Raw genomic sequence first — 56,761 nt, 5'->3', positions numbered from 1 at the left:
CTGCGGCACGTCCGAGGCGATCTGGTTCTCGTAGAGATGGACCTCGACGCTGCCCTTGGTGCCGTAGACGCGGATGGTGTTGCGCAGGGCGCGGGTGCGGCTCAGCTCCAGCGTTCCGGTGGCGCCGGACGCCATGGTCAGGGACAGCCGGCAGTCGGATTCCAGCCCGCCGTGGCTGTCGTCGCTGTAGTCGACCTCCGCCGCCTCCCCGAACCACCACAGCAGCAGGTCCAGCGTGTGCGACCCGGTGTCGAGCAGCACGCCGCCGCCCGCCCCGTCCCGGCGCAGCATGGCCGGCGAGCTGATGCCCCAGTTATAGACGAAGCCCTCCCGCGCTTCGAAGCGCAGGACGCGGCCGAGCTGGCCGGAGTCCACCAGCGCCTTCAGCCAGCGGACGCCGTTGACGTAGCGGCGCATCAGCCCGACCGCGAGCACCCGTTGGCGCGCCTCCGCCGTCTGCACCATGCGCTCGGCGTCGGCCAGCGTGACGGCCAGCGGCTTTTCCATGAAGACGTGCTTCCCGGCCTCCAGCAGGCTCTGGCCGACCGGCGCGTGGAACATCGGCGGGGCCGCCACCAGCGCCGCGTCGAACTGGTCCGCCGCCTCCCGCCAGTCGGCCACGGCGACGGGCGCGCGGTTGCGGCCGAGCATGGTTTGCACCGCCTCCAGCCGCTCCGGCGTGGGATCGACGAGCACGCTCGGCCGCCAGCCCAGGCGGAGCAGCGCCGGCAACAGGTGATGGCTCACGATGCTGCCGCAGCCGATGATGGCAAGCCGCGGGAACTCGGCGTTGGTCATGGAATCCTCGCTTCTGGGATTGCCGTCGCGTGGGCGCCGTCGTCGGCGCTTCAATGCCGCGCGGGCGCGTGCAGGGCGTAGTAGTAGGCGTCGTCCTTGTGGCCGTACTTGACGTGCTTGGACGCGACGACCCGCGACAGCACGACGCCGCCGACCGCGCTGTCCACCGACTTCAGCTTGTTGAAGCCGGCCGTCACGGTGTCGAGCGGGGTGTGCTGCCAGCGGACGACGTAGATCACGCTGTCGGCCAGGAAGGACAGGGCCAGCGCGTCGGAGAACAGCATCACCGGAGCGCTGTCGATCACCACCACGTCGTAGTTGTGGCGCGCCCATTGGATCAGGTCGCTCATGGCCTGGGAGCTGATGCGGTCGTGCGCGTCGGGGGTGCCGACGGCGTTGCCCAGGACGCCGAGGTTGGTGGTTTCCTGGTGGATCAGGTCGTCGATGCCGACGCGGCCGTCCAGCAGGTCGGCGACGCTGCCCTGCGGCTGGTAGCCCAGCAGCTTCGCGATGGAGGGGCGGCGGAAATCGGCGTCGATCAGCAGCGTGCTCAGCCCCAGCCCGGCCAGCGACCGCGCCAGATTGGCCGCCAGCACCGACTTGCCTTCCTTGGGAATGGAGGAGGTGACGAGCAGCACCTTGGGCGGCGTTCCCCGCTTGCGCGGCATGCAGGCCATGGTGCGCACCGTCTGGATCGCCTCGCGGAAAGCGCCGATCTCACGGGCGCGGCGGCTGTCGGGGTGCAGCGGCAAATTCCAGGTCGCTTCGTTGCGGGGGAGCGACGGGACCATGCCGAGGCAGGGCACGCCGGTCGCCCGCTCCACCTGGCTGGGCGTGCGCAGGCCGGAGCTGAGCCGCTCCAGCAGCAGCACCAGGGCCACCGCCAGCGCCGTGGACCCGACCAATCCGACGCCCAGAGACATGCGCAGCTGCGGGAAGGCCGGGCGGATCGGCGGCAGGGCCGGGGCGCTGAGATGCGCGTCGAGAGCACCCGTGTTCTTCAGCGCCATCGTCTGCTCGTAGCGTTCGGCGAGGCTGCGGTAGAGCGTGCGGTGCGCGTCGGCGGCGCGCTCCAGGTCGCGGAGCTGGATGCCGGTCGCCTCGATGCCCTTCTGCTGCTCCTGCAGGTCGGCGATGCCCTTCAGCAGGGTGGCCTCGCGGATGCGCGCGACCTCCAGGTCGGCATCCAGCCCCTTCTGGATCTTGCCGACCTCGTCGCGGATGCGGGCCTTCAGCTCGCCGATGCCGCGGCGGAGGTTGACGATGTCCTGGTGCTTGTCGCCGTAGACCTGCTGAAGCTCGGCCAGCCGGCGCTCCAGCATCGCTTCCGCCTCGCGCAGCTTTTGGATCAGCGGGGAGGCCAGCACCTCCGGGATCGCCGCGGCGTTGTTGGCGGCGGTCTGGTCGCGGGCTTGGCGCACGCGCGCCTCCGCCGCCGCCTTCTGCGCCTGCGCGGCGGTCAGCTGGGTGGCGATTTCGTTCATCTGCTGCTGGACCATGTTGCGCCCGTCCGGCGGCAACTCCAGCAGGCTGTTCTCCTTGCGGAAACCGCGGATGGCCTCCTCGGCGCCGCGCACCGCCTCGCGCGCCTCGACGAGCCGTCCGCCGAGCCACTGGTTGACCCGCTCGGTCAAGCTGCGGTTCATTTCCGTCCGGTAGTCCAGATAGGCTTGGCCGAAGGCGTTGGCGATGGCCGCGGCCTTGGCCGGATCGACCGACGATGCCTCGATGATGATGGTGAAGGAGCGGTCGTCGTTGCGCGCCTCGATCCGGCGCAGCAGCGTGTCGATGGTCAGCAGGCGTGCCTGGTTGGGGTCGCGGGCGGCCGGCCCGTCGTCGGCGCGGAACAGCGCGGTCGCCTCTTGCACGATCCGGCGCAGCACGTCGTTGCCCTCCGGCGGCAGCGCGCCGACGCCGGCCTTGGTGACGCGCTTCAGCCAGTGATCGTCCGCACCGTCCGGCGCCTTGAGCGTCGGGTTGAATTCGGGGTCGTTGAGCAGGCCGAGCTTCTCGACCACCCGCTCCGCCAGCGCGCGGGAGCCGACGATGGACACCTCGCTGCGCACCGCCGGCGCCTCGGGCGTCAGGTTGGACACCACCGACTTGAACTCCGCCAGCTCGACACGACGGGAATCGAGCTGCACCATCGCGGTGGCCCGGTACATCGGCTTCAGCGACTGCATGACGTAGGTGATGGTCGCCGTCCCCAGCAGGATGATGGTGAGCAGCAGCAGCTTGCGCCGCCACAGCACGGCCAGCATGGCGAAGACGGTCGCCTCCTGGCGGCCGCGGACGTCGGTGGAGTCCGCAGCGCCGGACTGCAGAAGACTGTCCGGAAGGACGCTGGCGTGCGCTTCGTGGCCTGGAAGCGTTCCGCCTTTGCCGATCGAAGATGTCACGTCGTCGTCCCTTTCGTCTTGCTGGCTGGCGGTCCGGTGCAGGATGGCGTGGCGGATGCGTGAAAAGGACGCGTTGCGCCCTTTTTGTTTTCTTTGGAGATAACCGAGAATCCGGCCTTCTTCTAAAGACCGGAGCCGAATGGACAGTGATGTTCCGCTGCTGCAACCGTTGCCGGACAGACTTCGAGTACCGTGAATAACGCTGCGCAACAATTGAAAAAAAGAAGGCCCATCCGTCGCTGTGCTTACGACGGCGACCCTCATAAATAATCATAGCCGATACCCCGTCCGCGTGTTTGACGGTCAACGCCTCGCCGGTCACAGTCTGCCGGGTGCAGCGGAGCCGGTTCAGGCTTCAAAACACCGCACAATTCCAGACATGGCCGTGCATTCCCGCGTAATGGGCCAAGTGACGGTCCGTATCGTCTGGCTGAACGCTGCGCCTCAACGCTGGATTTTAAAATAATCGCGGAAGCGGTTTGGCGTGACATCCCCGCAAGCCGCCGCTGTCCGGGCGAATTCCCCTGGTCAACTCCATGGAGAGGCTCGATGACGTCCACGACTGAGCGCGTTCTTGTGACAGGCGGCGCCGGGTTTATCGGATCGCACCTGTGCGAGCGTCTTCTGGCCGCCGGGAAAGAGGTCCTGTGCGTCGATAACTATTTCACAGGGGCGCGTTCGAATATTGCGCATCTTCTCGATAACCCGAAGTTCGAGGCGGTACGCCACGACATCACCTTCCCCCTCTATGTCGAGGTGGACGAGATCTACAACCTCGCCTGCCCGGCCTCGCCGGTGCACTACCAGTTCGACCCGGTGCAGACGACCAAGACGTCGGTGCACGGCGCCATCAACATGCTGGGGCTGGCCAAGCGGGTGAAGGCGACGATCCTTCAGGCTTCGACCAGCGAGGTCTACGGCGATCCCTTCGTCCACCCGCAGCGCGAGGATTACTGGGGCAACGTGAATCCCATCGGCCCGCGCGCCTGCTACGACGAGGGCAAGCGCTGCGCCGAGACGCTGTTCTTCGACTACAACCGGCAGCACAAGGTTCCGATCAAGGTCGCGCGCATCTTCAACACCTACGGCCCGCGCATGAATCCGAACGACGGGCGCGTGGTGTCGAACTTCATCGTCCAGGCGCTGAAGGGCGATCCGATCACCATCTACGGCGACGGGTCGCAGACGCGGTCCTTCTGCTACGTCGACGATCTGGTCGAGGGGCTGCACCGCCTGATGGAGACGGACGGGACGGTGACCGGCCCGATCAACCTCGGCAACCCCGGCGAGTTCACCATCCTGGAACTGGCCGAGACCGTCATCCGGATGACCAGCTCGCGCTCCCGGATCGAGCGGCACCCCCTGCCCCAGGACGACCCGCGGCAGCGCAAGCCGGACATCACCAAGGCCCACGCCTACCTGAAATGGATGCCGCACGTGCCGCTCGAAGAGGGGCTGGAGCGCACCATCGCCTATTTCGCCAAGACCTATTTCTGAGCGCGGCGACGCAGCCGGCAGCGCCGCCGCATCGCTGGGGTGCGGCGGCAGGGAATGGGCCAACAGGGAACGGCGGATGTTCGAACTCCCTTCACGAGACAGCTCGGCGAAGCCGGACTACGGCGCGCGCGTGGAGATGGCCTTCCAAGGCCCGCGCCCCGAATCCGCGTCGCCGGTCGCCGCGGCGGCCTCCGCCCCCGCCCTGCTGTGCGGGCTGGTCGTCGCGGACGCGCTGATGGTCGTCGGGACCGGGCTGGCGGCGGAGGGCGTCGCCGCCCGCCTGCTGCGGGCCGCCCCGGCCGATCCGGCCCAGTTTACAGGCGCCGTAAACTCCTTCGCCGGCGTCTTCAACGCCGCGGTTGGTCCTTTGGCTGTGCTGTCGCTAATGTGCTTCTACAGCGCGGGCTGCTACCGCAACCTGCGTCCCAAGGCGATGCGGCGGACCATCGGGCCGCTGTTCGGAGCCTGGACGGCGGCTTTTCTGGTGTTGGTCCTCATGCTTGGCGTGATGGGGGACCTGCGGCGGCTGGACACGGCGGCGGCGGGGACGCTGTGGCTGTGGTATGGGCTCGGCCTTTTCGGGCTGACCGCGCTGCGCAGTCTGTTCCTCCGGCTGGCGCGCGACTGGAATCTGGCCGGTGGCCTGCGGCAGCGGACCCTGCTGGTCGGCACCAACGATCTGGCTCTCGAATGGCTGGACCGGCTCCAGCGCACGGAGGGGGCGGGTTACCAAGTGGTCGGCGCGGTGTCCACCGCGGCGGACCGGCCGTCATCCGTGAACGCTCCGCCCCTGGCCACCGCCCGGCTGGCCGGGGTGCCGGTGCTGGGAGGCGTGACCGGGCTGGTCGAACAGGTGCGCAAGAACCGCATCGACCTCGTGGTGGTGGCCCTGCCCTGGAGCGCCGAGGCCGAGATCACCGACATCCTGGAACGGCTGCGCGTCCTCGCGGTGGACGTCCGCCTGCTGCCGCATCGGCTGATCGCCCGCACCGCGGGCCTGTCGGTCGATGCGACGGCGGGCGTTCCGCTTCTGGGCGTCATCCATCACCCGCTGGCCGGTTGGCGCGGCGTGCTGAAGCGGTCGGAGGACCTGCTGATCGGCGGCGCGGCGCTGGCCGCGCTGGCGCCGGTCCTTCTGCTCGCCGCGGCGGCCATCAAACTGGAAAGCCCCGGCCCGGTGCTGTTCCGTCAGAAGCGCTTCGGCTTCAACAACGAGGAATTCGAGATCTGGAAGTTCCGCACGATGCACACCGACCGCGGCGACCAGTCGGGCGCACAGCGGACCGTGCGCAACGATCCGCGGGTGACCCGCGTCGGGCGCTTCCTGCGCCGCACCAGCATCGACGAGCTGCCGCAGCTCTTCAACGTGCTGCGCGGCGACATGTCTATCGTCGGGCCGCGGCCCCATCCCGTCGCCATGAAGGCCGGGGACGTGCTGTATCACGAGGCGGTGGAGAACTACGCCTGCCGCCACCGTGTCCGCCCCGGAATCACCGGCTGGGCGCAGGTCAACGGGCTGCGCGGCGAGATCGACAACCTCCACACCGCCGCCCGCCGCGTCGAGCACGACCTCTACTACGTCGACAACTGGTCCCTGGGGCTGGACGCCGAGATCATGGTGCGCACCGCCCTCCTCCTTTTCTGGGACCGCAACGCCTATTGACCGGCGAAGACCCTGAAAGAGCAACGAACAACAGTGAAGGAGTTAGACGTCATGTCCGTCGCCCTTGTCACCGGTTCCTGCGGATTGATCGGGTCGGAGAGTTGCCTGCATTTCGGTGCGCTGGGAATGGACGTCGTCGGCATCGACAACGACATGCGGCGCACCTTCTTCGGCGACGAGGCCTCGACCGCGTGGCAGCGCCAGACCCTGGAGCAGACGCTGCGCCAGCGCTACCGCCACCACGCCATCGACATCCGCGACGCCGCGGCCATCGACGCGCTGTTCGAGCGGCACGGATCGGCCATCTCCCTGATCATCCACACGGCGGCCCAGCCGTCGCACGACTGGGCGGCGCGCGATCCGCAGATGGATTTCTCGGTGAACGCCAACGGCACGCTGAACCTGCTGGAGGCGGCGCGGCGCCATTGCCCGGACGCGGTGTTCATCTTCACCTCGACCAACAAGGTCTACGGCGACACGCCGAACCGCCTGCCGCTGATCGAGACGGAGACGCGCTACGAGATCGACCCGGCGCACCGCTACGCCGGAGGCATCGCCGAGGACATGTCGATCGACGCCACCCTGCACAGCCTGTTCGGCGCCTCCAAGGTGGCCGCCGACGTGCTGGTCCAGGAGTATGGCCGCTACTTCGGCATGAAGACGGTGTGCTTCCGCGGCGGCTGCCTGACCGGGCCGAACCATTCGCCGACGCAGCTTCACGGCTTCCTGGCCTATCTGATGCGCTGCGCCGTCACCGGCACCCGCTACGATGTGATCGGCTACAAGGGCAAGCAGGTCCGCGACAACATCCACAGCAACGACCTGATCGCCGCCTTCCATGCCGTCTACGACGCGCCGCGCAGCGCCGAGGTCTACAACATCGGCGGCGGGCGGGCGAGCAACTGCTCCATCCTGGAGGCGGTGGCGCTGTGCGAGGAGATCACCGGGCGCCCGATGGACCTCGCCTTCAAGGAGGCCAACCGCATCGGCGACCACATCTGGTGGGTCAGCTCGCTCGACCGGTTCCGCTCCCACTACCCGTCCTGGGACATCCGGCACGACGTGCGCAACATCCTCACCGACATTCACGACAGCAATCGGCGCCGCTGGCGCGTGGAGGCCGTGGCATGATCGACCATGGGAAAAAGGAAGTGCTCGGCGTCTACGTCAACGCCGTGGATTACGAGGCCGGCGTGCGCGCCATCATCGACGCGGCGGAGCAGCAGAAGCCCTTCGCGGTCAGCGCGCTCGCCGTTCACGGGGTGATGACCGGGGCGCTCGACCCCGAGCACCGCTACCGCCTGAACGCCATCGACCTCGTGACGCCGGACGGCCAGCCGGTGCGCTGGGCGCTGAACCGGCTGCACGGCGCCGCCCTGCCGGACCGTGTCTACGGTCCGAACCTGATGCTGCGCACCTGCGCGGCGGCGGCGGCGAAGGGGTTGCCCATCTACCTCTACGGCGCCACGGCGGGGCTGCTCGCCACGCTGGTCACGGCGCTGACGGAGCGCTTTCCCGGCCTGATCATCGCGGGCGCCCGCCCGTCCGCCTTCCGCACCCTGAGCGCCGAGGAGCGCGCGGCGGTGGACCGTGAGATCATCGAGTCCGGTGCGCGGATCGTCTTCGTCGGGCTGGGCTGCCCGCGCCAGGAAACCTGGGTCTACGAGCACAAGGCGGCGCTGTCGATGCCGCTGATCGCGGTCGGGGCCGCTTTCGACTTCATCGGCGGGAAACAGCCGCAGGCGCCGATGTGGATGCAGAATTCCGGCCTGGAATGGCTGTTCCGGCTGTCCACCGAACCGCGGCGGCTGTGGCGGCGCTACGTCATGCTGAATCCGGCTTTCCTGTTCCTGCTGGCTTGCCAGGCGGTGCAGATGCCGCTGGTCCGCAGCGGCCAGGCGCGGCGTCCGAAAGGAGAGCTTCGATTTGGCTAGGCGGTGACTGTTGTTTGGTGATTGTCAAAAGAAAGTACCGTTATTAAAAATGAAAATCCTTCCGATGCTGCGGTTATGGTTGCCGTTTTCAAAATGAAACGGTGCGGCTTCAGTGGATTTTCTTGAACGACCTCGGAACAGCGCCTTGAACCGCGACCGATGCGGCCCGCGCTTCCATGACAGTCGAGGATTCCTGCGATGAGCCTGAAGATCCTGTCGGCGATCGTCGTGCCGCCCCATCTGGCGGTCAGCGGCGCCAGCAAGGCGGCGGAGAAGCTGAGCGTCGCGCTGCAGGCGCACGACCGCATCGACATCGCGAACATGGGCATGGCGAGCCGGGTGCCGATGGACCCGGGCAAGCCGGGCGAACGGATCGACGTCCGCACCTCCAGCCCCTTCGCCGGGCTGGATTCCATGCTGCCCAACCGCGCGAAGACCCTGTTCTACCAGTCGAGCATCCCGGCACTGATCCGCCACGGCTCCTACGATCTGGTGCACATCCACAACCCGATCCCGGCGCTGGAGATGATGCGGGTGGCCCGCGCCTGCGTGGCGAAGGGCGTGCCCTATGTGGTGTCCACCCACGGCTTCGTGGAGATCGGCAACCCGGCGGCCTTCCGGCGCATGGACGCGGCGCGGCGGCTGGCCTGGGACCTGCTGATCGACCGCCCGGTCCGTTATGTCGTCCGCAACGCCGCGGCGATCTGCGCGATCTCGCCCGTCGATCTGCCCATCGTCCGCGGCTTCGGCTTCACCGGGGACGACATCGCCGTCATCCCCTACGGCGTGGACCGCCCGAACGACTGGGGCGCACCCACCCCGGCGGACCAGGACATTCACCGCAAATTCGGCATCCCGGAGCGGGAGGAGAACGGCGGTCCGGTCACCGCCTTCTTCCTGGCCAACCACACGGCCAACAAGGGGCTGGGCGTGCTGCTCGACGCCTTCGTGGGACTGTCGATGCCGTTCCGGCTGATCGTCGGCGGCGAGAAGCGCGACTTTGTCGATTACGAGGCCTACCAGCGCCGTTGCGGGCCGGAGCAGACCATCCACCTCACCGGCAATCTGGCCGAGGCGGAGGTCGCCGCCATGTTCCGCCGCTCCGACCTGTTCGTCTTCCCGACCCTGGCCGACACCTTCCCCAACGTGATCCTGGAGGCGATGGCCTTCGGCGTCCCGGTGGTGACGACCCGGGTCGGCGGCATCCCGCATCAAGTCGACGACGGCTGCGCGGTGATCGTGGAGCCGGGCGACCCGCTGGCCCTGCGCGCCGCCGTCGAGCAGCTCGCCACCGACCCCGAGCGGCGGGCGCGGATGGGCCGCCACGGCCGCCTGCGTGCCGCCCAGCGCTTCGACTGGGCCGCCGCTGCCGCCGAGACCCACCGGCTCTACGACGCGGTGATCCGCCGCCCGGCGGGCGCCGCCGTCCTCAACGCCGCCTGAACCCAGCCTGACACCCTCTGCCCAACCGGTAAAAGCCGCAGCAATGGAGAAGAATCCTATGGAAGGCAAAACGCTCGTGACCGGCGGGGCCGGCTTCGTCGGCTGCAATCTGGTCAAGAACCTGCTGGAGGACGGGCGCGACGTCGTCGTCCTGGACGCCCTGCTGCGGCCGGGCAGCGAGCGGAACGCGGCGTGGCTGCAAACCCTCAATGCCGGCTCCCGCCTGACCTTCATGAAAGCCGACGTGCGGGACTTCACCGCCGTCAAATCCTGCATGGCCGGGGCGGAGGAGGTCTACCATCTCGCCGGTCAGGTGGCGGTGACCTCGTCGCTGGACGATCCGCGCACCGACTTCGACATCAACGCGCTCGGCACCTTCAACGTGCTGGAGGCGGCCCGCCGCATGAAGAACCCGCCGAAGGTGGTCTTCACCTCGACCAACAAGGTCTATGGCGGGCTGGAGCATGTGGCGGTGGAGCAGACCGGCAGCCGCTACCGCTTCGTCGACCGTCCGCTCGGCGTCTCGGAGGCGGAACCGCTGGACTTCCATTCGCCCTACGGCTGCTCCAAGGGGGCGGCGGACCAGTATGTGCGCGACTACGCCCGCATCTACGACCTGCCGACCGTCGTCTTCCGGATGAGCTGCATCTACGGCCCGCGCCAGTTCGGCAACGAGGATCAGGGCTGGGTCGCGCATTTCATCATCTCGGCGCTGAGCGGGCGGCCCATCCACATCTACGGCGACGGCATGCAGGTGCGCGACGTGCTGTTCGTCGAGGATCTCGTGCGCGCCTTCCGCCTCGCCACCGAGAAGATCGAGGTCAGCCGCGGGCAGGTCTTCAACATCGGCGGCGGGCCGGAGAACACCATCTCGGTTTGGCGCGAGTTCGGGGAGATGTTGTCCACCCTGCGCGGCAAGCCGGTGGAGGCCGACTTCTCCGACTGGCGGCCCGGCGACCAGCCCTGCTACGTCAGCGACATCCGCAAGGCGGAGCAGGTTCTCGGCTGGCGCCCGCAGGTCGACCGCGACACCGGCATCCGCCGCCTGTGGGACTGGGCGGACAGCTATCTCGCGCAGAACGGCCTGCCCACGGACCAAGCCCAGTTCGAACCGGGCCGCATCGCCCTCAGCGCGTAACCCGACCCCTGTGCGGTGGAGGAACCTATGGACGTGCTTGTAACGGGCGGGGCCGGCTTCATCGGCTCCCACATCACGCACCGCCTCGTGTCGCTCGGCCACCGGGTGACGGTGATCGACAACGAGTCCACCGGGCTGCGCGCCAACGTGCCGGCGGAGGTGCGCTACATCCTGGGCGACGTCACCAACCCGGCCGACCTCGACCGGGCGTTCGAGGAGGTGCCCGACGCGGTGATCCATATCGCCGGGCAGGTGTCGATCATCCGCGCCTTCAGCAACCCGGTCGGCGACCTGCGCACCAACGTGGAGGGGACGGTGAACGTCCTCCAGCAGTGCGTGGAGCGCGGGGTGAAGCGCCTTCTCTACGCCAGCTCGATGAGCGCCTACGGCAACGCCGAGGTGGTGCCGACGCCGGAGGAAACGCCCTGCTCCCCGGTGTCGTACTATGGGGTGACGAAATACGCGGGCGAGCGCTACGTCCATCTGACCGCGGCGCGGCCCGACCTGCCGGGCGGTCTGGCCGTCACCTCCTTCCGCATGTACAACGTCTACGGACCGCGGCAGGCGGTGGACAACCCCTACCAGGGGGTGCTGGGCATCTTCCTGGGCAACATCATCCGCGGCGAGCCGATCCGCATCTACGGCGACGGCAAGCAGACCCGCGACTTCGTCTTCATCGACGACGTGGTGGACGCCTGGGTCGGCGCGCTCGACAACCCGGCCAGCCACGGGAAGATCTTCAACCTCGGCAGCGGGCGGCAGACCAGCATCAGCGAACTGGCCGACCTCGCGCTGGGGGCGCTCGGCCGGACGCGGGCGGACCATCCCGTGCTCTACCACCCCGAACGTCCGGGCGAGCAGCGCAGCGTGCAGGCGGACGTGGCCTACGCCGGGGCGGTGCTCGGCTGGACGCCGCGCACCCGGCTGGAGCAGGGGCTGGCGGAAACCGTGCGCTGGGCGCTCCGCGAGAACGGCCATGAGAACGGGCTGGAAAGCGGTCCGGGAAACGGCGTGGCGGAGCGCGCCGTGGCCTGATGGCCAATTTTCAAGCCGGCCAACCTTCGAGCCGGCCAGGGATGGCTTCGGCAACGCCATCAAGCAACAGGAGTGGAATGATGCGGATCGCTGTTGTGGGGACCGGCTATGTCGGCCTCGTGTCCGGCGCCTGCTTTGCCGAATTCGGCATCGACGTGTGCTGTGTGGACAAGGACGAAACGAAAATCCGGCGCCTGAGGGGCGGAGAGATCCCCATCTACGAACCGGGCCTCGACGCCCTCGTGGCGCGCAACATGGCGGCGGATCGTCTGTCCTTCACGTCCGACCTCGCGGTCGCCATGGAGGGGGCCGACGTGGTGCTGATCGCGGTCGGCACGCCCTCCCGCCCCGGCGACGGCGGGGCCGATCTGACCTACGTCCACGCGGCGGCGGCGGAGATCGCGCGGACCATGTCCCGCTACACCGTCATCGTGACCAAATCGACCGTGCCGGTCGGCACCGGGCGGCAGGTCGCCGCCATCGTGCGGGACATCAACCCGCGCGCCGAGTTCGACGTGGTGTCCAACCCGGAATTCCTGCGCGAAGGCTCGGCCATCGGCGACTTCATGCAGCCCGACCGCGTGGTGATCGGCGCCGACTCCGACCGGGCGCGGGCGGTGATGGACGCCCTCTACCAGCCGCTGATCCGCGCCGGGACGCCCTTCGTGCGCACCGGCATCGAGACGGCGGAGCTGACCAAATACTCGGCCAACGCCTTCCTGGCCTTCAAGATCACCTTCATCAACGAGGTGGCCGACCTGTGCGAGCGGGTGGGGGCCGACGTTCAGGACGTGGCGGCGGGCATGGGGATGGACGCGCGGATCGGGCGTTCCTTCCTGAACGCCGGGCCGGGCTTCGGCGGCTCCTGCTTCCCCAAGGACACCGAGGCGCTGGTGCGCACCGGGCGGCAGCACGGCGCGCCGGTCCGGCTGATCGAAACGGTGGTGAACGTGAACCGGGCGCGCAAGCGGCTGATGGCCGGGCGGATACTCCAGGCCTGCGGACCGGACGCGGAGGGCAAGCGCATCGCCGTGCTGGGCATCACCTTCAAGCCCGACACCAACGACATGCGCGAGGCGGCGAGCCTGGAGATCATCCCGCTGCTTCAGGAGGCCGGCGCCACGGTTCACGTCTACGACCCCGCCGGCATGGAGGAGGGGCGCCACCTGCTGCCCGGCGTGGTCTGGCACGACGACGCCTACGCTCCGCTCGCCGAGGCCGACTGCGTCGCCATCCTGACGGAATGGAACGAGTTCCGGGCGCTGGATCTGGGCCGCGTCCGCAGCCTGATGCGCCGCCCGGTGATGGTCGATCTGCGCAACGTCTACACGCCGGCGGCCATGGCGGCGGCGGGATTCCACTATTGCTCCGTCGGACGGCGGGACGCGCGGCCGGACGCGGCGAAACGGCGCAAGGCGGCGGAGGCCATGTTGCTCAGCAACGGCTTCGCGGCGGACTCCTGTGTCCTGCCCTTCTCCGGACAGCTTGCGGCCGCCGCCTCCGACCTGGCGGATTGACGCGGGCGCGACGCCGGCCGATTCCGGCCACGCACCGGCGCCCTGAACGGGCCGTCCCCGCCCCGGCGGCGGCGGCCCGGCACGGGGTGCCGGCTGGGATCTCCCGATTCCGAAAGACGCAGCCATGATTGGCTTGGACGCGCTGGCCGGCATCCGTCGAGAGTTCATGCCCCGTGCGCCGTCCGGTGCGCGGGGCGGCGCCCGTTCTCCGCACCCGGACGGGCGGACCGGTGGGCGGGCGCCGATCGCCGTGCTGCTGATCGACGACCGCGCGCTGTTCGGCGAAAGCCTCGCCGCCGCCATCAATGCTTTCGCACCGGACGTGGCGGTCAGCCACCGGCGCAGCGCCGCGGCGCTGGCCGACCTTCCAGCCGCCCTGCGGGGCACCGACGTGGTTCTGGTGAGCATCGGGCGCGCCGACCCGGCCAAGGGCGGCGTCGGCCAGCTTCTGGACGCGCTTGCGGTCGGCGGCTCCCATCCCCCCGTCGCCATTCTGGCCGACCGCCCCGGCGCGGCCGTGGACGCCGCCGCGGCGCGCCTCGGGCTGCGCGGGGTGTTGAGCGGGCGCATGCCGCTGGCCGAGGTGATCGCCGCCCTGCGACTGATCCACGGTGGCGGTACCGTCAGCCCCGATCCTGGCTGAACGGCTCCCGAGCGGCCGGCTCGGCGGACTGCCACGCCTTGCGCACGGCCTCGACGCGGTTGGCGGCGCCCAGCGCCCGCAGGATGCCGCGGACATGGACCTTCGCCGTGTTCTCGCTGATTCCCAGCTCCTGCGCGATGACCCGGTTCGATTTCCCTTCGCGCAGCCGTTGCAGCACGCCGCGCTGGCGCGCGGTCAGCGCCGCTCCCCCGGGCGGCGCGGGCGGGTCCTCTGCCGCGGCCTCGCAACGTTGCATCAGGCGGTGGAGGAAGGGGGAGGGGAAGAAGGTGCCGCCGCCCGCCACGAGACGGAGCGCCTCCTGGGCGACGGCGAGGCCGACGCTGGTCGGCAGACATCCCCGAACGCCCAGCCGGCTGGCTTCCAACGGCAAATCCACCTCTTCGCCGTCGGACAGGACGACCAACGGCGTGCCGCCGAAGGCACCAGCAACGTCGCGCAACGTCGCCAGGACACTGCCGTTCGGCGGGGTCAGGCTGAGGATGTTGCACAGCACGACGGCGGGTGGCGTTCCAGAGGCGAGCATCGCCTTTGCCTCGCCCAGCGACGCCGCGGTCCGCATTTGCAGGGTCGGGTCGCGCAGGCGGAGGCCGGCGGACAGGCTTTCACGGGTCAGCGGCGTTTCATCCAGGAGGAGGGCCGCGATGCCCCGGCGCCCGTTCACCGCCGGGCCGCCGCGCGCGGCGGCGCAGGGCGATGGAGCCGCCTTCCCGCTCGATGCCATGAGGCCTGTCTCCCGACCCGTTTCCCTGGTCTGATGCTGCGCTGCACCCAAGCGCTCGTCAACGTCAATCCCGCGCAGAAGTAACTATGTCGGACTTCGTCTTTACCTCCTATTTGAAGTGTTTCCGTTTGAATCCCGTGTTTTCCGGAGAGGTTTCGATGGTCGCCGTCCGGAAGCGCACGATCTTGTCCCTGTGGCCTTTCCATTGGTCAGAGCAGGCTGTTTTCTGACTTGTGCCGTTCGGGCCTGTTCTTTCGGTGGCGGAGCAGACGCGGGCGGATGACAGCCTTCCTCGCCCCGGCTGTGGGGTGGGATCAAATAAACACGCTGCACCGCTCCTATCCTCACAAAGGCGTACGCGCCCTGCGAAGACATGGTCTCATCGACGTCGAAATGGGTACGGAATAAAACGTCGGCCTGCCAAAACCCTGCATCGAAGTGCGTATTTACCGGGCTGGATGTTCTGGTAACGTTGAAAGCATCAAATGCAGACCGCGCAAGCATTCCTGATGATCTTTCAACACAAACAATCCATGTGGTCGGCAGGGAAAGGCGCCTAAAATGAAGAAAGTGAAATCTTTCCGAGTATCCGCGAGCGGACGCGCTCACCCGAAAAATGAAGCCCTTTTTGCCTGAGAGGGCGGGCTGAGGCCCGCCGTCCCGGTTTGACAGGGTGCGAGAAATGGCGTTTGAACGAAAGGGGGAGCGGATGACGACGGAGACCAAGCAGCAATCGGGGATCGCTCCAGCGATCACCCAAGGTATTTCGGTGGTCCTGGCGGACCCGAACAGCCTCACTCGGGATTGCTTTTCGCTCGGGCTCGGCACGCTGTGCCAGGACATGGCCGTGCGATCGGTGGCCTCGCTGAAGGACGCCTCCGGCGTGCTGGCGCGGGACGGGCGGACCGAGGTCGTGCTGTGCAACATCGGTGCACAGATGGGACTGAACGACGTCCTGTGCGCGGCCATCCGCGACGCCGTGTCGGCCTGCCTGCCGGTGCCGCTGGTGCTCATCTCGGACCGCGACGACGGGGGGATGATCCTGGAAAGCCTGCGCCTGGGCGTGCGCGGCTACATCGTGCCCAGCCTCGGGCTGGGAGTCATGCTGGAGGCGATCCGGCTGGTCGCCGCCGGGGGGACCTTCGTGCCCGCCACGTCCCTGCAGTCGCTGTTCGCGCCGGCGCCGGGCGGCATCGCCGTTCCACAGGCCCCGCCGCCGGGCGTCCCCCTGCCGGTGACCGACCGGATCGGCGGGCTGACGCCGCGCGAAATGGCCGTGCTGACCTGCATGCGCGAGGGCAAGTCGAACAAACTCATCGCCTACATGCTGGGCATGTGCGAGAACACCGCCAAGGCCCATGTGCGCAACGTTCTGAAAAAGCTCGGCGCCACCAACCGGACGGAGGCTGCCTTCATGGCGCACGCCCATCTGTCCAGCGGCGCGCCGCTGGAATCAAATCAGCCCTGATCGGCTGGTCCGGTGACGGAGCGGTGCGGGGCCGACCCGCGCCGTTTCTCCGCGTCGCGCTCAATTCTCCTCGCGCATGACACGGCAGACCGCTTCCGTCCGGTTGGTGGCGCCGAGCCGCCGCAGGATGTTCCGGACATGCACTTTGACGGTGCTTTCCCGCATCCCCAGTTCGTGGGCGATGACCTTGTTCGGCTTGCCCTCCTGAAGGCATTCCAGGACGGCGAGTTGGCGCGGGGTCAGTTGCGTCAGGTGGGGCTTGCCGTTGACCGCGGTCTCCGGGGGGGATAAGCCGGCGTGAAGCACCGGGTCCGGCAAGGCGGCTTGGGAGACGATCAACCGGTGCAGGATGGTTGCCGGAACGAAGATGCCGCCGGCGGCGACCAGACGGATCGCCTCCAGCGCCATGGTCAGGCCGACGGTGGTGGAGATGTAGCCGTGCGCGCCCTGCCGGATCGCTTCCAGCGCGGTCGCCGTCTCGTCGGAATCCGACAGCATGATGAGCGGGATGCCGTCCAGGACGGCGAGCAGTTCGGCAAGCCTCGGCCGGAAATCCGGGTCGGAGGCAAGCCGCCCGCTGAAATTGGCCAGCGCGACGTCCGGCGCTCCGTCCTGCCGCACCACGCTTTCCAGGTCGGCCAGCGACGACGCCGTCAGCACCCGCACGCCCCGCCCACACAGATTCAGGCTGGTGGACAGGCTTTCCCGCGTCAGCGGTGTTTCGTCGTGCAGGATGGCGGTGACGCTCTGGTCCTCCCCCAGCGGACGTGCGCCCCCGGACATCCGGTAATAGGACCCGAACGAGCCGGAGTCGTTCATCGGGGCGGCCGTCAGGCGCGTGGTGGCCAGAATGTGGTTGGATGTGAAGGATGTGACCGATGGGGCGCGGCGGACGGCGTTGGACAGGCGCGTTCCGTCTTTGCACGGCAACATACAAAATCTCCCTCAGCCACATGCCATGGACACGCCGCCTCGTGGAACCGCCCAGGATCGTTGCCAAAGCCGCCACCGACATCACCGGAGCGAAGACTTTGGCCCTATTCGATCAATGGAAACGGATCAAGCGCGGCGGCGATGCTGCAAGAGGTCTGTACGACCGCTTCGATCCAATAACATCGCAGCCGCTTTTGAGCGTCAATCGCAAACAAGATCATAATACTGTGCGCGGATATCCGCAAAATACCTCCAAATTAGTAACTTTTTCAAAACTGTAACAGTGGTGAAGAAACCTTTGCTTGATTATTCTGTCGACTCTTTCTCTCCAGGGAAGAATTGAAAGAAGGGGAGATCATCGGGCATCCATCGTGGGGGGCACGGACGGGCAGCTCAGCGGCGTCTTCTGTGGAATGTCGGTGTGGGCGATGCTGCCCGTTTCCTGCCCTTGGGCGCGGATGGCGTTCCAGTCGGCCTCCGCGTCGTTCCAGAACCAGACGCGCTCCGTCAAATCCGCAAGGTGATAGCGGTTGCCGAAAAGCCGGTTGCCGGCGGCGACCACGGCGTTGTCGGTGTCCACGTCGGTGACCGCGCCGACCCGCGCGTCGGCGTTGCGGATGACGATGCGGTTGTCGAAGATCTCGTTGCCGACGGCGGGGGTGTAGGGCGCGCGGTCCTGTGACACCACCGTCACCGCGTTGCCATAGCCGTTCGGTACGTCGATGTCGTTGCCATAGACCTTCACGCCCCGCGCGCTGGAGATCAGGATCTGGGCGCCCCAGAACCAGCCCTGGCCGCGCTGCCCGTTGTCGGCGACCCGGTTGTTGCGGATCACCCCGTCGTAGCTGATCTCGTAGGTGATACCGTTGTCGGCGTTGCCGAAAACCAGATTGTCCTCGATCACCAGCCGGCGCACATCGATGTCGGCCCAAATGCCGGCGCCCACATTGTCGTGGACGCAATTGCTGCGGATGAGCCCGCCGTCGGATTCGGTGACCTTGCCGCCGCCGCCCTCCCAATGGAAATCGACGCCGGCATAGCCATTGCGGGCGATCTCGTTGCCGGCGATCAGAAAGTCCGTCCCGGACCCGGAAAAGCCGGCGTGGCCGTTGTCGAGGATGCGGTTGTCGAGAATGCGGCTGCCGTTGCCGGCGTTGACTCCGACACCGTGATTCAGGCGCAGGACGTTGTTGCGAACGGTCCAGCCGGGACCGAACTCCGCGTCCACGGCGGCGGCCTGGATGGGGGCCGCGTATTTCTCGATGGTCAGGTTCCGGATGACGACGCCCGACGCCGTTCCGCCGAAGGCGCGGGGGGTGACGCTTGTTTCCACGGTTCGCCCGGCGGGATCGTCGCCGATCAGGATCTCGTCGGCGTCGTAGTCGAAGAACCAGCGCCCCGGCCCGACGGCGGACCGGCTGCCGACATGCCGCATCGGCGTGTCGTCGATGAACAGGTCCTCCGGGCGGGCGCAACGGGGAAAGCCGGAGCGGCAGAACTCCGCCGCGTTGACCCGGCCCTCCTGCGTCTGCCCGCGGGCAACCCAGACGGAGCCGCGGCGGACGAAGGCGGTGAGCCGGCGCGCTCCGCTCAGCACCGCGCCGGGAGCGCCCTCGAAAAGGGTGTCGTTCTTCGGAACGATGGACTGCAAACGATGGACGCCGGCCTCCAGCCGGAATCGCGTGCCGGCGGGATGACGGTCCACCACCGCCTGGATGTCGGTGCCCGGCCGCAGGGCGACGGTGGCAGGCTCCGCTGCGAGTGCCGTCGTCGGAAGGCCGGCGAGGAGGACCGCCACCGCGAGGCGGGCGGGGCGAGGGGCATGCCGCCGGCACGCGCTTCCGGTGTTCATGGTGGCCTCGATTGAGTCGTCCTGCGGCGCTGAGCCTGCGGCGCTGAGCGGAAACGCTATCATGCGGGTCCGGCGGCCAGAATCGTCAAACCGGACGATCGACCTTCGTCGGTTCCGGTTCTTGTTCGGAGGGAACCGGAGCGGTCATGGTCCGTTGCCCAAGAGCACATCCCCAATCGTTCGAGAGCGTGCCATGGCCTCCCACATCGAGGATTACGCCCTTCTGGGAGACTGCGAGACCGCAGCCCTGCTGTCCATCGAAGGCTCCATCGACTGGCTGTGCTGGCCGCGCTTCGATTCCGACGCCTGCTTCGCGGCACTCCTGGGCACGCCGGAGAACGGGCGCTGGCTGTTGCGCCCGAGCGATCCCGACGCCCGCACGATCCGGCGCTACCGCGGTGACAGCCTGATCCTGGAGACGGAATTCGAGACGGCGGAGGGCGCCGTCACCATGATCGACTTCATGCCGCCGCGCGGCGAGGCGTCGGACATCGTGCGCATCCTGCGCGGGCGGCGCGGGCGCGTGGCCATGCGCATGGACCTGACGCTGCGCTTCGGCTACGGGCATGTCGTGCCCTGGGTGACGCGGATCGGCCCGCACACCCTGCGCGCCATCGCCGGGCCGGACATGGTCGTCCTGCACACCAGCGCCCCGATCCACGGCGAGGACATGAGCACCGTCGCCGACTTCACCGTGGCGGAGGGCGAAAGCCTCAGCTTCGTGATGACCTATTCTCCCTCGCACCTGCCGCTGCCGGAGCCGGTCGACGCCGAGCAGGCTCTGGCCGAGACCGAGCGGTTCTGGGAGGAGTGGAGCGGGCGCTGCGCCTATGGCGGCCCCTGGCGGGACGCGGTGGTGCGCTCGCTGGTCACGCTGAAGGCGCTGACCTACCGTCCGACCGGCGGCATCGTCGCGGCGCCGACGACCTCGCTTCCGGAACAGCTCGGCGGTGTACGGAATTGGGACTATCGCTACTGTTGGTTGCGTGACGCCACCCTGACCCTGCTGGCGCTGATGAACGCCGGCTACCTGCAGGAGGCGCGGGACTGGCGCGACTGGGGCATGCGCACCATCGCCGGCAGTCCCCAGCAGATCCAGATCATGTACGGCATCGCCGGGGAGCGGCGCCTGCTGGAATGGGAGGTCCCCTGGCTGCCGGGCTACGAGGGCGCCAGCCCGGTCCGTGTCGGCAACGCCGCGGCCCCCCAGCTCCAGCTCGACGTCTATGGCGAGATGATGGACGCGGCCCATCAGGCGCGGATGCGCGGCATCGAGATCCAGCCGGAGGCCTGGCGCGTCCAGTGTGCCTTGCTTGATCACATGGAGTCGGTGTGGGACCAGCCCGACGAGGGCATCTGGGAGGTGCGCGGCGGCACCAAGCATTTTACCCATTCCAAGGTGATGGCCTGGGTCGCCGTGGACCGCATGGTGAAGAGCGCGGAGAAGTTCGGCCTGGAGGCGCCGCTGGAGCGCTGGAGGGCGCTGCGGCGGGCCATCTTCGAGGATGTCTGCACCAACGGCTATTCGAAGGGGCGGAACAGCTTCGTCCAGCACTACGGGGCGAGCCACGTCGACGCGGCGCTGCTGATGCTGCCGATGGTCGGCTTCCTGCCGGTGGACGATCCCCGCATCCAGGGCACCGTCGCCGCCATCGAGCGGGAATTGCTTCAGGACGGCCTTGTCATGCGCTACCGGACGGAGAGGACCGACGACGGGCTTCCCGACGGCGAGGGGGTATTCCTTGCCTGCTCCTTCTGGCTGGCCGACGTCTATGTGCTCCAGGGGCGGCAGGCGGAGGCCGAGGCGCTGTTCAACAGGCTGCTCGCCTTGCGCAACGATCTGGGCCTGCTGTCGGAGGAGTACGACACGACGGCGAAGCGGCTGGTCGGCAACTTTCCCCAGGCCTTCTCCCACATCGCGTTGATCAACACCGCCTTCAACCTGACCCGCGCGGAGAAGCCGGCTGAGCAGCGCCAGGACGGGGACTGACGGAACAATGGAAAACCCCTCCCGCCGGTGAGGGCGGGAGGGGCGTGTCGGTCACGGTCAGCGGGCACGGTCAGCGGGTGGTGCTGCCCGTGGTGCTGCCGGAGGTGCTGGTGCGGCTGGTGCTGTCCGTGGTTCCGGACGTCCCGCTCATGCCGGTCCCAGAGGTGCTGGAGGTTCCGGACGTGCCCGTTGTGGACCCGCCCATGCCGGTGCTGCCCATCCCCGAGCCGCTCATGCCGGTGCCGGAAGACCCGGTGCCGCCGAGCCCGGCCATCGCCGACGCCCCGGCGGTGGTGCCGGCGCCGCCGAAGGTCTGCTCACGGACGCGCAGGTTGTTCTGAACGTGGCGGACGCCGGAGATGGTCTCGGCCATGTCCTCGGCGCGGCGCTTGGTCCGGCGGTCGCCCACCGTGCCGCTCAGCGTGACCTCGCAATTGCTGACGGTCACGTCGATCTCCGACGCGTCGATGTAGGGATCGTCGGTCAACCGGTCGTTCACATCCTCGCGGATGCGGTCGTCGGAGCGGGTGTAGCCGCGCGGCCCGCGGCCCCGATGGTGCTGGGCGCCGGGATCGTCGTTGCGGGCATCCATGCGGCGGCGGCGTTCGGCGTCCTCGTCGCCGAACCAGGAGGCCATCTCGTCGCCCGCCCGTTCGAAGAAGCCGCGCTCCTCGTTGCGGCCGGAGCCGCTGCCACCGCCATAGCCCATCCGGCCATAGTCGCGGTTGCCGTAGTCCCGGCTGCTGTAGTCCCGGTTTCCATAGCCGCGGGAGCCGGACCCGTACTCCATGCCGCCGTAGTCGCGGCTGCCATAGTCCCGGCCGCCGTAAGCTCCGCCGCCGTAATCGGAGCGGCCGAAGCCGCCGCGGTAGCCGAAGTCCTGGCCGTAGTCGCCACGGTCCTCATAATTCTGGCGATCATCGCGGGAGCGCCAATCGCGCTGACCCTGGCCGAAGGAGCCGCGGGACCCGTAATCGGAGCGGCCGTAGTCGCGATTGCCGGAGCCTTGGCCGTAGCTCTGACCATAGGAGCCTTGACCGTAATCGCCCCGGCCTTCCTGCTGGCGCCAATAGTCGCGGCCGTAGTCGAAGCCTTCGCGGCCCTGGCCCTCATAGCCGTAGCCGGGCTGGCGGCCACCGCCGCCCATCATGCCGGACCGGCCGGACTGGCCCGAACCGGACTGGCCCCAATTCGACGGACCGAACTCGTCACGGCCACGGTTCTGGTACGAACCGGCGCTCCACTCGCGGCCTTCGCCGCGTTGGCGGTCGCGTTCCCACCGGTCGTCGTCGCGGCGGGCGCCCTGGTCGTTCCTCCACCTGGATTCATAGTCGGACATGGGATGCTCCCCATTTGGACAGTGCCCGTTCGCCGGGCGTCCGCAAACAACAGGGAAGGCGGCGAAGGATCGCGGACCGGCGGTGGCTTTGCCATGTCTTTGGCCGTGTCTTTTGCCATGCGCCCCGCACAGGCCTGCCAACCGGGCCGCCTTCGGGAGCCCGCAAACGCCTGCAATTCCGGCATCCGCGCCGTCCGTCGGCGCGTCGCGGGGAAGCCGCGGGGAATCAGGCGAAGGCGCCCCCTTGAACGCCGCGGCGAAGGAAACATATGTGCAACACCGCCGGCGGATGGCCGTAACCTTCGGGTGACCGACCGGCGAACCCCCTTCCGGGTCGTGATTCAGCGGTTGACCGGCGTCGTCATCTGGATTACTGGCTCGAACACCGCTCTCCCTGGCCGGTTCGGCCGGCTGCCTCGATCCCTCCCCAGGGTCATGGCGCCGCCGATGGCCGGGGAGACCCCCGAGATCCGCATCGACACGCGATGCACGCCCGTCCGGCAGCGTTGAATGCCGGCTGATATGTTGTGAAGCAAGAAGGACGTATGACGTTTGATAACAAGCGCCGCCGCGCGGCGCCCAAGGGCGGCAACCGCCCGAACTCGAATTTTGGCGGCAACCGCCCGAACACGATTGTTGGCGATGTGCGCAACGGCAAGTCCGGCGGCCCGCGTTTCCAGAAGAACCAGAACCCCAAACCCTACGAGCGCCCCAAGGCGACCCGGCCGCCCGGCGCGCCGGTCCCCGGCCCGGTGCCGGGCCACGACGAGATCCTGTTCATCCCGCTCGGCGGCTGCTCGCGCATTGGCATGAACATGGCGCTCTACGGCCATGCCGGAAAATGGCTGATCGTGGACGCCGGCGTCGCCTTCATGGGCGACGAGGCGCCGGGCATCGACAGCCTGATGGCCGATCCCTCCTTCATCGAGGAGCGGATGGACGAGGTGGTCGGGCTGGTCGTCACCCACGCCCACGAAGACCACATCGGCGCCATCCACCATCTGTGGCCGGGGCTGGAATGCCCGATCTACGCGACTCCCTTCGCCGCCCACGTCATCCGTGACCGGCTGAAGGAGACCGGTGGCCTGCGCCACGCCCGTATCCGGGTGTTCGAGCCGGGCGCCTCCTTCGAGATCGGCCCCTTCGGCATCGAGACCATCACCGTCACCCACTCGATCCCCGAACCGGTGTCGGTGGCGATCCACACCAAGGCCGGCACGGTCCTGCACACCGGCGACTGGAAGTTCGACCCGCACCCGCTGGTCGGCCCGACCATGGACCTGGACGCGCTGAAGCGGCTGGGCGACCGCGGCGTGCTGGCGATGATGTGCGACAGCACCAACGCCAACGTCGACGGCACCACGGGGTCGGAGGCGGACGCCCGCGCCGGCCTGATCGAAGCCTTCGCCGGGCGCAAGGGCGCCATCGCGGTGACCGGCTTCGCGTCCAACGTCGCGCGCATGCAGGCGGTGGCCGAGGCCGCGGCGGCCCACGACCGCAAGGTTGTGCTGGTCGGCCGGTCGATGCTGCGCATGGAGAAGGCGGCCCGCGCCAGCGGCTATCTGGAGAAGGCGCCGGAGTTCATCTCCATCATGGAGGCCTCCTGGACGCCGCGCCGGAACCTCGTGTTCCTGTGCACCGGCAGCCAGGGCGAGGAACGGGCGGCGCTGAGCCGGCTGGCCCGCGACGGCCACCGCGACCTGTGGCTGGAGAGCGGCGACACGGTGATCTTCTCCGCCCGCGCCATCCCCGGCAACGAGGTGGTGCTGGCCGATGTGCAGGACCATCTGAAGGCCAAGGGCGTGACGGTGGTGACCCCGGCCGATGCGCCGGTGCATGTGTCGGGCCACCCCAAGCGGGACGACCTGATCCGCATGTACGACCTGATCCGCCCGCGCTTCTCCGTGCCGGTGCACGGCACCATCGAGCATCTGGAGGCCCACGCCCGCCTCGCCCGCGCCTGCGGCGTGGAACGGGCGCTGGTTCCGGAAGACGGCGACATCCTGCGGATCGCCCGGGAAGGCACCGCGGTGATCGGCCATATGGAGGCCAAGCGCCTCGCCAACACCGGGCGCGAGTTGATCCCCTGGACGGGCCTGCCCGTCGCGGAGGATGCGGACGCCCTGGCCGCCCCCCTGGCCGACGCCATGGAGTCGATGGCCGCCTGACCCGGCCATCCTCCTTCACCGCCACCATTCATCGGGCCACGAATCACCAGAAGGGGGAAACCCACCCTCCGTTCGCGCGCACCAGGGGCCGGCTCACGGCCCTGTTTTTTCTTGGAGAGTTGCCCATGGCTGGCTATCCCGCCGACCGGCTTTCCTTTCCCGACATCCTCGATCCGGTGCTGGAAGCGCCGGACGGAGACGACACCGCCCTCGACCGTGCCATCAACGAGGTGGCCGAGGCGCTGGCCGACAGCGGGACCCTGATCGTCGATGCCCTGGGCCAGGCGGCCTACGGCGTCACCGACGAAGAGGCCGTTCTCGGCCTGATCGACACCTACATCCGCGTCCTCCTGCATCTCGGCGAGGTGGAGGAGGCGGCGGACATGGGCGAAGTGATCGAACGCATCCAGCGCTTCCAGCGCCGCCGCAAGCGCCGCGGCTCGCGCGCTTCCTGACCTGCCTTTGTTCTCAGGCCGGTGGCACCGTTCCGCCGGTCAGCCAGCGGGTCGCCAGGGCACGCAGCCGCGCGGTCTGTTGCCGCTGGCGGTAAACGGACACGGCGTAGCCGATCCCGATGAAGCCGACGATCACCACCCAGAAGCCGAACAGGTAGCGCCAGTCCGCCCCCGCGGTCAGCAGCACCAGCAGGACCAGCGTCACCACACCCGCCACCACTCCGCCGATGATTCGCATCCGCAGGAAGGCGGCCTCGTCGCTCTGTTCGAAATCCTCGGCCAGCGCCTGGATTTCCAGTCCGGCCTGACGGCGGGCCTCCGCCGCCGGGTTCAGCGCATCCATGCCATCTCCATTCCGTTTCGGGGCTTCGGACCCCAGGCCCCCAGGCCCCCAGGCCCGATGATCCGTCACATTCACCTGCTATGAAAGGAAGAACAGGCGAAACGCGGTTCCGGCCCTCCGCGGCCACGGTGCGGGCCGGCCGCTTCGGTGGAGTCTCGAACCATGCAGACTGGCTATGTGCGCACCTACGAACGCATTGCCCCGCTCTACGACGCGTTGGATCTCGGTTACGAGGTGATGTGGAAGCGACGTCTGCGGCAGGGCACGTTCCGCAGCCTGTCCGGGCGCATCCTGGATGCCGGGGCGGGCACCGGCTGCAACATCCCCTTCTACCCGGCCGGCGCCCGGGTGACCGCGGTGGACGCCAGCCCGGCCATGCTGGCCCGCGCCGCCCGGCGGGCGGACCGGCTGGGGCGTGCGGTGGAGTTCCGGGTGCTGGATCTGGCTGCCACCGGCTTTCCCGACGGCCATTTCGACCATGTGGTGGCGACCTTTGTCTTCTGCGTCCTGCCGGAGGAGCTTCAGGTGCCGGTGCTGTGCGAGATGCGGCGCATCCTGAAGCCGGAGGGGACGCTGCGCATCCTCGACTACACCCAGTCGGAACGCTCGGTGGCCCGGTTGTGGATGCGCGTGGTGTCGCCCTGGCTGCGCTTCGCCTTCGGCGCCCGCTACACCGCGGGCTACGAGGCCCATCTGCCGCAAGCCGGCATGGGGGCGGTCGACAGCCGCTTCGTGATGAGCGATTGCGTCAAGCTGGTGGAGGCCCGTGCGGCCTGAGCCGCCGAGCCTTTCCCTCGGCCGCTCAGCCGGCGCGCCGCTGCTCGTGCGCCGGGCCGCCGCCGAAATGATCGAGCGCCTGGGCGACCGCGTCGTCGAACACCTCGGCCTTCTCGGTGAAATAGTCGAAGTAGCCGTAATGGCGGCGCAGCGGCAGCTCGGTCAGCGAGCGGATGCGGTAGGCCGGGTCGTTCAGCGTCCCGCGCTCCATCAGTTCGATCACCCGGCGCAGCCGCGCGACCTCCGCCTTGTAGGAGTTGGCGAACCACTGGCGGATCTTCCAGTTTTCCACCTCGAGCTGGTTGCGCGGCACCGGCCCGATCCAGGAGACGGGGAAGGGCGCGGCCACCGTCACCTCGTCGAAGCCGTGCAGTTCCGACAGGATGATGCTGCGGTGATAGGCGCCGTCGATCAGCCCGCCGGGAGCCTCCTCGAAGCCGTAGAGATAGAGCCAGAGGGCGCTTTCCACCGCGTCGGCGGTGATGTCCTCCAGCCCGACCTCGCCGGCCATCAGGCGGCGGGCGGCGGCATTGCCGTGGAGCAGCCCGTTGCCGGAGCGGAAGTCGTAGGTGTTGAAGACGACGCCGACCTCGGCTTCGTTCAGGGTGCGGGCGATCTCGGCCACGGTGTCGCGATCGCGCACCGGGGCGTACTGGCGGGCCGGCATCAGCCGTTCCAGCACCGCCGAGGGCGACAGCGGGACGTCCAGCCAGCGCCGCGCGTGCTCGCCCAGCACCGGGCGGAACACACCCTTGTGTCCGAACATCGCGGTCTGCCAAGCCTGGAGCAGCCCGCCGGACGCTCCCGTGTGTTCGAGAAGCAGGCGGCGCACGTCCTCGCCGCGCAGCCAGGCGGCCAGCACGACGATCTGCCCGGAGGTGACCGTGAACAGGTCGGGCATCCGCTCCAGACGGTCGAGCGCCGTCAGCACGCCCGCGCCGTGCAGGTTGAACCCACCGAAGCCGCCCAGGGCGACCGCTCGTTTCTGCATGTGAAAAACTCCAACCAAAGACCAACCGCCCCGCGAGGCGCCACTGTCGCGGACCGCCTGCGGGGACCTACTGCCGATGTGTCAGGGAAGAACGGGGGCCGTCTCTCGTCAGCCGGCGGCCCGTCCGCCATCCAGGCGGTGGGGTGTCAGATCCGCCGTGCGCCCCCTCAAAAACGCCGCCAGCCGGCCCAGCAGGGACCGGAGATGGTCGGCGCGCATCCGTGCGGCTTCGCGGCGGATGAGTTGCAGGTCGCGTTCGGAAGGAAGGGCGGAAGCGAAAGTCGAAGGCGTGTTCATAAGGGACCTCCTCAAAGGATTGAGAAGGCGTCTCCCCCTCGGGAAAGGGCTTATCGTTATGTTGCACTGCACAATATGGGGCAGCGCCACTGCCCCGTCAAGGCTGGTCCGCTTTTTGTCCGCCGCTCCCCGGTTCGGGTATTGGCTCAGTCCCCGGCTTGGCTCAACGGGTTGTGGTTCAGAAGATCCTGGATGGCCCTTTGAAGCTGCCGCGGGGTGACCGGCTTGCGCACCACGGCCAGCCCAAGCGCCGCCGCGTCGCGGTCGCACTCGGTGCCGATCTCGCCGGTCAGGATGATCGCCGGAACCGGCGATCCGACCAGCCCGCGGATTTGCACGATGGCTTCCGTTCCGGTCCGGCCGTTGCGCAGCCGGTAGTCGGCGATGACCAGGTCCGGACGGCGATCCAGTCCGCGCAGCCGTTCCAGCGCCTGCTCCGCGGAGCCAGCAACGGCCACTTCGTATCCCCATTCCTGGAAGATGGTCCGCAGCCCCATCAGGACGATGACGTCATCCTCGACCAGGACGGCCAGCCGCCCGTCGCCGGACGGGCTCGCCTCGGCTTCGGGGGAGGGAAGGGGGGCGGCCGGAGCGGCGCGCGGCGCCTCGATGGAGAAGACCGAGCCGTGGCCCGGCTCGGAGCGGACCGACACCGGATGGTTCAGCAGCCGCGACAGCCGCTGCACGATGGCCAGTCCCAGGCCGAGCCCCTGGCTGCGGTCGCGTTCCGGATTGCCGACCTGATGGAATTCCTCGAAGACCTTGGTCTGCTGCTCCGCCGAGATGCCGATGCCGCTGTCCTGCACGGTGATGCGGACGGTGCCGTTCGTCGTCTCGCAGGACATGCGGACATAGCCTGCCTCGGTGTAGCGGATGGCGTTCTCCACCAGATTGCGGAGCATCCGGCCAAGCAGCAGCCGGTCGCTGCGCACCGCCAGGTCCGGTGCGGGTTGGATGACCGTGAATTCCAGGCCCTTGCTGGAGGAGATCGGCACATAGGCCGCCTCCATCTCCTCCAGCATCGGGCGCAGGGGCACCGCTCCGATCTGCGGGGTGATGACGCCGGCATCGAGGCGCGACACGTCCAGCAGACTGTCGAGAAGGCTCTTCAGCGTCTCCAGCGCGCGCTCCAGTGAGGCCAGAGGGCCACGCCCCTTGGCGGGATCGACGTGATGGTGCAGGACCCCGGCGAACAGCAGGGCGGATTGCAGCGGCTGGCGCAGGTCATGGCTGGCCGCGGCCAGAAACTTCGACTTGGAGATGTTGGCCTCGTCGGCCTTGGCCTTGGCCTCGCGCAGGGCCTCCTCCATCGCCTTGCGCCCGGTGATGTCGAGATTCAGTCCGCTGAGCCGGACCAGACGGCCGTTCTCATAGAGGGGGCGCCCGATCGCCATGATCCAACGCACCCCGTCGCGCGGATGAAGGATGCGGAATTCGCCGCGGTAATCGGAGCGCCGGGCCTCCAGCACGTCCCTGGTGAACCGGCGCACCGAGTCCCGATCTGCCGGATGGACCAGTTTGAAGAAGCTGTCCTCGCCGGGTGTGAAGCTGTCCGGGGTGACGCCATACAGCCGGTACATGCCGTCCGACCAGGCCAGCGTCCGGTCGCGCAGGTCGAAATCCCAGATGCCGGCTTCCGACGCGGCCAGCGCGATGGTCAGCCGCTCCTCGCTGCGGCGCAGCGCCTCCTCCAGCGCCTTGCGTTCGGTGATGTCGAGGTTCAGGCCGCTGAAATGCAGCGGCGTGCCGTCCGGACCGTAGCTGACGCGCCCGATCGACGAGACCCAGCGGATTGCGCCCCCGGGTTGAATGATGCGGTATTCAAGCCGGATGTGGGCACGCCGCTCGGCGAGCATTTCCGTCTGGGCCCTCAGCGTGGCGATGTCGAAATCATCGGGATGGACCACCGATCGCCATACGGCGCTGGTCGCCTCGTGCACGGCCGGGTCCAGGCCGAAGATGCGGAAGGTTTCGTCCGACCAGTGGCCCCGGCCGGTCGCCAGATCCCAGTCGAAGGAGCCGGCCATGGCCGATTCCAGAGCGAGGCTCAGCCGGTCCTTGCTCTTGCGCAGATCGTCCTCGGCCTGGCGCCGCCGCGTGATGTCGAGAAGATAGACCGACATGCCGTCCGCACTGGGAAAGGCCCGCATCCAGAACCAGCGCCCGGTGCGCGTACCCTGGAACTCGGCGTCCGTGGGCATGTGATTGGCCATTGCCTGATGAGCCTTCTGCCACAGCGGCGTGTCCACCAGTTCTGGAAAGGCTTCCCACAGCGACCGGCCGCGCAAGTCGCGGCCCTGTGCGATCAGGGAAATCGCCTTGTCGTTTAGGGAGGTGAAGCGCCAGTCGCGATCCAGTTCGATCACGCCGTCCACCGTGCTGCCGAGCACCGCCGCCATGCGCAGCGCGTTGCTGCGCGCCAACTCATGCGCGCGCAGGAATCGCCACAGGCTCCAGCCCACGGTCAGCCCGGCAAACAGAAAAAGCCCGGCGAAGATGACAAGGGTGCGCCGTGCCGCCGCGTTCACCGGCCGCATGGATTCGTCCTTGTCCAAGCTGACATGGACATAGAGGTTGGGGACGCCAGCGGCCAGCGGGGACACCGCGGTGATACGCACACGGCCGTCCGGCCCAGGTTCCTCGACCACGCGCCGCTCGCCCCGGTCCAGCAGGGCTTGGTAAGGCGTGTGCAACGGTCGGCCGACGGTGTCCGGCATTTCAGGCTGGTGGGCCAGGACGATGCCGGAGCGGTCGGCGATCACCACCTCCGCGTCCTCCGGAAGACTCTTCTCGCGAAGGAACAGATTCAGCCACGTGGTGTCGAGAAGCACCGTGACTACCCCCGCCGGAACGCCGTTCTCGTCCTTATAGGCCAGGGCGAAGGGGATGGAGGGGCGTCCCGTGGTGCGCGAGGTCAGGGTGGCGCCGTTGGCCAGTTCCCCCGTGGACAGCGCATCTCGCCAATAGCCGCGGTCGGCGACCGACAGGCCGCGCGCCTGCGGTGTGGTGGAGCACCAGATGGTGCCGGAACGGTTGCTGACGCTTATTGCCAGATAGGGAGGATATTTCGCCTTGATTCGGAAAAGTGTGTCCTGGCAGGCCGCTGGAGACAGTTGCCCTAAGCCCATCTCCGTAAGAGCAACCAAAACGTGCTCAATGTCATCGGCAATGCGCTTCTGCTCGGATTCGACCTGATCCAGAAGCTGCATCGATTCCAGACGGATTTCCGCTTCCCGGGACTTGCGCAATTCCAGGATGTTGTGCACCTCAAAGGCGATCAGCGGTAACGCAACCACAAGGAAAAGAATCGACAACCGACGCGCCGACCATCCAGGCCGCTGGTCCGGCTCGTTGGTCTTCACCCGTATCTCCCTACTCCACCCTTCCGCGGGAAAAGATTGCCAGAATACGATGGTAATTAAAACAGGCTCTCCGTTCTATCCCGATTGCCATTTCTCTAATTCTTGGAAAAGCTGTTATGGGATGGCTTGACTGTAACCGCAGGTCGCTTCCACCACCGCCGCCAGCCGCAGCACCGCCGCGTCGGACAGGCGCGGGCCGGCGATTTGGAGCCCTACGGGAAGCCCGCCGCTCTCCGTCAACCCGCAGGGGACCGAACAGGCCGGCGCGTAGCAGTGGTTGAACAGCGGCGTGAAGACCGCGTGGCCGCGCGGCGTCACCGGGCGCCCGTCGATGGTGGCGGGGCCGAGCCGGTCGAACGGCCATGCGGTGACCGGGATTGTCGGGCAGACCAACAGGTCGTAGCGCGTGAAGAGAGCAGCCAACGCGCGGTAGGCTTCCTCCCGCAGATGCAGGGCGCGGGCGACCTCCGCCCCGCCGGTGCGCAGCCCGGCCTCGATCTGCTGGCCGATGTCGGGGTCGAACAACTCGGGCGTCTCCCGGTAGCGCGCGCCGTAGAGCGCGGCGAGGCCGGCGAACTGGAGGGGCATCAGGCCGCTTTCTCCGGCTCCGTCGGGCCAGACCGGGTCGGCCTCCTCCACGATGGCCCCGGCGTCGGCGAGGCGATGGACGGCGCGCTCCACGCAGGCGGCGACCTCCGGGTCCACGGGGGCGTCCAGCCCCAGCCGCCGGCTGTAGGCGATGCGCAGGCCCGCCGGGTCGGGGTTGGCCGTGGCGTCGAGGAACGGGCCGGGCAGTGCCACCGATTGCGGGTCGCGCGGGTCGGGTCCGGCCAGGGCGTCGAGCATCAGCGCCACGTCGGCGACGGAGCGGGCCATCTGGCCGATCACCGAGTTGCCGAACACCGGCTCGACGAAGCCGATGGGGTGGGGGACGACCCCGGCCGAGGGCTTCATGCCGACCACCCCGACATGAGCGGCGGGCCGGCGGGTGGAGCCGCCGCCGTCGGTGCACAGCGCCAGCGGCGCCAAGCCCGCCGCCACCGCGCTGGCCGACCCTCCGGAGGAACCGCCGGGCGTCAGCGCCACGTCCCAGGGATTGCGGGTCGGGCCGTGCAGGCGGTTGGTCGTCACCCCCTTGCAGGCGAATTCCGAGCAGTTGGTGATCCCCGCGAAGACGGCGCCCGCGGCGCGCAGCCGGGCCACCGCCACCGCGTCCTCCGGCGCCACGAAGCCCTCGAACAGCCGCGAACCCTGGCGGACCGGCTGGCCGCGCACCCAGATGTTGTCCTTCACCGTGAAGGGCACGCCGAGCAACGGCAGCGCCTCGCCCCGCGCGGCCCGCGCGTCGGCGGCCCGCGCCTCCGCCCGTCCGGCCTCGGGGTCGAGATGGACGATGGCGTTCAGCCGCGGATTCTCCGCCGCGATCCGCTCCAACAGATCGTCGTAAAAGGCGACGGCGCTGACCTCGCGGGCGGCGACCTGCTCGGCGATCCGGCGGGCGCTCATCATGCGCATGGGGTGTCCTCGGCGGCGGTGGAAAGGTCCGGGGTGGGGGCCGGCGGCAGGGGGACGACCAGCGCTGCGGCGCCAGCCAGCGCGACGGCGGCGGCGGCCAGATAGCCGGCGGAATAGCCGAAGCCTCCGGCGACCAGCAGGCTGAACAGCGCCGGCCCGATGACCAGCCCGGCATAGGCGATGGCGAGCATGCCGCCCGTCGCCTCGCCCGCCCGGCCCGTCGGGGCAAGACGGGCGACCTCCGAGACGAAGAGGCCGTTCCAACCGCTCGCCGACAGGCCGAAGGCGGCGCAGACGGCCAGGAAGGCGGGCACCGGCCAGCCGGGGGCGGCGACGGCGACCAGGGCGGCGGCGACGCTCATGGCGACGCCCAGCCCGGCGAGGATGACGCGGGGCGGCGCCCAGCGCGTCGCAACGAGGCCCCAGCCGACGCGCCCGACCAGCCCGGCGCCCTGCGCCACCGCCAGCGCCGTCCCGGCCAGCGGCAGGCTCCAGCCCAGGCTCGTCACCGCGAAGCTGACCAGGAAGCCGTTCAGGCAGAGCTGCATGGCGGAGAAGGCGCAGACCGCCATGGCCAGCCGGCGCAGCGCCGGTTCCCCGGCGACGAGGTCGAGGGCGCGCTTCAGCGTGCCGCGGCCGGCGGGGCGGGGGGCGGCGCGGTCGTCGCCGTCGTGTCGGCGGGCCAGCGGCTCCAGGACCAGCGCCAGGAAGGCGGTGGCGCCCGCCACGACCAGCAGGCTGGCCTGCCAGCCGACGGACAGGACCAGCAGCGGCACGGCAAATCCCGCGGCCATGCCGCCGAACTGGTTGCCGGTCTGGCGCAGCGAGAAGACCAGCGGGCGCTTCTCCGGCGGGGTCAGCCGGGACAGCAGCTGCGTGCTGGCCGGCGTCTCCGGCCCGAAGGCGAAGCCCAGCGCCAGCGCCCCCAGCAGGAAGGCGATGGGAAGGGCGCTGGCCGACAGCAGCGCGGCCCCGGCGGCGGCGAGCAGGCAGGCCTGGCAGGTGCGGATCGCCCCCCAGCGCGCGATCAGCCCGCCCGCCCCCAGCGACGCGGGGATGGCGGCGGTGAAGACGACCGCGGTATAAAGGCCGAGAAGCCCCGGATCGACCCCCAGGTCGGGCGCCGCCTGCGGCGCGATCACCGGAATGGCGAAGAGGCACAGCCCGACGAACGCCTGAACCGCCGCCATGGCGATCAGAGGCAGCAACCAGACGTTCATGGGAACTCCACAAGGAAAGGGACGGGCCGATGGCCGGCGGGATTTCGTTGCATGCGGTTGATGTGGCGCGCGGGGTGCCCGCCGGGGGAATGCGGGTGGAACTCTACGCTTTGCGGGACGGACAGCGGGACAGGCTAGCGGAAAGCCGTTTGTGTGCCAATGGCGCGCTTGACCATCCGGTGGTCGGCGGCGCGGGCGTGACGGCGGGCGTCTACGAGGCGGTGTTCCACATCGGCCCCTGGCTGCGTGCGCAAGGCGCGGGCGTGGCGGAACCGGCCTTCCTGGAGGAGGCGCCGTTCCGCTTCACCGTCACCGACGTGGACCAGCACTACCATCTGCCGCTGAAGTTCACCCCCTGGGGCTATTCCCTGTTCCGCGGAGCATGAGTCAGCGGAGCTGGCGCGACAGGCCGGCGACGCGCTCCATCACCACCATGGCCAGGACGGTGACGGCGATCAGCACGCCAGACACCGCCGCGGCGCGGACGTCCAGGCTGTTCTCCAGGATCTGCCACATGCGGATCGGCAGCACCTCGTTGCGGGCGTCGGCCATGAACAGCGACACCGGGATGTTGTCGAAGCTCGACATGAAGGCGATGAAGGCCCCGGCGCCGATGCCGTTGCGGATGGTCGGCAGCGTCACCCGGCGGAAGGTGTAGAGGCGCCCGGCCCCCAGGCTCTCGGAGCTTTCCAGCAGCGCCGGGTCGAGCTGGGCGAGGCTCGCCAGCGTGGTGCGCAGGACGTAGGGCACGCTGACCACGATGTGGCCGATGGCCAGCGTCAGGAAGGACAGCTCCACCCCCGCCGTGCTGAAGAACACCAGCGAGGCGAGGCCGAAGGCCAGAGCCGGCAGGACCAGCGGCGACATGAACAGGGCGTCCAGCCCGCGCGCCCAGGCGCGGCGGCTGCGCCCTATGGCCAGCGCGGCGGCGGTGCCCAGCACCACTGACACGGCGGTCACCACGGCGCCCAGCTTCAGGCTGACCAGGGCGGCGTCCTGGAGCTGCCACGCGTCGATCAGCGAGGCGTACCAGCGCAGGCTGTAGGACGGCGGCGGGAACTTCAGCGAATAGCCGTCGGTGAAGGAGGTGATGAGCACCACCAGCGTCGGCGCCGCCAGCAGCAGCAGCGCCGCGCCGGCGAGCGTGCCCATGACGAGGCCGAAGGAGGCGCTTCCCAGGGTCGGGCGCTGCATGTCAGGCATGGACGTACCCCTTGCTGGCGCGGCCCAGCAGGTTGAACAGCATCACCACACCCAGCACCGACACCATGAAGACGATGGAGATGGCGGCGGCGAAGGGCCAGTTGTGGAGCGTGATCGTCTGTTGATAGATGTATTGCGGCATGAACAGCATCTGCCCGCCGCCGACCAGCGACTGGGTGATGAAGGCGGTGACCGCGGCGGCGTAGGTCAGCAGGCACCCTGCGACGATCCCCGGCAGGCTCAGCGGCAGCGTCACCTTGAGGAAGCCCCGCCACGGTCCCGCGCCCAGCGCCGCCGAGGCGTCGAGCAGGTTCGGGTCGAGCCGCGACAGGGTGGTGATGAGCGGCAGCACCATCAGCGGCATCTGCACCTGCACCAGGGCGGCGACCAGACCGCCCTCGGTGTAGAGCAGGCGCAGCGGCGCCTCCGCCAGACCCAGCGACAGCAGCAGGTTGTTGACGATGCCGTCGCGCCCCAGGATGACGATCCAGGCGAAGGTGCGGACCACGACCGAGGTCAGCAGCGGCAGGATGATGACGAGGATCAGCGCCGACTGCATCCGCGGCCCGCTGCGGGTGTAGAGCCAGGCCAGCGGATAGCCGAACAGCAGCGTCAGCGCCGTGACCTTCACCCCCAGAAGCAGCGTGCTGCCGAGCACGGCCAGGTTGAACGTGTCGCCGAAGAAGCGGATGTACTGGTCCAGCCCGAACCGCGTCATCTCCGCGTCGGCGTAGAGGCTGACGGCGACCAGCAGGAGCAGCGGCGTCACGAAGAACACCGCGAAGAAGGCGGCCAGCGGCAGCGCCAGCGTCCATTCCCGCCCGATGCGGGGCCGTGCGGCGGTCGCGGGCCCGGTGAGGTCGGGGGCGGTGATGGAGGTCATGGGGTTGGGTCCATCTAGGGCGGTCGCATTCGATGTCCCCTCTCCCCGCCGGGGAGAGGGCTAGGATGGCCAGCGGGGGAGGCCGGGAGGGGGGCCCGTTTCCCGCACTTACACCTTGATCTCCTTGTTGAACCGCTCGATCCAGCCGGCGCGGTTCTGGTTGATCACCGACCAGTCGTGGAACACGAAGGACGCCTTCAGCTCCTCCTGGTCCTTGGCGATCATGCGGGCGATGTCGCCGTCCATCTGCACCTTGGCATTCGTCGGGATGACGTAGAAGGGCGCCTGCATCAGCTTGGTCTGAACCTCCGGCGCCATGGCGGATTCGATCAGCGCCGCGGCCAGCTTGGCGTTGGGCGAGTTCTTGGTGATGTGGGCGGTGGTCAGGAAGGCGATGGTGCCGGTCTTCGGCTTGGCGAACTCCACCGGTACGCCGCGGGCGCGCAGGATCTGGATGGCGTTGAAGTTGCCCGGCGAGATGTCGATCTGGCCCTGCTGGAACAGGGTGGCGAGCGCGCCGGGGTTGGGCGCCACGGCGCCGAGATTCGGCTGAAGCTCCTTGAGCGCGGCGAAGGCCGGCTCGATGTCGTTCTCGCCGCCGCCGCGGGTCTTCGCCAGCTCGACCATGAAGGCGGTGCCGAGCGTCGAGTTCATGTTGGTGATGCCGACGCGGCCCTTGTACTCCGGCTTCCACAGATCGTCCCAGCTCGTCGGCGGGGTCTTGACCTTCTCGGGGTTGTAGGTGATGCCGACCGCCTGGAAGAAGATGCCCGGCCCTTCCGGCAACTGCGCCACCGGCAGCAGGTCCTGGTAGTTCTTGCTGTCCGCGACGGGGAAGGGAGCGGCGAGATCCTGCCCGATCACCGACAGGCGCGGGCCGGGGTCCATCAGCATCACGTCGATCGGGGGGTTCGCCTTGGCGGCGGACACCTTGGCGATCATGTCCACGGACAGCATCGGGTCCAGCGCGATGTCGGCGTTGCCCGTGGCCTTGCGGAAATGCGGGACGATGACGTCGCGGTGGGCTTCCTCCCAGCTTCCGGTGAAGGTGGCGAACACCAGCTTGCGCGCCTGCGCCCAGCTCATGCCGGGGAACAGGGACATGGCGCCGAGCGTGAGGCCGGCGGCGAGGATCTGGCGGCGGTCGAGGGTCATCGGCAGGCACTCCAGGGGGAGGAGGAAAAGAGGGGGATGGGGTCAGGCGCCCGCGGGAACGGCGAAAGCGCGGCAGGTCTGGGGGGAGACGGGTTGCAGCCGGACCGGTGTGCCGGGCGTGCGCAGCGCGGCGCCGGCCACGCGTGGCTCGGTCACCTTCACCTGCCCGCCGTCGGCCGTGCGCACCTCGTAGACGACCACGGGGCCGAGCGGCAGGGCGAGGTCCACGGTGCCGGCGATCTGCTGGGGCGCCGCCTCGGTGGCGAGCCGCAGGTTCTCCGGGCGCACGCAGAGGATGGCGGGATCGCCGGCGGCCAGCGCGGCGTCGGGGATGACGGCGGAGAGCACGGTGCCGGCCTCCAGCGCCACCTCGGCGACGCTGCCGGAGGCGCGGACGACGCGGCCCCGCAACTGGTTGGCGCTGCCGACGAAGCCGTTGACGAACAGCGTGCCGGGGCGGTCGTAGACGTCCTCCGGCGTGCCGAACTGCTCCAGCCTACCCCGGCTCAGCACGGCGATGCGGTCGGCCATGCTCAGCGCCTCCTCCTGGTCGTGGGTGACCATGATGGTGGTGATGCCGAAGCGGCGCTGGAGCTGCTTGATCTCGATCTGCATGTCCAGCCGCAGATTCTTGTCGAGCGCCGCGAAGGGCTCGTCGAGCAGCAGGATGCTCGGCTGGATCGCCAGGGCGCGGGCCAGCGCCACGCGCTGCTGCTGCCCGCCGGAGAGCTGCTTGGGGAAGCGGTCGCGCATGGCGTCCAGCTTCACCAGGCCCAGCATCGCCTCCACCCGCGCCCGCACCGCGTCGCGGGCGGCCCCTCGCGCCTCCAGCCCGTAGGCGACGTTCTGTGCCACGGTCATGTGGGGGAACAGCGCGTAGTTCTGGAACACGATGCCGACGCCGCGCCCGGCGGGGGGCAGGCTGTCGACCACCCGGTCGCCAATGACGACGCGGCCCAGCGTCTGCGCCTGGAAGCCGGCGAGGATGCGCAGCAGCGTGGTCTTGCCGCAGCCGGACGGCCCCAGCAGGGCCACCAGCTCGCCTGCCTTGATCTCCAGCGTCACGTTGTCCACGGCGGTGGAGGCACCGAAGCGGTGGGTGATGCCGTCCAGCGTCACCGCGACGCCCGCGGGCTTCGCGGTGGCCTCCGCGGCGGCCTGCGGGGACGATTGGAGATGCGAGCGGGCGGAGTGGAGTGCGACCATGGGGCGTATCCTGGTAAGGCACACCGGCGGGGACCCCCGGTGGCGCGGCGCAGGACACAGGGAGAGCAACCCGCGTGCCACTCCAGCGGACTCAAGACCGGGCCGAACCCGAAGCTGCGCATACTCTGGTGTTCGCCGAAGGCCGGGCGTTCGGGCGCGGCGCGAAGCTGGGCAGACTGCCCGCCAAATATGCCTGAAATTTCAGCATGGCCCTGTCCTTGACCATGCTGCCCGATCTCTGGGCAAGGAGCGAGCGGTCGGGATCAGACGAGCTTGGCGGCCTCGCGCCAGGATTGGCCGGGTCCCGTGACCGGCGGCAGGGTCGGCAGGGGACAGGGACGCCCGTCCGGCAGGCCCAGCAGATTCACGGACACCACGCCGGGAAACGCGTTGAACGCATTGCCCGCGTAGTTGGCCGGGTTGTAGATCGGCACGATGTGCCACCACAGCCGGTAGCCGAAACCCTGGAGCATGGTGATGAGGTCGGCGGAGTGTTCCTCCCGGTCGTTCTCCAGATAGAGCGCCGGGCGGAAGCGGGCGATGCTTCGGGTGGCGCCCTCGATCACCAGCGCCTCCATGCCTTCCACGTCGGCCTTCAGCAGGGCCAGCCGGTCCAGGCCGAGGCCGTCGATCGTCTCCACCGGCACCGGCTCGCCGCTGATGGCGCCCATGCTGATGGCGCCGAAGTTGCCGGGCCGGCCATAGTCGGGGACCGGGACGGTCACTTGGCCGGGCGCGTTGCCGACCGCCGCCCGGTGCAGGACGACGTTGCCAAGGCCGTTGGCGGCGAGGTTGTGGGCCAGCAGCTCGTGCACCACGCGCTGTGGTTCGAAGGCATGGACCAGTCCGGTGGGGCCGACCGTCCGAGCCAGGGGGACGGTGTGCGCGCCGATGTTCGACCCGGCTTCGACCACAAGGTTGCCGGCCTCCACCAGCATCGCGGCGAGGCGATGTTCGGCGTCCGAGTATTCACCGTAGAGCGCGAGGGAGCGCCCGACATAGGCGTCGTTCGGAAAGAAACGCATCATCCCGTGCCGTCCGGGCCGCTCGGCGAGCGAGGGACGTCCGGTCTCGGCTGGCAGTATGACGACCGAGGGCGGCAAGTCCGGCAGCTCCGCGGCGACGGGGTCGCGGTCGCCGAGCGGCAGTTGCAGCAGCTTCGCCCCGACATGGGATGACACGGGATCGCCGGGGGCCGGCGGGAAGGGCTGGCCCGCCCCGGGGTGGACGCTGTCATGGACCAGCACGCGCCCCCGGATGCGCGGCCACACCCAGTCCGCCAGAAAGCGCTGGTCCTGCCAGCGATCGGCCTTCCGGTTGGCGGCGGTGTCGATGGCCGGCGCCAGCGGCGGCAGCCGGCCGGCCAGTCCGCCCCACATCCCGGCCAGGATCAGGTCGGTGTGCAGCGCATGATCGCGCATGACGTGGAAGGGCAGGCCGGACGTGATCCAGGCGTCCACGGCGGCCTTTTCCCGCGCGGTCGGGCGGGAATCGCAGTCACGGCACAGGAAACGCGCCACCGTCGGGTCGTCGGAGACGAGGAAGCGCCAATAGAGCCCGTGCGACGGTCCACTACCGGCCGGCATCTCGACCGTCTCGGCGCCGAGCCGCGCCAGTTCGTCCAGAACCGGGCGGGGAACGGAATCATCGTGGTAGAACCGGCAGATCCAGCCGGGAAAGAGGGCGGGCACCGCCCGGGCGTTGGCGATCGCGCCCAGCGTGTAGATGTCCCGGGTACCCCACAGGCTGAACGCGACCACGTTGCGGGTCCGGGAATCCTCGGTGCCGGAGGGAGGGGCATCAGGCGGGATCTCGGCGGCGGCGCCCGCCAGCTTGAGGGCCAGGGACTCGGCGGACCACAGGGCGGCCTCCGCCGGGTCGCGCCGCTCCAGCAGCAGGACGAGGGCGTCGCGCACGGTGACATGGCTGGGGTCGAGACGAGCGGCGCGGCGGAGGGCGGTCAGCGCCTCGTCCACATGGCCGCTCCGGCTCAGGGCTATCCCCAAGTTGTGCAGGGTGAACCCCTCCGCCGGGGCGAGGCTCAGCGCCCGGCGGTACATGCCGGCCGCCGCATCGAAGCGGTTGGAATCCAGCAGGGCGGTGCCGAGCAGGAAGGCCAGTTCGAAATCCGCCGGGCTGAGGGCGACGGCGCGCTTGAAGTCCGCCAGGGCAGGAATCTGCCGGAACTGCCGCAGATGCTCCTGCCCGCGCTGCTGATGGAGCAGGGCGAGCCGCCCGGTCATGTCCTCCCGGTCCGGAGCCAGGGAGCAGGCGTGCCGCAGGGCCGTGATGGCGGCGTCCGTATTGCCGGCGTGATGCTCGACCAAGGCCTGGAAATACCACGGGTCTGCGAGGTCGGGCGCCAGGGCCAGGGCGGGGTGCAGAGTCGCCCTGGCCGCGTTCCAGCGCTGCGCCGTGATCAGCGCCTTGGCGAGGTCGATGCGGTAGGCCGCGGCGCCGGGAGCCTCCTCGACCGCGCGGCGCAACCGGTCGAGCGCGGTGTCGAGACGGTTCATCTGACCCGCCAGCACCCCCGCCAGATGCAGGGCCGGCGCGCATCGCGGGTCGGCCTCCAGGATGCGGCCGTAGATGATCTCGGCGTCGTCAAGGCGACCGGACGCGTGGTGATCGAACGCGATGTCGAGCGCTTCTTCGATGGTCGCCATTCTGGGTCCTTCGCTTGACCGGCAGCGGACTGGGGCGGTGGGACGGAACCGGTTGCGCGCGGTGATAGCACAACACGCGGCGTTGCGCATGGGTCGTCCGTCCCGGTTTTCCCAACAGCCGCCAGCCGCCGTGCCGATTGCCAAAAGCGGACTGCCCATGCCACGGTGCGGCGCATGCGAAACAAGGGTGGGGTCGGGCGGTGGCGTCGGGCGGGATGCGCGATCTTCGGTTGGACTTTTTCCGCGGGTTGGCCCTGTGGTTCATCTTCGTGGACCATATTCCGGGCAACCAGATCGCCTGGGTGACGATGCGCAACTTCGGTCTCAGCGACGCGACCGAGGTCTTCGTGTTCATCTCCGGCTACACCTCGTCGCTGGTCTACGCGCGGATCCTGGAGCAGCACGGCTGGCGGTTCGCCGCGGCCAAGGTGCTGGACCGCTGCTGGACGCTCTACATCGCCTATCTCTTTCTGTTCATCGCCTTCACGGCGCAGGTCGCCTACACCGCGCGGGTCTTCGACAACCCGCTGTTCACCGAGGAAATGGGCATCGCCGGCTTCTTCGCCGATCCCGCGGTGTCGCTGGTCCAGGCGCTGGCGCTGAAGTTCCGCCCGGCCAACCTGGACATTCTGCCGCTCTACATCGTGCTGCTGCTGTCCCTCCCAGTGGTGCTGCCGGTGCTGCGGCGCTGGCCGCTGGCGCTGCTGGCCGGGTCGGTCGCGCTCTACGCGGCGGCGCGCCTCCTGGACTGGAACCTGCCGACCTACCCGGACGGCGGCGTCTGGTTCTTCAATCCCTTCGCCTGGCAGCTCCTGTTCGTGCTGGGGGCCACCATGCAGCGGCTGCCCAGGGCGGCGGCGGCGCTGACGAAGCGGCGGACCGCGCAGCTGTGGTTGGCGGGGGGATACCTGTTCGCCTCGCTCCTGCTGGTGATCTCCTGGCAGATCGCGCCGATGGCTGCGCTGATGCCGGTGTGGCTGGCGGAGATCCTCTACCCGATCAGCAAGACCGACCTTGATTTGCTGCGGCTCGCGCATTTCTGTGCGCTGGCCTACGTCGTCCTCCAGGTCGCGCGCATCGACAGCGCTTGGCTGCGCTGGCCGGCGCTGGCGCCGGTGATCCTGTGCGGGCGGCAGTCGCTTCAGGTCTTCTGCCTGGGCATCTTCCTGTCCTTCGCCGGCCAGACCGTGCTGAACCACTGGTCCGCCTCGCTTTTGGCCCAATTTTCGGTCACACTCGCCGGAATCGCCGTGATGGTGGCCGCCGCGCGGGTGCTGACCTGGTATCAGTCCGTGGGACGGCCGCCGCGCCAACCGGCGTCCGCCCCGCCCGCGGCCTCCGCCGCCCCACTGGCCCCTGCCGCCAAAGCCCCAGCCAAGGACCCGAGCGCATGAAGCGCGCGACCGTCTTGACCCTGGCCGTCCTCGCGGGACTCACCGCATCCTCCGGCATGGGCGTCGCGCAGGCGGCGTCGCAGACACCCGGCGATCCCTGCGCCGTTCCGGAAAGCGTCTACACCGTCGATGGCGCTCTGCCGCGCGCCTGGGAGCGGTTGAAGCGCGGCGGCGCGCTGCCCATCCTGGTGCTGAACTCGGCAGGCTCGCGCCCCGACACCGCCTATCCGGCGCTGCTGGAGAAGGAATTGGCGGCCCGGCTGCCCGACCGCAAGGTCAGCGTGACCGTCCGCAACGCGCCGGGGGCGACCGCGCAGGAGATGCTGCCCGTCCTGAACCGGGAACTGGCCTCCTCCTCCGCCTCCCTGCTGGTCTGGCAGGTGGGGACGGCGGACGCCATGCGGAACATCGGACCCGACAGCTTCGGGGAGGCGCTGGGCCAAGGCATCGCGGCAGCCCAGAGGCGCGGCGCCGACGTGATCCTGATGGACATGCAGTACAGCCCGCAGACGGCGCAGCTCATCACGTTCCAGCCCTACCTGGACTATATGGAGTGGGTGTCGCAGGACAGCGACGTGGTCCACTTCCCCCGTTTCGAGATGATGCGGCATTGGTTCGAGGACGGCCGCGTCGGCTTCACCCCCGATTCCAAGGAGGAAAAGCTGCAGGCCTACCAGTTCGTCCACCGCTGCCTCGGCCGCATCCTGGCCGACACCGTGTCCACCATGATCGACCGCGCCGGGAGACCCGCTCCGTGACAGGCACGCCCGCCCCCCGGACCCGTGGCCGGAGGGCCACCGTCCTCTCCGCCGCCCTGCTGTCCCTCGTCCCCTTCCTCGCCGGCCTGACCGCCACGCCCGATCCGGTGCGGGCGGCGGCCTGCGCCGTGTCGGTGCAGACCGCCGACCTCGCCGTGCCGCTGCCGCGCAGCGCGCGGGCGCTGGCCGCCGGCAGGCCGCTGCGCATCGTTGCCATCGGCTCCTCCTCCACCGCCGGGGCGGGGGCGAGCGCGCCGGAGCACAGCTACCCGGCGCGGCTGGCCGAGCATCTCGGCGCGCGTTACCCCGGCCTCGCTTTGACCGTCCTCAACAAGGGCGCCAACGGGGAGACCGGGCCTGACATGCTGAAGCGGTTCCGGCGCGACGTGCTGGACGAGGCCCCCGATCTGGTGATCTGGCAGGTGGCGGCCAACACCGTCCTGCGCGGCGACGATCCCGACGCGGCGGAACAGGTGATCCGCGACGGCGTGCGGACGCTGAAGGCGGCCGGTCTGGACGTCGTTCTGATGGACCTGCAATACGCCCCGGCCATGCTGGCGAAGCCCCGGCACGGGGAGATGGAGGAGCGCATCGCCCGCGTCGCGGCGGAGGAGGGGGTTGGCCTGTTCCACCGCTACGCGGTGATGCGCCAGTGGGTGGAGACGCGGCAGGCCGCCATGGACGATCTGGTCGGGCCGGACGGCATCCACCAGAACGACTTCGGCTACGATTGCGTGGCCCGCACACTGGCCGCCTCGCTGCACGACGCCTTCAGCTTGCGGACTGCGGGGACGGTGCCCGCGCGTCCGTGAGGGGCATTGCCCCCACCCCGGCCCTCCCCCGCTGCGCAGGGGAGGGAGAGAGGCGCGACGCGGCGGCAGTTCCCTCCCCTGCGTCAGCGGGGGAGGGTTAGGGTGGGGGCCAGCGGTGGCGGAACCCCAGTTCCCGCTCCAGAAACCGCGCGCAGCGCAGCAGCCGGTCCTCCTCGTAGGGGCGGGCGATGAGTTGCAGGCCGATGGGCAGGCCGTCCGCCGTCCAGCCGCAGGGGACCGACAGGCAGGGGAAGCCGACCAGCGACACCGTGTAGGTGATCGCCAGATAGTCGATGATGGTGGACAGGCGGAAGCCGTTGATCTCCGTCACGTCGCCCTGGGCGTTGGGGAAGGGCGTCACGCTGGCGCTCAGCGTCATCAGGACGTCGTGGTCGCGGAAGAAGGCGGCGAATCGGCGGTAGAGCGCGCTGCGCTGGGCCTCGGCGCGCAGATAGTCGGCGGCGCTCAGCCCCTTGCCCCGCGCGATGTTCCAGGCGACCGACGGGCTCAGCCGGTCGCCGTCCTGCTCCAGCGTCCGGCCGTAGGTGTGGAAGATGTGCGCGGCGCGCAGCGTGCCGAAGGCGGCGCCGGCCTCCCGGCAGTCGGGCGTGGCCTCCACGAACGCCCCAAAGCGGCCGTCCAGCCCGCGCATCACCGCCTCGAACCGCTCGGCCAGCCCGAGGTCGATCAGGGCGGAGCCGAGGTCGGTGCTCCAGGCCACCCGCAGCGACAGCGGGTCGAGCGCGTCGAGGTCCGGCACCGTCCATTCCGGCACGGGAAGGGAGGTCGGGTCGCGCGGGTCCGGCCCGCTGACCGCGGCCAGAGCCAGCGCGGCGTCGGCGACGTCGCGGGCGAGGAAGCCCTGCGTCGCCAGCCCGTCCCAGGCCAGCGCGCGGCCCGGGCTGGGGATGCGTCCCGGCGTCGGGCGCAGCCCGACCACCCCGCAGAAACTTGCCGGCGTGCGCACCGAGCCCCCGAAGTCGGTTCCCTGGGCCAGCGGTACCAGCCCGGCGGCCACCGCCGCGGCGCTGCCGCCGCTCGACCCGCCGCTGGTCTTGTCAAGGTCGTAGGGGTTGGCGGTCGGCCCGCACAACTCGTTGCCGGTGATGGCGCCGAAGCCGAACTCCGGCGTGTTGGTCTTGCCGACGATGATGGCGCCCGCCGCCTTCAGCCGGGCGACGCTGAGGTCGTCGGTGTCGGGGATCAGGTCGGCGTAGAGGGTGGAGCCGTAGGTGGTGCGCAGCCCCGCCGTCAGCGTCAGGTCCTTGACGCCCACCGGCACGCCGTGCAGCGGTCCGAGCGGCGCCCCCGCCTCGACCCGCCGGTCGGCCTCCTCCGCGGCGGCGAGGGCCGCGTCGGGAGCCACGGTGATGAAGGACTTCAGCCCGCCGTCCAGCGCCGCAATGCGCTCCAGGCTCGCCGTCACGAGGTCGCGCGCCCGGAAGCGGCGGGTGCGCACGCCCTCCGCCATGTCGGCGGCGCTGAGGCGGAAGAGGTCGGGAGCGCTCATGGGCACACTCTCATGGGGCAAGGCCTCCGGTTGCGGCGGGCGGAGTTTAGAATGGCAGGACCGGGGCCGGCGAGCCCTTGGGACGCGCCGGGGCGGGCAGGCCGCAGGGCAGGAAGGCGCCGCGGCCCGGCTCGGCCAGCAAGGCGCCGTCGCGGCAAATCACGTCGCCACGGGACAGCGTGACGACCGGCCAGCCGGTGACCTCGATCCCTTCATAAGGCGTGTAGTCCACGTTGTGGTGCAGGATGCCGTTGGTGATGGTGACCGTGCGGGACGGGTCCCAGAGGGCGATGTCGGCGTCCGCCCCCACCGCGATGGTGCCCTTGCGCGGGTGCAAGCCATACATGCGGGCGGGGTTGGCGGCGGTCAGCTCGACGAACTTGGTCAACTCCATCCGGCCCTTCATCACGCCCTCGGAGAACAGCAGCGGCAGGCGCGTCTCGACGCCGGGGATGCCGTTGGGGACGCAGCGGAAGGGCGCCTGCTCGCCATGGACCTTCTTGCCGCCCGGCCCGTCGAAGCGGAAGGGCGCGTGGTCGGAGGAGAAGACCTGGAAGGCGCCGCCGGTCAGCCCGTCCCAGATCACCTTCTGGTTCGCGGCGTCGCGTGGCGGCGGCGAGCAGATGCACTTGGCGCCCTCGAACCCCTCTCCGCCAAGATCGTCGGCGGTCAGGAACAGGTATTGCGGGCAGGTCTCGGCGTAGATGCGCAGGCCGCGCCCCTGCGCCCAGCGGATCTGCTCCACCGCGTCGGCGCCGGAGACGTGGACGATCAGGATCGGCACGTCCACCAGCTCCGCCAGCGAGATGGCCCGGTGGGTGGCCTCGCGCTCGGCCACGCGGGGGCGGGAGACGCCGTGGAAATAGGGGGCGGTCTGGCCGGCACGCTCCAGCTTCTCGGTCAGCCAGGCGATGCAATCGGCGTTCTCCGCGTGCATCATGACCATGGCGCCCTCGCTGCGGGCGATGTCCAGCACCTCCAGGATCTGGCGGTCGTTCAGCTTCAGCGCGTCGTAGGTCATGTAGATCTTGAAGGACGTGTAGCCCTCGCGGATCAGCGCCGGCAGTTCCTGGCCCAGCACCTGCTCGGTGGGGTCGGTGACGATGAGGTGGAAGGCGTAATCGATCAGCGGCTTCCCGGCGGCGCGGCGGTGATAGTCGTCCACCGCGGCGCGCAGCGTCTTGCCCTTTTCCTGGCAGGCGAAGGGCAGCACCGTCGTGGTGCCGCCGAAGGCGGCGGAGCGGGTGCCGGTCAGGAAATCGTCGGCCATGACGGACCCGTCGCCGGTCGGCTGGTCGAAATGGACGTGGCCGTCCACCCCGCCCGGCAGGACGAGCAGGCCGGCGGCGTCGATCTCCTCCCGCCCGGCGGCCAGCCCCTCGCCCAGCGCGGCGATCCGCCCGCCGCGCACGCCGACGTCGGCCTTGAACACGTCCGACGCGGTGGCGACCGTGCCGTTGCGGATGACCAGATCGAAGTTCATCGTCGTTTCTCCCATCGTGACGCACCGGCCCCCACCCCGGCCCTCCCCCGCTTTCGCAGGGGAGGGGACTGATCTCCCTCTCCCGCGAAGCTCTCGCGCAAACCAAAGGTTTGCGCTGACGCGGCAGGCGGACCTTCGGTCCGCCGAGAGCGGGGGAGGGTCGGGGAGGGGGCAATACTTCCCTCAGCCATGCAGCTCGCGGAACAGGCTGCCCCAGCCCTCGACGCGGCGGGTGTCCACGCCGGTCATGCGCAGCGCCTTCCACACCACCGTGGACACCGTGTCGTAGACGGGGATGCCCAGCGCCTTCTCCATGCGCTCCGCCACCGGGGCGCCGCGCATGTTGGTGCAGATGATGGCGATGGCCTCCGGCTTCGCCTCCGCGACCTCCATGCACATCCGCTCGATGGTCTTCTCGGTGACCTCGGAGAAGGAGAAGTTGCCGCGGTCGTTCAGGTGCCGCTCCGCGACCACCTCGAAGCCGGCGGCGTTGTAGTTGGCGACCATCTTGTCCTGGATCTCGTCCAGATAGGGGCTGACGATGGCGAAGCGCTTGCGCCCGGTCGTTTCTAAAATCTCGTTCAGCGCAAGCATCGAGGTGCAGGCGGGAATGCCGGTTTTGGCTTCGATGGAGGCGCAGAGCTTCTCGTCGGCCGCAAAGCCCAGCCAGCCGGCCGAGGTGCCGTTCCAGCCGATCACGTTCAGCCGGGCGTCGGCCAGCAGCCGGGCGGCGTCCAGGAAGGGCGCGTCGGTGAACTGGTCCAGAGCCGCGGCGCGCAGCGAGATCTCCTTCACCGTGAAGCGCCCGAAATGGGCGGTCACCTCCGGCAGGCCGCTCAGCATCGCGGAGGTGACGGGCTCCAGCACCGTGTTGGAGGAGGGGGTCAGCATGCCCAGAAGGACGCGGTTGCTCATATCCATGGTTCTTTCGGTCAGGCGCGCGCCCACAGCGCGCGGGCGGCCTTGTCGGCCTCGGTGCAGATCTCGTTCAGGTCGGCGCGGACGGGGCGCCCGTCCTCGACCAGCGTTTCGCCGTCCACCAGCACCATCTCCACGTCGCGCCCCTGCGCGGTGTGGACGAGCGTGCCGAGCGGGTTGATCAGCGGGCGCAGATGCGGGCGGCGGGTGTCGAAGACGACGAGGTCGGCCAGCTTCCCCACGGCCAGCGTGCCGATTTCCTCGCCCATGCCGACCGCCTGCGCGCCGCCCAGCGTGGCCATGCGGAAGACGTCGGCGGGCTGCCAGGCGGCGGTGACCCCGCCCTGCTGGATGCGCGCGGTGGCGAGCGCCCAGCGCATCGCCTCCACCATGTCGCCGTGCTGCGTGTCGGTGCACAGCGCCAGATTGACGCCGGCCTCCTTCAGCTTCGGCGTCGGTGCCAGCCGGCCCGAGGCGGCGTTGCATTTCGGCACATGCACCGCGTGCGCCCCGGCGCGGGCGAGGCGGGCGATGTCGGCGTCCTCGACATAGAGGCAGTGGGTGGCGAGCAGCCGGTCGTTCATCAGCCCGCACTCGTCCAGCAGTTCCGCCGGGGTCAGGCCGGTGGAGGCCTTCACCCGCTCCACCTCCACCCGGCTCTGCGCCAGATGGGTGTTGACGCGCATGGAGCGCGCCGCAGCCTCGTCCGCCAAGGTGCGCAGGAAAGCGGGGGAGCAGGTGTCCGGCGCGTGGGCGGCCATCTGCACGCGGATGCGCCCGCCGTTGGCGCCGTTCCAACGGGCGTGCAGATCCAGCGTCCGCAGCAGCAGGTCGCTGCCGATGGCCGGGTCGAAGCGCCATTCGCCCTGGGCCACGCGGGCGAAATCCACGTCGTGGACGCGCCAGCTCGCATGGACGCGCAGGCCGAGGTCGGCGATGGCGTCCAGCGTCGCGTCGGCGTGGACGAAATGGTCGCAGATCAGCGTCGAGCCGGAGAGCAGGGCCTCCACCGCGCCCAGCCGGGCCAGCGCGCGGGCCTCCTCCGGCGTCGCGTCGGTGCCCTTGGGAACGCCCGGCGTGTAGGAGGGGGCGAAGCCGAGATCGGCGGCGACTCCGCGCACCATCACCAGGACGGCGTGCAGATGCGCGTTGACGAAGCCCGGCGTGACCACCCGCCCCGGCAGGTGGCGGACCTCGGCGGCGGCGGGCAAGCCTTCGGATTCCGGGGCGAGATGAACGATGCGGCCGTCGCGGATGCCGATGGCGGCGTCCTCGATGACGCTGCCGAGCGCCTCGCCGGTCAGGGCGGTGACGCCGGTCAGCAGCAGGTCGAGCCGGCCGGTCACGCGACGGCGGCCTGCCGTTGCTGCAGGCCCTCCTCGCGGATCAGGTTGAGGATGTGACGCTTGTGGTCGTTGAAGCGCGGGCCGGTGGTGTCGCGCGGGCGCGGCAGGTCGAGCGCGATCAGCTCACGGATGCGGCCCGGACGGCTGGTCATCACGGCGACGCGGGTGCCGAGCACCAGCGCCTCGTCCACGCTGTGGGTGACGAAGACGACGGTGCAGCGCTGCTTCTGCCAGATGGCGACCAACTCCTCCTGCATGTCCATCTTGGTCTGGGCGTCGAGCGCCGCGAAGGGCTCGTCCATCAGGATGACCTGCGGGTTCAGCAGCAGGGCGCGGGCGATGCCGACGCGCTGGCTCATGCCGCCCGACAGCTCGGCCGGGAAATGGTTCTCGAAGCCGCGCAGGCCGACCATGTCGATGTATTCCTGGGCGGCGTCGCGCCGGTCGGCCTTGCGCCAGCCCTTCAGGCGCAGGTGGAAGGCGACGTTTTCCCACACCGGCAGCCAGGGCATCAGGTTGGCCTGCTGGAAGACCATGCCGCGGTCGGCGCCGGGGCCGTCGACCGGCTTGCCGCCGACCGTCACGCTGCCCTCGGTCGGCTTTTCGAAGCCGGCGATCATGTTCAGCAGGGTGGACTTGCCGCAGCCCGATGAGCCGAGCAGGCAGAGGAACTCGTTCTTCTCCACCGACAGGCTGACGTCGTCGATGGCCAGCAGGTCGCGCTTGCGCTTGGCGTCGCGGAAGATCTTGGTGATGTTGCGAAGCTCGATGGAAGCCATCGCTCAGCCCTCCCGGCTCTGGAGCGTGGAGCCGTGCTGCCAATGCAGCGCGGCGGACATCAGGACCTTGATGAGCGCGTCGGTCGCGTAGCCGAGCAGGCCGATGCTGGCCATGGCCGCGAGCACGAGGTCGTAGCGCAGGAAGTAGTAGCTGTCCCACAGCACGTAGCCGAGGCCGCTCTTCACCGCGACCATCTCCGCCGTCACGGTGAGCATCCAGGCGGCGCCGATGCCGATGCGCAGGCCGGCGAAGATGCTGGGCAGGGCCGCCGGGAACACGACGTGGCGCAGAAGCTGCTGCTCGGTGGCTCCCATCATCGAGGCGGCGCGGATCAGGTTGCGGTCGGCGGTCTTCACCCCGTGGATGGTGTTCATCAGGATCGGGAAGAAGGCGCCGAGGAAGACCAGGAAGATGGCCGGCTTGTTGGCGATGCCGAACCAGATGATCGCCAGCGGGATCCACGACACCGGCGGCACCGGGCGCAGCATCTGGAGCGTCGGCTCCACCGTCCGCTCGACCCAGCGCCACCAGCCGATGGCGATGCCCAGCAGCACGCCGCTGACCACCGCGATGCCATAGCCGGCGGCAACGCGGGTGGCGCTGGACAGGGCGTCGGCGAGCCAGCGGCCCGTGTTGCCCTGCGAGGTCTCGTCGAAGCCGAAGATCCAGTCGCCCCAGGTGTGCAGAACCACCGACGGGGCCGGCAGCAGCGCCGCCGGCAGAAAGCCGGACCGGGAGAACACCTCCCAGGCGGCCAGGATGAAGAGGGGAACGACGGCGCGCTCCCAGGATTTCGACAATGCCGTCATGGCCCGGTTTTCCCGTCGAAGATGTTCGTGAGTTTCGCTTTTAACCCTCTCCCCTTTGGGGAGAGGGAAATTGAGCGGTTGCTTTTAAAAGCCCAGTTCGCTCTTCGGCTTCTTGGTGACGGCTTCGAGGAACGTGTAATCCAGGTTCTTTTCCGCGGCGGCGGTGACGTCGTTGGAGATGTATTTCAGCTCGCGCATCATCGTGGCGATGGCCAGCGTGCTGTCCTTGTGGATGGCGTAATCCGGGGAGGCGTTCTTCAGCGCCTCGGTGGCGACGGCCTTGTCCATGCCGGTGTATTTGTTGATGACGTCGACCCACACGGTCTGGTCGGACTTCAGCTTGTCGACCAGGGCGACGACCGAGCCGACGGTGGCCTCGACCGCCTTCGGGTGGTCCTTGATGACGTCGGAGCGGGTGACGATCAGGTTGGTCAGGTTGCCGGCGGCCTGGTCGTAGGGCAGGGCGAAATGCGTGCCGACGCCGGTCTGGCGGATCTGCGAGGCGAAGGGCTCCACCGTGCAGATCACGTCCACCTCGCCGCGCTGGAGGGCGGCGGCGTGGTCGGACGGGTTCGGGATGTTGATGAACTGCACGTCCTTGTTGACGTTGATGCCGTGCTTCTGGAGGGCGCCGCGCATGTGGATGTCCTGCGCGTTGCCGCGCGACGCCGCGACGCGCAGCGGCTCGCCCTTCTCCTTGCGCTCGGCGATCAGCTTTTTCAGCCCATCCCAATCGTCGGCCTTCAGGGTGATGCCCTTGCCGACGACGATCTCCGACCCACCGTTCACCTGGCCGGACACGGCCACCACGTCGAAGCCCTTATCGAGCGCCGTGATGTAGTGCAGGTAGGTCACCTGGGCCATGTCGATGCTCTTCGACACCAGCGCGGTCAGCACGTCGTTGCCGGAGTTGAAGTTGATCGCCTCGATCTCCACGCCCTTGGCGAGTTCCGGGGTCAGCGCCATCGGCAGGCAATGGGCGCATTTGGCGAAGCCCAGCTTCAGCTTCTCCGCGTCGGCCGCCTGAGCGGTGGCAGCGGCGGAGAGGGCGAGGAAGGCGGCGGTGACGGTCGTCAGGGTGAGGGACCGGAACGTCATGAAAGGAGTGCTCCCGATGCGGTTGCGTCCCTCATCCTTTCGCAAGGCCCGTGCCAAATTGTATACAATATTATAACTACTAATTTGTTGGCTGTTTTCAGCAGTTTAGGGCATATTGATCGAAGTTGGCCGGAGTGGAACGGCCTTGCCTGAATTTTAGGCATGGCGCATCATTTCGGCATGCATGCCCAAGTATGCAGCACTTTCGGGGGTGGTGGGTCAGGATGGACAGGATCAAGACCATGAAGGCGCCGGCCCGGCCGATCCGCCGCGCGACGCTGCATCATTCCGCGGTGGAGGAACTGCGGGCGATGATCCTGGACGGCGAGTTGCCGCCCGGCGTGCGCGTGCCGGAGGTTCAACTGTGCGAGCAGTTGGGCATTTCCCGCACGCCGCTGCGCGAGGCGCTGCGGGTCCTGTCGTCGGAAGGGCTGGTGGAACTTCGCCCGCACCGCGGGGCCATCGTCGCCCCGGTGGACCCCGGCGAGATCGGCGCGATCTTCGAGGTGATGGACGCGCTGGAACGGCTGGCCGGGACGCTTGCCTGCCGCAACGGCTCCGACGCGGAGTTCGCGAAGCTCGACCGGATGCACGATCAGCTCGTCACCCAGCACGAGGCGGGGGAGCGCGCCGCCTACTTCCTGACCAACCGGCAGATCCACTCCCAGATCGTCGCCATGGCCCGCAACCCGGCGCTGGAGGCGACCTACGCCGGCTTTGCCGCCAAGATCCTGCGCGCCCGCTCGCTCGCCAACTACGACACCGGCCGATGGCAGGAGTCGGTGGATGAGCATGAGGGCTTCATGGCGGCGTTCCGCCGCCGCGACGCCGAGGAGGCCGGCGCTTTGCTGGCCGACCACAGCCGCCGCACCGCGGTGGCGGTCATTCAGGCGCTGCGCCAGCCGCCGGCGCAGGGGATGGTTCAGGAGGGCGGCGCGGTCACCGATGCCGAGCCGCTGAACGCGGGTTGATTCGTTCGATTAAGGCTTGAATCATGCTGCGCTGCGGAATATATTAGTTTCACTGACGCCTTTTCGGGCGTTTCCTCCCTAGACTCGGGCCGCCGGAGCAATCCTGGCGGCCTTTTTCTTTGCTCGACGCGCGTCACGGAGTCGTGTGCGACGCAGCAATCAATCGCAACGTCTGGTGGAAATCAAGGCCCTGAAAGTGAAACACGCTGCCGCCGTCAAAGCCCTGCGGGGGCAAGGGCTTGAGGCATGCAGCGTGTCGCATTGTGTGCGCGCCTTTGTTTTTATGCGGCGCGCCACTGCTTTCACGGACTACCGAGTCCTCCCTAGACTCCGGCCTGACGCTGTTCGCAGCGCTACGAAAGATAGACCATACGTACCCGCATGATGTCAATGGGCAGGGTGGCCGGGGGAGTATATTTTTCGGCCTATGACCTTGCGCCCAGCCCATGGGTTCCAAGCGAATCGGGACATGATCGCCTGCCGATGTGGGAACCGGCCCACCGCCGCGCGTACCATCGTCGCCTTGGTTCACGTCATGCCCGCCGGGCATCGGAACCGACACTGCGGAGGAAGCACCATGGCCGACGAGCGGAACCCGAACCAGATGGGCAGCCAGGACGAGCGGAAGCAGGGGCAGCAGACCCAGGACAACCCGAAGAACCGGCAGCAGGGGCAGGACCAGGCGAACCGGCAGCAGCAGGGCATGGACGACGACCGGGACGATAAGGGCGGGCAGCAGCGCTGAGCGGACGCCGCAGAGGGGCGGGACATGATGTCCTGACCCCCGCGATGGGTTTGCGGCGTGCTGGTTTTTTCGGCATACACTGGGGCGGCCGGCCGGCCGCCCCTTTTTGCGTGGGCGGTCCGGCTTCCGCTGGGAGGAGAGAGGACGGACCATGACCTACTGCGTCGCCCTGTATCTGAAGGACGGCTTGGTGATGCTGTCGGACACGCGCACCAACGCGGGGGTGGATCACATCTCCATCTTCAGCAAGATGCACGTCTTCGAAGAGCCGGGCGACCGCATGATCGCCCTGATGACCGCCGGCAACCTGTCGCTGACCCAGTCGGTGATCGCGCTGATCCAGGAGGGGGTGGAGCTGGACGGCGAAATCCGGACCATCTCCAGCGTGAACGGCATGTTCCAGGCGGCCCAACTCGTCGGCGCCGCCGTCCGTCAGGTGTGGAAGCGGGACGGACACGCGCTGAAGGAGCAGCGGGTGGATTTCGACCTGTCCATCATCCTGGGGGGCCAGATCCGCGGCGACCGGGTGCGGCTGTTCCACGTCTACGCCGCCGGCAACTTCATCGAGGCGACCGCCGACAACGCCTTCTTCCAGATCGGTGAGCACAAATACGGCAAGCCGATCCTCGACCGCGCGTTGAACCACAACACGCCGCTGGAGGAGGGGATGAAGCTGGTGCTGATCTCCATGGACAGCACGCTGCGCTCCAACCTGACGGTCGGTCTGCCGCTCGACCTGATCGCCTACCGCCGCGATTCGCTGAAGCTGGAGACGCGGCGTCGGATCGGCGAGGACGACCCCTGCTTCAAGGAGATCAGCGACGGCTGGTCCCAGGCGCTGCGCGAGGCCTTCCGTTCCCTGCCGCCGCCCAAATGGGCTGATTAATCGGAAGACGCCGCCTTCCGCACCCGCACATGGCTGTCGTGGAAGGCGGCACCGCCGAAGGGCGCCACCGGGTCGGCGCCGGTCAGGCTGTTGATGCCGCGCCCGCCATCGTGCGCGGCGTTGGGCCAGATGGATTCGGCGATCACCACGCCCCGCCGCACCCCGTCGAACAGCCGTGCGTGCAGAAGCACCGCGCCGCGCCCGTTGGCGGCCTCCACGCGGTCGCCCTCGGTGATTCCCAGCGCCGCCGCGTCCTGCGGGTGCAGCATCAGGCTCGGGCGGCGTTCCCGCCCGGTGGAGGTCGGGGTCTCGGTGAAGCTGCTGTTCAGGAAGTTGCGGGCCGGCGCGGTGACCAGCCGGAAGGGATGCTCGTCGTCGGCCTCCTCCGTCACCGCCCAATGGTCGGGGAAGGCCGGCATGGTGTCGACCGGGCCGAAGGTGGACGGCGCGGCGTAGGGCACCTTGGGCCAGTCCGGCTTCAGGCGGAACTTGCCGTCGGGCCAGCGGAAGCCCTTCACGAAATGCGCCTCCTCGAAATCCGGCTGGACGTCGAGGAAGCGTTGGGATTCCAGCGTCTCCAGCGTGCCGTGGCCGGACGCGCGCAGCGTGGCGTCGATCAGCTCCCGCTCGGTCATGGCGAAGCCGGGGTGGGAGTCGCTGCCCAGCCGCCGCGCCAGCTCCGTGATGACGGCGTGGTTGGGCCGGCAGTCGCCGGGCGGATCGACCAGCTTGGGCCCAAGCAGGATGTGCTGGTTGCCGCCGGCCTGATAGAGGTCGTCGTGCTCCAGGAACATGGTGGCGGGCAGCACGATGTCGGCCATGCGGGCCGTTTCGGTCATGAACTGCTCGTGCACGCAGACGAACAGGTCGTCGCGGGCGAAGCCGCGGCGCACGCGGGCCTGATCGGGGGCGATGGTCACCGGGTTGGTGTTCTGGATCAGCAGCGCCGTCACCGGCGGGCCGCCGGCCAGCGCCTCCGGGTCGCCCTCCAGGATCGGGCCGATCCGCGACTGGTCGAGCATGCGCACGGTCGGGTCGCGCAGGTCCAGCCCCTCGATCAGCGTCTTGTTCCAGCCGTAGATGCCGCTGTTGGAGTGGAAGGCCCCGCCGCCCTCGACCTGCCAGGCGCCGCTGACCACCGGGATGCAGGAGGCGGCGTGCATGTTCACCGCCCCGTTGCGTGAGCGGGTGAAGCCGTAGCCCAGCCGGAAATAGCTGCGCGGCGTTTGCCCGACCAGCCGGGCGAAGGACTCGATCTCCGCCGCCGGCAGGCCGGTGATGGCCTCGGCCCATTCCGGAGTCCGGGTGGCGAGATGCGCCTCCAGACCGGCCGGGTCGTCGGCGTGGCTGGCGAGATAGGCGCGGTCAGCCAGCCCGTCGCGGAACAGCACATGCATCACCGCGCAAGCCAGCGCCCCGTCGCTGCCCGGACGGATCAGCAGCGGGATGTCCGCCTGCTCCATGGTCGGGGTGCGGTAGACGTCGACCACGGCGATCTTCGCCCCGCGCTCCTTGCGGGCGCGGACGGCGTGGGTCATCACGTTGACCTGGGTGGAGACGGCGTTGGTCCCCCAGATCACCACGAGGTCGGACTTGGCCATCTCGCGCGGGTCGGCCCCGGCCAGCTTGCCGGCGCCGGCCAGCCAGCCGGCCCAGGCCGGGTTGGTGCAGATGGTGGCGAAGAAGCCCGACCAGCGCCGGGCGTGGCGCAGCCGGTTGATGCCGTCGCGCTGCACCAGCCCCATGGTGCCCGCGTAATAATAGGGCCACACCGTCTCCGGCCCGTGCCGGCGCTCGGCCTCCAGGAACCGGTCGGCGACGGTGTCCAGCGCCTCGTCCCAGGAGATCGGCGCGAACTGGCCGGAGCCCTTGGGGCCGGTGCGGCGCAGCGGCTGCGTCAGCCGGTCGGGATGGTGCACCCGCTCGGCGTAGCGGGCGACCTTCGCGCAGATCACCCCGGCGGTGTAACTGTTGTCGGCCGCCCCGCGGATGCGCCCGATGCGGCGCTCGTCCAGCACCTCGACCTCCAGCGCGCAGGTGGACGGGCAGTCATGCGGGCAGGCCGATGCTTGCAGACGGGGGGCGTGCAGACGGGGGGCGGTGCGGTTGGGCATGGTTCTACAGATGGGTGCTGGAGGGGGTCAGGGAAGGGCGGCGGTGCTGTGCAGCGTCACGCGCAGGCCGCCGTGCGACACCGACGGGCCGGAGGGCTGGAAGGGCAAGCCGGTCGCCTGGGCGAGCGACGCCTCGTTGGTGACGAGGCCGACCCGCCAGCCGGAGAAGCGCGACAGCAACGTCTGCCCCAGCGCGCCGTAGAGGGCGAACAGCGGCTTCTTCTCGCCAATCCGCGCGCCGTAGGGCGGGTTGACGATGACGAGGCCCGGCGGCCCCTCCGGCGGCATCAGGTCGCTGACCGCGTGTTTCTGGAAGTCCGTCAGAGCGGCGACGCCCGCGCGCTCGGCGTTGGCGCGGCTCATGGCGATGGCTCCGCCATCGCGATCGCTGCCGTAGAAGCGGACGGTGGGCGCGCGGGCGTCGCCGCCCGCGGAGCGCATCGCCTGCCACGCCGCGTCGTCGAAGGAGGCGAGCTGTTCGAAGGCGAAGTGGCGCGTGCGTCCG

The 56,761-nt window shown here is 69.1% G+C and carries 48 protein-coding genes (2 of these 48 only partly in view); 22 read left to right on the top strand and 26 right to left on the bottom strand.

The annotated features are described in order from the left end of the window. Positions 1-798, bottom strand: partial view of an NAD-dependent epimerase/dehydratase family protein gene (locus FHW79_RS10815; RefSeq protein ID WP_183178927.1) — the beginning only. The gene continues 1,458 nt to the left of window position 1, outside the view; 798 of the gene's 2,256 nt are visible here — the first part of the coding sequence; the start codon lies at positions 796-798; its stop codon lies off the left edge, out of view. Positions 799-848: 50 nt separating this feature from the next. Further along, positions 849-3,197 carry a Wzz/FepE/Etk N-terminal domain-containing protein gene (locus tag FHW79_RS10810; RefSeq protein WP_183178926.1) on the bottom strand — a complete coding sequence of 783 codons (2,349 nt, stop codon included), beginning with the start codon at positions 3,195-3,197 and terminating at the stop codon, positions 849-851. Positions 3,198-3,746: 549 nt separating this feature from the next. On the opposite strand from FHW79_RS10810, the gene FHW79_RS10805 reads away from it, so the two are divergent. From FHW79_RS10805 to FHW79_RS10765, 9 genes are all read left to right on the top strand, one after another. Then, on the top strand, positions 3,747-4,694 hold the full coding sequence (locus tag FHW79_RS10805) for a UDP-glucuronic acid decarboxylase family protein (RefSeq protein WP_183178925.1): 948 nt from the start codon (positions 3,747-3,749) through the stop codon (positions 4,692-4,694). 76 nt (positions 4,695-4,770) lie between these two features. Beyond that, entirely contained in the window at positions 4,771-6,357 is a 1,587-nt protein-coding gene (locus FHW79_RS10800) for an undecaprenyl-phosphate glucose phosphotransferase (RefSeq protein WP_183178924.1), read from the top strand. A 51-nt stretch (positions 6,358-6,408) separates the two neighbouring features. Further along, on the top strand, positions 6,409-7,488 hold the full coding sequence (locus FHW79_RS10795) for an NAD-dependent epimerase/dehydratase family protein (protein ID WP_183178923.1): 1,080 nt from the start codon (positions 6,409-6,411) through the stop codon (positions 7,486-7,488). Further along, on the top strand, positions 7,485-8,291 hold the full coding sequence (locus tag FHW79_RS10790) for a WecB/TagA/CpsF family glycosyltransferase (RefSeq protein WP_183178922.1): 807 nt from the start codon (positions 7,485-7,487) through the stop codon (positions 8,289-8,291). The genes FHW79_RS10795 and FHW79_RS10790 overlap by 4 nt, the downstream gene beginning before the upstream one ends. A 198-nt stretch (positions 8,292-8,489) precedes the next feature. Continuing rightward, positions 8,490-9,734: a glycosyltransferase family 4 protein gene (locus FHW79_RS10785; protein WP_183178921.1), complete on the top strand. Its 1,245-nt coding sequence runs from the start codon at positions 8,490-8,492 to the stop codon at positions 9,732-9,734. Positions 9,735-9,792: 58 nt separating this feature from the next. Further along, on the top strand, positions 9,793-10,872 hold the full coding sequence (locus FHW79_RS10780) for a GDP-mannose 4,6-dehydratase (RefSeq protein WP_183178920.1): 1,080 nt from the start codon (positions 9,793-9,795) through the stop codon (positions 10,870-10,872). A gap of 27 nt (positions 10,873-10,899) precedes the next feature. Continuing rightward, a complete protein-coding gene (locus FHW79_RS10775) occupies positions 10,900-11,907 on the top strand; it encodes an NAD-dependent epimerase/dehydratase family protein (RefSeq protein WP_183178919.1) in 1,008 nt (335 codons plus the stop codon). 80 nt (positions 11,908-11,987) lie between these two features. Beyond that, on the top strand, positions 11,988-13,424 hold the full coding sequence (locus FHW79_RS10770) for a UDP-glucose/GDP-mannose dehydrogenase family protein (RefSeq protein ID WP_183178918.1): 1,437 nt from the start codon (positions 11,988-11,990) through the stop codon (positions 13,422-13,424). Between the two features lie 124 nt (positions 13,425-13,548). Continuing rightward, positions 13,549-14,067 (top strand): response regulator transcription factor, encoded by a 519-nt coding sequence (locus FHW79_RS10765; RefSeq protein ID WP_183178917.1) that lies wholly within the window; start codon positions 13,549-13,551, stop codon positions 14,065-14,067. Here the strand turns inward: FHW79_RS10765 and FHW79_RS10760 are convergent. Continuing rightward, positions 14,048-14,809 (bottom strand): response regulator transcription factor, encoded by a 762-nt coding sequence (locus FHW79_RS10760; protein ID WP_183178916.1) that lies wholly within the window; start codon positions 14,807-14,809, stop codon positions 14,048-14,050. The two genes, FHW79_RS10765 and FHW79_RS10760, sit on opposite strands and share 20 nt — an antisense overlap. A gap of 709 nt (positions 14,810-15,518) precedes the next feature. Between FHW79_RS10760 and FHW79_RS10755 the strand changes: the two genes are divergently transcribed. After that, positions 15,519-16,277, top strand: a complete 759-nt coding sequence (locus FHW79_RS10755) for a response regulator transcription factor (RefSeq protein WP_183178915.1) — start codon at positions 15,519-15,521, stop codon at positions 16,275-16,277. Positions 16,278-16,337: 60 nt separating this feature from the next. Here the strand turns inward: FHW79_RS10755 and FHW79_RS10750 are convergent, their stop codons facing one another. Further along, positions 16,338-17,210, bottom strand: coding sequence for a response regulator transcription factor (locus FHW79_RS10750; RefSeq protein ID WP_183178914.1), 873 nt, complete (start codon positions 17,208-17,210; stop codon positions 16,338-16,340). 41 nt (positions 17,211-17,251) lie between these two features. Between FHW79_RS10750 and FHW79_RS10745 the strand changes: the two genes are divergently transcribed. Further along, positions 17,252-17,491 carry a hypothetical protein gene (locus FHW79_RS10745; protein ID WP_183178913.1) on the top strand — a complete coding sequence of 80 codons (240 nt, stop codon included), beginning with the start codon at positions 17,252-17,254 and terminating at the stop codon, positions 17,489-17,491. Between the two features lie 74 nt (positions 17,492-17,565). On the opposite strand, the gene FHW79_RS10740 is transcribed toward FHW79_RS10745, so the two are convergent. Next, a complete protein-coding gene (locus tag FHW79_RS10740) occupies positions 17,566-19,062 on the bottom strand; it encodes a right-handed parallel beta-helix repeat-containing protein (protein ID WP_247884294.1) in 1,497 nt (498 codons plus the stop codon). Positions 19,063-19,255: 193 nt separating this feature from the next. Here FHW79_RS10740 and FHW79_RS10735 point away from each other — a divergent pair, with 193 nt between their 5' ends. Further along, positions 19,256-21,052 carry a glycoside hydrolase family 15 protein gene (locus FHW79_RS10735; RefSeq protein WP_183178912.1) on the top strand — a complete coding sequence of 599 codons (1,797 nt, stop codon included), beginning with the start codon at positions 19,256-19,258 and terminating at the stop codon, positions 21,050-21,052. Positions 21,053-21,122: 70 nt separating this feature from the next. Here FHW79_RS10735 and FHW79_RS10730 read toward each other — a convergent pair whose 3' ends face one another. Then, positions 21,123-22,391 (bottom strand): BON domain-containing protein, encoded by a 1,269-nt coding sequence (locus FHW79_RS10730; protein WP_183178911.1) that lies wholly within the window; start codon positions 22,389-22,391, stop codon positions 21,123-21,125. Between the two features lie 545 nt (positions 22,392-22,936). Here FHW79_RS10730 and FHW79_RS10725 point away from each other — a divergent pair. Beyond that, complete coding sequence (locus FHW79_RS10725; protein ID WP_247884293.1) at positions 22,937-24,559, top strand: ribonuclease J; 1,623 nt, start codon at positions 22,937-22,939, stop codon at positions 24,557-24,559. 125 nt (positions 24,560-24,684) lie between these two features. Then, positions 24,685-25,014, top strand: coding sequence for a hypothetical protein (locus FHW79_RS10720; RefSeq protein ID WP_109071295.1), 330 nt, complete (start codon positions 24,685-24,687; stop codon positions 25,012-25,014). Positions 25,015-25,027: 13 nt separating this feature from the next. Here the strand turns inward: FHW79_RS10720 and FHW79_RS10715 are convergent, their stop codons facing one another. Continuing rightward, complete coding sequence (locus FHW79_RS10715) at positions 25,028-25,357, bottom strand: hypothetical protein (protein WP_183178910.1); 330 nt, start codon at positions 25,355-25,357, stop codon at positions 25,028-25,030. 162 nt (positions 25,358-25,519) lie between these two features. Between FHW79_RS10715 and FHW79_RS10710 the strand changes: the two genes are divergently transcribed. After that, complete coding sequence (locus tag FHW79_RS10710) at positions 25,520-26,134, top strand: class I SAM-dependent methyltransferase (RefSeq protein ID WP_183178909.1); 615 nt, start codon at positions 25,520-25,522, stop codon at positions 26,132-26,134. A 25-nt stretch (positions 26,135-26,159) separates the two neighbouring features. Here the strand turns inward: FHW79_RS10710 and FHW79_RS10705 are convergent, their stop codons facing one another. The 5 genes from FHW79_RS10705 to FHW79_RS10685 all read right to left on the bottom strand — a co-directional run bounded on the left by FHW79_RS10705 (position 26,160) and on the right by FHW79_RS10685 (position 33,519). Continuing rightward, positions 26,160-27,125, bottom strand: a complete 966-nt coding sequence (locus tag FHW79_RS10705; RefSeq protein ID WP_183178908.1) for a hypothetical protein — start codon at positions 27,123-27,125, stop codon at positions 26,160-26,162. 108 nt (positions 27,126-27,233) lie between these two features. After that, a complete protein-coding gene (locus tag FHW79_RS10700) occupies positions 27,234-27,422 on the bottom strand; it encodes a hypothetical protein (protein WP_183178907.1) in 189 nt (62 codons plus the stop codon). Between the two features lie 146 nt (positions 27,423-27,568). Continuing rightward, positions 27,569-30,718 carry a PAS domain-containing protein gene (locus FHW79_RS10695; RefSeq protein ID WP_183178906.1) on the bottom strand — a complete coding sequence of 1,050 codons (3,150 nt, stop codon included), beginning with the start codon at positions 30,716-30,718 and terminating at the stop codon, positions 27,569-27,571. Between the two features lie 180 nt (positions 30,719-30,898). Beyond that, positions 30,899-32,299 carry an amidase gene (locus FHW79_RS10690; RefSeq protein WP_183178905.1) on the bottom strand — a complete coding sequence of 467 codons (1,401 nt, stop codon included), beginning with the start codon at positions 32,297-32,299 and terminating at the stop codon, positions 30,899-30,901. After that, positions 32,290-33,519 (bottom strand): MFS transporter, encoded by a 1,230-nt coding sequence (locus FHW79_RS10685; RefSeq protein ID WP_183178904.1) that lies wholly within the window; start codon positions 33,517-33,519, stop codon positions 32,290-32,292. The genes FHW79_RS10690 and FHW79_RS10685 overlap by 10 nt, the downstream gene beginning before the upstream one ends. A gap of 29 nt (positions 33,520-33,548) precedes the next feature. Between FHW79_RS10685 and FHW79_RS10680 the strand changes: the two genes are divergently transcribed. Beyond that, on the top strand, positions 33,549-33,905 hold the full coding sequence (locus tag FHW79_RS10680; RefSeq protein WP_183178903.1) for a hydroxyisourate hydrolase: 357 nt from the start codon (positions 33,549-33,551) through the stop codon (positions 33,903-33,905). Between the two features lies 1 nt (position 33,906). Here FHW79_RS10680 and FHW79_RS10675 read toward each other — a convergent pair whose 3' ends face one another. The 5 genes from FHW79_RS10675 to FHW79_RS10655 all read right to left on the bottom strand — a co-directional run bounded on the left by FHW79_RS10675 (position 33,907) and on the right by FHW79_RS10655 (position 40,632). Then, positions 33,907-34,722 (bottom strand): ABC transporter permease, encoded by an 816-nt coding sequence (locus FHW79_RS10675; RefSeq protein ID WP_183178902.1) that lies wholly within the window; start codon positions 34,720-34,722, stop codon positions 33,907-33,909. Continuing rightward, positions 34,715-35,605: an ABC transporter permease gene (locus tag FHW79_RS10670; RefSeq protein WP_183178901.1), complete on the bottom strand. Its 891-nt coding sequence runs from the start codon at positions 35,603-35,605 to the stop codon at positions 34,715-34,717. The genes FHW79_RS10675 and FHW79_RS10670 overlap by 8 nt, the downstream gene beginning before the upstream one ends. Positions 35,606-35,713: 108 nt before the next feature. Beyond that, positions 35,714-36,760, bottom strand: coding sequence for an ABC transporter substrate-binding protein (locus FHW79_RS10665; protein ID WP_183178900.1), 1,047 nt, complete (start codon positions 36,758-36,760; stop codon positions 35,714-35,716). Positions 36,761-36,802: 42 nt separating this feature from the next. After that, positions 36,803-37,966 (bottom strand): ABC transporter ATP-binding protein, encoded by a 1,164-nt coding sequence (locus tag FHW79_RS10660; protein WP_211108220.1) that lies wholly within the window; start codon positions 37,964-37,966, stop codon positions 36,803-36,805. Positions 37,967-38,229: 263 nt separating this feature from the next. Then, positions 38,230-40,632, bottom strand: coding sequence for an FkbM family methyltransferase (locus FHW79_RS10655; protein ID WP_183178899.1), 2,403 nt, complete (start codon positions 40,630-40,632; stop codon positions 38,230-38,232). Positions 40,633-40,847: 215 nt separating this feature from the next. Between FHW79_RS10655 and FHW79_RS10650 the strand changes: the two genes are divergently transcribed. The 3 genes from FHW79_RS10650 to FHW79_RS10640 are packed head-to-tail and all read left to right on the top strand — an operon-like array spanning position 40,848 to position 43,596. Then, the gene (locus tag FHW79_RS10650; RefSeq protein ID WP_211108219.1) at positions 40,848-42,026 is read left to right on the top strand and encodes an OpgC domain-containing protein; all 1,179 of its coding nucleotides are present in this window, start codon (positions 40,848-40,850) and stop codon (positions 42,024-42,026) included. Next, positions 42,023-42,784: a GDSL-type esterase/lipase family protein gene (locus tag FHW79_RS10645; RefSeq protein WP_183178897.1), complete on the top strand. Its 762-nt coding sequence runs from the start codon at positions 42,023-42,025 to the stop codon at positions 42,782-42,784. The genes FHW79_RS10650 and FHW79_RS10645 overlap by 4 nt, the downstream gene beginning before the upstream one ends. Continuing rightward, positions 42,781-43,596, top strand: coding sequence for a GDSL-type esterase/lipase family protein (locus FHW79_RS10640; protein ID WP_183178896.1), 816 nt, complete (start codon positions 42,781-42,783; stop codon positions 43,594-43,596). Before FHW79_RS10645 ends, FHW79_RS10640 begins: the two co-directional genes overlap by 4 nt. A gap of 97 nt (positions 43,597-43,693) precedes the next feature. On the opposite strand, the gene FHW79_RS10635 is transcribed toward FHW79_RS10640, so the two are convergent. The 7 genes from FHW79_RS10635 to FHW79_RS10605 form a co-directional block, all read right to left on the bottom strand. Continuing rightward, positions 43,694-45,106, bottom strand: a complete 1,413-nt coding sequence (locus FHW79_RS10635) for an amidase (protein ID WP_183178895.1) — start codon at positions 45,104-45,106, stop codon at positions 43,694-43,696. Positions 45,107-45,152: 46 nt separating this feature from the next. Further along, the gene (gene hydA, locus FHW79_RS10630; protein ID WP_183178894.1) at positions 45,153-46,589 is read right to left on the bottom strand and encodes a dihydropyrimidinase; all 1,437 of its coding nucleotides are present in this window, start codon (positions 46,587-46,589) and stop codon (positions 45,153-45,155) included. A gap of 183 nt (positions 46,590-46,772) precedes the next feature. Further along, positions 46,773-47,504, bottom strand: a complete 732-nt coding sequence (locus FHW79_RS10625; protein ID WP_183178893.1) for an aspartate/glutamate racemase family protein — start codon at positions 47,502-47,504, stop codon at positions 46,773-46,775. Between the two features lie 17 nt (positions 47,505-47,521). Continuing rightward, entirely contained in the window at positions 47,522-48,853 is a 1,332-nt protein-coding gene (locus tag FHW79_RS10620; protein WP_183178892.1) for an amidohydrolase family protein, read from the bottom strand. Then, the gene (locus FHW79_RS10615) at positions 48,850-49,632 is read right to left on the bottom strand and encodes an ABC transporter ATP-binding protein (RefSeq protein ID WP_145673763.1); all 783 of its coding nucleotides are present in this window, start codon (positions 49,630-49,632) and stop codon (positions 48,850-48,852) included. The genes FHW79_RS10620 and FHW79_RS10615 overlap by 4 nt, the downstream gene beginning before the upstream one ends. Positions 49,633-49,635: 3 nt before the next feature. Then, complete coding sequence (locus FHW79_RS10610; protein ID WP_119507235.1) at positions 49,636-50,442, bottom strand: ABC transporter permease; 807 nt, start codon at positions 50,440-50,442, stop codon at positions 49,636-49,638. Positions 50,443-50,526: 84 nt separating this feature from the next. Continuing rightward, complete coding sequence (locus tag FHW79_RS10605; RefSeq protein WP_149649004.1) at positions 50,527-51,540, bottom strand: ABC transporter substrate-binding protein; 1,014 nt, start codon at positions 51,538-51,540, stop codon at positions 50,527-50,529. Positions 51,541-51,764: 224 nt separating this feature from the next. Between FHW79_RS10605 and FHW79_RS10600 the strand changes: the two genes are divergently transcribed. The 3 genes from FHW79_RS10600 (at position 51,765) to FHW79_RS10590 (ending at position 54,142) form a co-directional block, all read left to right on the top strand. Then, a complete protein-coding gene (locus tag FHW79_RS10600) occupies positions 51,765-52,511 on the top strand; it encodes a GntR family transcriptional regulator (protein WP_247884292.1) in 747 nt (248 codons plus the stop codon). Between the two features lie 577 nt (positions 52,512-53,088). Continuing rightward, complete coding sequence (locus FHW79_RS10595; RefSeq protein ID WP_183178891.1) at positions 53,089-53,256, top strand: hypothetical protein; 168 nt, start codon at positions 53,089-53,091, stop codon at positions 53,254-53,256. Positions 53,257-53,407: 151 nt separating this feature from the next. Continuing rightward, positions 53,408-54,142, top strand: coding sequence for a proteasome-type protease (locus tag FHW79_RS10590; RefSeq protein ID WP_040136233.1), 735 nt, complete (start codon positions 53,408-53,410; stop codon positions 54,140-54,142). On the opposite strand, the gene FHW79_RS10585 is transcribed toward FHW79_RS10590, so the two are convergent. Both FHW79_RS10585 and FHW79_RS10580 read right to left on the bottom strand, forming a co-directional pair. Next, entirely contained in the window at positions 54,139-56,256 is a 2,118-nt protein-coding gene (locus tag FHW79_RS10585; protein ID WP_183178890.1) for a molybdopterin oxidoreductase family protein, read from the bottom strand. The genes FHW79_RS10590 and FHW79_RS10585 overlap by 4 nt on opposite strands. Positions 56,257-56,283: 27 nt before the next feature. After that, positions 56,284-56,761, bottom strand: the final stretch of a protein-coding gene (locus tag FHW79_RS10580; RefSeq protein WP_183178889.1) for a class I SAM-dependent RNA methyltransferase. It continues 662 nt past the right edge of the window; 478 of the gene's 1,140 nt are visible here — the last part of the coding sequence; the start codon falls outside the window, past its right edge; it ends in the stop codon at positions 56,284-56,286.

The organism is Azospirillum sp. OGB3 (genome assembly GCF_014192915.1).
Taxonomy (GTDB): Bacteria; Pseudomonadota; Alphaproteobacteria; order Azospirillales; family Azospirillaceae; genus Azospirillum.
Note: the sequence above shows the minus strand (reverse complement) of the source record. Positions and strands in the feature narration are given on the sequence as shown.

What these genes read in the sequence shown, in the direction of transcription:
- FHW79_RS10765 (WP_183178917.1), top strand. Translation starts at nt 13,549, where the DNA reads ATGATTGGCTTGGACGCGCTGGCCGGCATCCGTCGAGAGTTCATGCCC.
- FHW79_RS10735 (WP_183178912.1), top strand. Translation starts at nt 19,256, where the DNA reads ATGGCCTCCCACATCGAGGATTACGCCCTTCTGGGAGACTGCGAGACC.
- FHW79_RS10680 (WP_183178903.1), top strand. Translation starts at nt 33,549, where the DNA reads ATGGCCGGCGGGATTTCGTTGCATGCGGTTGATGTGGCGCGCGGGGTG.
- FHW79_RS10760 (WP_183178916.1), bottom strand. Translation starts at nt 14,809, where the DNA reads ATGGCATCGAGCGGGAAGGCGGCTCCATCGCCCTGCGCCGCCGCGCGC.
- FHW79_RS10790 (WP_183178922.1), top strand. Translation starts at nt 7,485, where the DNA reads ATGATCGACCATGGGAAAAAGGAAGTGCTCGGCGTCTACGTCAACGCC.
- FHW79_RS10660 (WP_211108220.1), bottom strand. Translation starts at nt 37,966, where the DNA reads ATGGTCGCACTCCACTCCGCCCGCTCGCATCTCCAATCGTCCCCGCAG.
- FHW79_RS10710 (WP_183178909.1), top strand. Translation starts at nt 25,520, where the DNA reads ATGCAGACTGGCTATGTGCGCACCTACGAACGCATTGCCCCGCTCTAC.
- FHW79_RS10740 (WP_247884294.1), bottom strand. Translation starts at nt 19,062, where the DNA reads ATGAACACCGGAAGCGCGTGCCGGCGGCATGCCCCTCGCCCCGCCCGC.
- FHW79_RS10780 (WP_183178920.1), top strand. Translation starts at nt 9,793, where the DNA reads ATGGAAGGCAAAACGCTCGTGACCGGCGGGGCCGGCTTCGTCGGCTGC.
- FHW79_RS10805 (WP_183178925.1), top strand. Translation starts at nt 3,747, where the DNA reads ATGACGTCCACGACTGAGCGCGTTCTTGTGACAGGCGGCGCCGGGTTT.
- FHW79_RS10795 (WP_183178923.1), top strand. Translation starts at nt 6,409, where the DNA reads ATGTCCGTCGCCCTTGTCACCGGTTCCTGCGGATTGATCGGGTCGGAG.
- FHW79_RS10650 (WP_211108219.1), top strand. Translation starts at nt 40,848, where the DNA reads ATGCGCGATCTTCGGTTGGACTTTTTCCGCGGGTTGGCCCTGTGGTTC.
- FHW79_RS10750 (WP_183178914.1), bottom strand. Translation starts at nt 17,210, where the DNA reads ATGTTGCCGTGCAAAGACGGAACGCGCCTGTCCAACGCCGTCCGCCGC.
- FHW79_RS10685 (WP_183178904.1), bottom strand. Translation starts at nt 33,519, where the DNA reads ATGAACGTCTGGTTGCTGCCTCTGATCGCCATGGCGGCGGTTCAGGCG.
- FHW79_RS10655 (WP_183178899.1), bottom strand. Translation starts at nt 40,632, where the DNA reads ATGGCGACCATCGAAGAAGCGCTCGACATCGCGTTCGATCACCACGCG.
- FHW79_RS10800 (WP_183178924.1), top strand. Translation starts at nt 4,771, where the DNA reads ATGTTCGAACTCCCTTCACGAGACAGCTCGGCGAAGCCGGACTACGGC.
- FHW79_RS10670 (WP_183178901.1), bottom strand. Translation starts at nt 35,605, where the DNA reads ATGACCTCCATCACCGCCCCCGACCTCACCGGGCCCGCGACCGCCGCA.
- FHW79_RS10610 (WP_119507235.1), bottom strand. Translation starts at nt 50,442, where the DNA reads ATGACGGCATTGTCGAAATCCTGGGAGCGCGCCGTCGTTCCCCTCTTC.
- FHW79_RS10595 (WP_183178891.1), top strand. Translation starts at nt 53,089, where the DNA reads ATGGCCGACGAGCGGAACCCGAACCAGATGGGCAGCCAGGACGAGCGG.
- FHW79_RS10590 (WP_040136233.1), top strand. Translation starts at nt 53,408, where the DNA reads ATGACCTACTGCGTCGCCCTGTATCTGAAGGACGGCTTGGTGATGCTG.
- FHW79_RS10755 (WP_183178915.1), top strand. Translation starts at nt 15,519, where the DNA reads ATGACGACGGAGACCAAGCAGCAATCGGGGATCGCTCCAGCGATCACC.
- FHW79_RS10605 (WP_149649004.1), bottom strand. Translation starts at nt 51,540, where the DNA reads ATGACGTTCCGGTCCCTCACCCTGACGACCGTCACCGCCGCCTTCCTC.
- FHW79_RS10600 (WP_247884292.1), top strand. Translation starts at nt 51,765, where the DNA reads ATGGACAGGATCAAGACCATGAAGGCGCCGGCCCGGCCGATCCGCCGC.
- FHW79_RS10635 (WP_183178895.1), bottom strand. Translation starts at nt 45,106, where the DNA reads ATGAGCGCTCCCGACCTCTTCCGCCTCAGCGCCGCCGACATGGCGGAG.
- FHW79_RS10665 (WP_183178900.1), bottom strand. Translation starts at nt 36,760, where the DNA reads ATGACCCTCGACCGCCGCCAGATCCTCGCCGCCGGCCTCACGCTCGGC.
- FHW79_RS10770 (WP_183178918.1), top strand. Translation starts at nt 11,988, where the DNA reads ATGCGGATCGCTGTTGTGGGGACCGGCTATGTCGGCCTCGTGTCCGGC.
- FHW79_RS10715 (WP_183178910.1), bottom strand. Translation starts at nt 25,357, where the DNA reads ATGGATGCGCTGAACCCGGCGGCGGAGGCCCGCCGTCAGGCCGGACTG.
- FHW79_RS10675 (WP_183178902.1), bottom strand. Translation starts at nt 34,722, where the DNA reads ATGCCTGACATGCAGCGCCCGACCCTGGGAAGCGCCTCCTTCGGCCTC.
- FHW79_RS10645 (WP_183178897.1), top strand. Translation starts at nt 42,023, where the DNA reads ATGAAGCGCGCGACCGTCTTGACCCTGGCCGTCCTCGCGGGACTCACC.
- FHW79_RS10615 (WP_145673763.1), bottom strand. Translation starts at nt 49,632, where the DNA reads ATGGCTTCCATCGAGCTTCGCAACATCACCAAGATCTTCCGCGACGCC.
- FHW79_RS10775 (WP_183178919.1), top strand. Translation starts at nt 10,900, where the DNA reads ATGGACGTGCTTGTAACGGGCGGGGCCGGCTTCATCGGCTCCCACATC.
- FHW79_RS10700 (WP_183178907.1), bottom strand. Translation starts at nt 27,422, where the DNA reads ATGAACACGCCTTCGACTTTCGCTTCCGCCCTTCCTTCCGAACGCGAC.
- FHW79_RS10705 (WP_183178908.1), bottom strand. Translation starts at nt 27,125, where the DNA reads ATGCAGAAACGAGCGGTCGCCCTGGGCGGCTTCGGTGGGTTCAACCTG.
- FHW79_RS10720 (WP_109071295.1), top strand. Translation starts at nt 24,685, where the DNA reads ATGGCTGGCTATCCCGCCGACCGGCTTTCCTTTCCCGACATCCTCGAT.
- hydA (WP_183178894.1), bottom strand. Translation starts at nt 46,589, where the DNA reads ATGAACTTCGATCTGGTCATCCGCAACGGCACGGTCGCCACCGCGTCG.
- FHW79_RS10725 (WP_247884293.1), top strand. Translation starts at nt 22,937, where the DNA reads ATGACGTTTGATAACAAGCGCCGCCGCGCGGCGCCCAAGGGCGGCAAC.
- FHW79_RS10625 (WP_183178893.1), bottom strand. Translation starts at nt 47,504, where the DNA reads ATGAGCAACCGCGTCCTTCTGGGCATGCTGACCCCCTCCTCCAACACG.
- FHW79_RS10730 (WP_183178911.1), bottom strand. Translation starts at nt 22,391, where the DNA reads ATGTCCGACTATGAATCCAGGTGGAGGAACGACCAGGGCGCCCGCCGC.
- FHW79_RS10585 (WP_183178890.1), bottom strand. Translation starts at nt 56,256, where the DNA reads ATGCCCAACCGCACCGCCCCCCGTCTGCACGCCCCCCGTCTGCAAGCA.
- FHW79_RS10690 (WP_183178905.1), bottom strand. Translation starts at nt 32,299, where the DNA reads ATGCGCATGATGAGCGCCCGCCGGATCGCCGAGCAGGTCGCCGCCCGC.
- FHW79_RS10785 (WP_183178921.1), top strand. Translation starts at nt 8,490, where the DNA reads ATGAGCCTGAAGATCCTGTCGGCGATCGTCGTGCCGCCCCATCTGGCG.